General features: G+C 42.1%; 46 protein-coding genes and 1 pseudogene (1 of these 47 only partly in view). 37 read left to right on the top strand and 10 right to left on the bottom strand.

All coding sequences use genetic code 11. The annotated features are described in order from the left end of the window. Positions 1–70: 70 nt before the first annotated feature. Positions 71–1,894 carry an SUMF1/EgtB/PvdO family nonheme iron enzyme gene (locus CHJ_RS17315; RefSeq protein WP_317918425.1) on the top strand — a complete coding sequence of 608 codons (1,824 nt, stop codon included), beginning with the start codon at positions 71–73 and terminating at the stop codon, positions 1,892–1,894. A gap of 67 nt (positions 1,895–1,961) precedes the next feature. On the opposite strand, the gene pdxH is transcribed toward CHJ_RS17315, so the two are convergent. After that, complete coding sequence (gene pdxH / locus CHJ_RS17320) at positions 1,962–2,597, bottom strand: pyridoxamine 5'-phosphate oxidase (protein WP_171753322.1); 636 nt, start codon at positions 2,595–2,597, stop codon at positions 1,962–1,964. Positions 2,598–3,173: 576 nt separating this feature from the next. Here pdxH and CHJ_RS17325 point away from each other — a divergent pair. From CHJ_RS17325 to CHJ_RS17340, 4 genes are read left to right on the top strand one after another with little or no spacing between them, the layout of a single operon-like run. After that, positions 3,174–4,565, top strand: a complete 1,392-nt coding sequence (locus CHJ_RS17325) for an HlyD family type I secretion periplasmic adaptor subunit (protein ID WP_317918426.1) — start codon at positions 3,174–3,176, stop codon at positions 4,563–4,565. Between the two features lie 42 nt (positions 4,566–4,607). Beyond that, positions 4,608–5,270 (top strand): transglutaminase-like cysteine peptidase, encoded by a 663-nt coding sequence (locus CHJ_RS17330; RefSeq protein ID WP_171753371.1) that lies wholly within the window; start codon positions 4,608–4,610, stop codon positions 5,268–5,270. 5 nt (positions 5,271–5,275) lie between these two features. Beyond that, entirely contained in the window at positions 5,276–7,186 is a 1,911-nt protein-coding gene (locus CHJ_RS17335) for an EAL domain-containing protein (RefSeq protein ID WP_171753324.1), read from the top strand. Between the two features lie 14 nt (positions 7,187–7,200). Beyond that, a complete protein-coding gene (locus CHJ_RS17340; protein ID WP_171753325.1) occupies positions 7,201–9,315 on the top strand; it encodes a type I secretion system permease/ATPase in 2,115 nt (704 codons plus the stop codon). 112 nt (positions 9,316–9,427) lie between these two features. Here CHJ_RS17340 and CHJ_RS17345 read toward each other — a convergent pair whose 3' ends face one another. The 4 genes from CHJ_RS17345 to CHJ_RS17360 all read right to left on the bottom strand — a co-directional run bounded on the left by CHJ_RS17345 (position 9,428) and on the right by CHJ_RS17360 (position 15,638). Next, positions 9,428–11,119 (bottom strand): DUF342 domain-containing protein, encoded by a 1,692-nt coding sequence (locus CHJ_RS17345; RefSeq protein WP_317918427.1) that lies wholly within the window; start codon positions 11,117–11,119, stop codon positions 9,428–9,430. A gap of 183 nt (positions 11,120–11,302) precedes the next feature. After that, complete coding sequence (locus CHJ_RS17350; protein ID WP_317918428.1) at positions 11,303–13,348, bottom strand: GNAT family N-acetyltransferase; 2,046 nt, start codon at positions 13,346–13,348, stop codon at positions 11,303–11,305. 94 nt (positions 13,349–13,442) lie between these two features. After that, entirely contained in the window at positions 13,443–14,414 is a 972-nt protein-coding gene (locus tag CHJ_RS17355) for a ParB/RepB/Spo0J family partition protein (RefSeq protein WP_317918429.1), read from the bottom strand. Positions 14,415–14,420: 6 nt separating this feature from the next. Continuing rightward, positions 14,421–15,638, bottom strand: coding sequence for a ParA family protein (locus tag CHJ_RS17360; protein ID WP_317918430.1), 1,218 nt, complete (start codon positions 15,636–15,638; stop codon positions 14,421–14,423). Positions 15,639–16,804: 1,166 nt separating this feature from the next. Here CHJ_RS17360 and CHJ_RS17365 point away from each other — a divergent pair. The 5 genes from CHJ_RS17365 to CHJ_RS17385 all read left to right on the top strand — a co-directional run bounded on the left by CHJ_RS17365 (position 16,805) and on the right by CHJ_RS17385 (position 21,749). Beyond that, positions 16,805–18,781, top strand: coding sequence for a replication initiator protein RctB domain-containing protein (locus CHJ_RS17365; protein WP_171753330.1), 1,977 nt, complete (start codon positions 16,805–16,807; stop codon positions 18,779–18,781). 553 nt (positions 18,782–19,334) lie between these two features. Beyond that, positions 19,335–19,529, top strand: a complete 195-nt coding sequence (locus CHJ_RS17370; protein WP_171753331.1) for a PA3496 family putative envelope integrity protein — start codon at positions 19,335–19,337, stop codon at positions 19,527–19,529. 182 nt (positions 19,530–19,711) lie between these two features. Next, complete coding sequence (locus CHJ_RS17375) at positions 19,712–19,921, top strand: DUF3283 family protein (RefSeq protein ID WP_171753332.1); 210 nt, start codon at positions 19,712–19,714, stop codon at positions 19,919–19,921. 82 nt (positions 19,922–20,003) lie between these two features. Next, entirely contained in the window at positions 20,004–20,720 is a 717-nt protein-coding gene (locus CHJ_RS17380) for a YebC/PmpR family DNA-binding transcriptional regulator (RefSeq protein ID WP_317918431.1), read from the top strand. A gap of 153 nt (positions 20,721–20,873) precedes the next feature. Then, on the top strand, positions 20,874–21,749 hold the full coding sequence (locus tag CHJ_RS17385) for an NAD(P)-dependent oxidoreductase (protein ID WP_317918432.1): 876 nt from the start codon (positions 20,874–20,876) through the stop codon (positions 21,747–21,749). Between the two features lie 98 nt (positions 21,750–21,847). On the opposite strand, the gene CHJ_RS17390 is transcribed toward CHJ_RS17385, so the two are convergent. Further along, positions 21,848–22,732 carry a dihydrodipicolinate synthase gene (locus tag CHJ_RS17390; RefSeq protein ID WP_317918433.1) on the bottom strand — a complete coding sequence of 295 codons (885 nt, stop codon included), beginning with the start codon at positions 22,730–22,732 and terminating at the stop codon, positions 21,848–21,850. Between the two features lie 185 nt (positions 22,733–22,917). On the opposite strand from CHJ_RS17390, the gene CHJ_RS17395 reads away from it, so the two are divergent. After that, on the top strand, positions 22,918–23,793 hold the full coding sequence (locus CHJ_RS17395; RefSeq protein ID WP_317918434.1) for an AraC family transcriptional regulator: 876 nt from the start codon (positions 22,918–22,920) through the stop codon (positions 23,791–23,793). A 159-nt stretch (positions 23,794–23,952) separates the two neighbouring features. Here CHJ_RS17395 and CHJ_RS17400 read toward each other — a convergent pair whose 3' ends face one another. Next, a complete protein-coding gene (locus CHJ_RS17400; protein WP_317918435.1) occupies positions 23,953–24,834 on the bottom strand; it encodes a LysR family transcriptional regulator in 882 nt (293 codons plus the stop codon). Positions 24,835–25,214: 380 nt separating this feature from the next. Here CHJ_RS17400 and CHJ_RS17405 point away from each other — a divergent pair, with 380 nt between their 5' ends. The 14 genes from CHJ_RS17405 to CHJ_RS17470 all read left to right on the top strand — a co-directional run bounded on the left by CHJ_RS17405 (position 25,215) and on the right by CHJ_RS17470 (position 38,059). Then, complete coding sequence (locus CHJ_RS17405; protein ID WP_317918436.1) at positions 25,215–26,312, top strand: alkene reductase; 1,098 nt, start codon at positions 25,215–25,217, stop codon at positions 26,310–26,312. Between the two features lie 16 nt (positions 26,313–26,328). Further along, positions 26,329–27,420: an alkene reductase gene (locus CHJ_RS17410; RefSeq protein WP_317918437.1), complete on the top strand. Its 1,092-nt coding sequence runs from the start codon at positions 26,329–26,331 to the stop codon at positions 27,418–27,420. A 223-nt stretch (positions 27,421–27,643) separates the two neighbouring features. Further along, complete coding sequence (locus CHJ_RS17415; RefSeq protein WP_317918438.1) at positions 27,644–29,341, top strand: putative bifunctional diguanylate cyclase/phosphodiesterase; 1,698 nt, start codon at positions 27,644–27,646, stop codon at positions 29,339–29,341. Positions 29,342–29,511: 170 nt separating this feature from the next. Beyond that, complete coding sequence (locus CHJ_RS17420; RefSeq protein WP_317918439.1) at positions 29,512–30,399, top strand: metal ABC transporter substrate-binding protein; 888 nt, start codon at positions 29,512–29,514, stop codon at positions 30,397–30,399. Next, positions 30,396–31,277 (top strand): metal ABC transporter ATP-binding protein, encoded by an 882-nt coding sequence (locus CHJ_RS17425; RefSeq protein WP_171753342.1) that lies wholly within the window; start codon positions 30,396–30,398, stop codon positions 31,275–31,277. The genes CHJ_RS17420 and CHJ_RS17425 overlap by 4 nt, the downstream gene beginning before the upstream one ends. 5 nt (positions 31,278–31,282) lie before the next feature. Further along, a complete protein-coding gene (locus CHJ_RS17430) occupies positions 31,283–32,155 on the top strand; it encodes a metal ABC transporter permease (RefSeq protein WP_317918440.1) in 873 nt (290 codons plus the stop codon). After that, a complete protein-coding gene (locus CHJ_RS17435) occupies positions 32,155–33,000 on the top strand; it encodes a metal ABC transporter permease (RefSeq protein ID WP_171753344.1) in 846 nt (281 codons plus the stop codon). The genes CHJ_RS17430 and CHJ_RS17435 overlap by 1 nt, the downstream gene beginning before the upstream one ends. Positions 33,001–33,070: 70 nt before the next feature. Next, positions 33,071–33,418 carry a ribosome recycling factor family protein gene (locus tag CHJ_RS17440; RefSeq protein ID WP_171753345.1) on the top strand — a complete coding sequence of 116 codons (348 nt, stop codon included), beginning with the start codon at positions 33,071–33,073 and terminating at the stop codon, positions 33,416–33,418. 66 nt (positions 33,419–33,484) lie between these two features. Further along, positions 33,485–33,838, top strand: a complete 354-nt coding sequence (locus CHJ_RS17445; RefSeq protein ID WP_171753346.1) for a tRNA-binding protein — start codon at positions 33,485–33,487, stop codon at positions 33,836–33,838. Between the two features lie 272 nt (positions 33,839–34,110). Further along, on the top strand, positions 34,111–34,932 hold the full coding sequence (locus CHJ_RS17450; protein ID WP_171753347.1) for a phosphate ABC transporter substrate-binding protein: 822 nt from the start codon (positions 34,111–34,113) through the stop codon (positions 34,930–34,932). A gap of 85 nt (positions 34,933–35,017) precedes the next feature. Next, positions 35,018–35,938, top strand: coding sequence for a phosphate ABC transporter permease subunit PstC (gene pstC / locus CHJ_RS17455; RefSeq protein ID WP_317918441.1), 921 nt, complete (start codon positions 35,018–35,020; stop codon positions 35,936–35,938). Between the two features lies 1 nt (position 35,939). Then, complete coding sequence (gene pstA, locus CHJ_RS17460) at positions 35,940–36,803, top strand: phosphate ABC transporter permease PstA (RefSeq protein WP_171753349.1); 864 nt, start codon at positions 35,940–35,942, stop codon at positions 36,801–36,803. A 41-nt stretch (positions 36,804–36,844) separates the two neighbouring features. Further along, positions 36,845–37,594 carry a phosphate ABC transporter ATP-binding protein PstB gene (pstB, locus tag CHJ_RS17465; protein ID WP_216613398.1) on the top strand — a complete coding sequence of 250 codons (750 nt, stop codon included), beginning with the start codon at positions 36,845–36,847 and terminating at the stop codon, positions 37,592–37,594. Positions 37,595–37,855: 261 nt separating this feature from the next. After that, positions 37,856–38,059: a hypothetical protein gene (locus CHJ_RS17470; RefSeq protein ID WP_171753350.1), complete on the top strand. Its 204-nt coding sequence runs from the start codon at positions 37,856–37,858 to the stop codon at positions 38,057–38,059. Between the two features lie 67 nt (positions 38,060–38,126). Here CHJ_RS17470 and ulaR read toward each other — a convergent pair whose 3' ends face one another. After that, the gene (gene ulaR / locus CHJ_RS17475) at positions 38,127–38,903 is read right to left on the bottom strand and encodes an HTH-type transcriptional regulator UlaR (protein WP_317918442.1); all 777 of its coding nucleotides are present in this window, start codon (positions 38,901–38,903) and stop codon (positions 38,127–38,129) included. Between the two features lie 215 nt (positions 38,904–39,118). On the opposite strand from ulaR, the gene CHJ_RS17480 reads away from it, so the two are divergent. The 9 genes from CHJ_RS17480 (at position 39,119) to CHJ_RS17520 (ending at position 49,595) form a co-directional block, all read left to right on the top strand. Further along, the gene (locus tag CHJ_RS17480; RefSeq protein WP_171753352.1) at positions 39,119–39,955 is read left to right on the top strand and encodes an HAD family hydrolase; all 837 of its coding nucleotides are present in this window, start codon (positions 39,119–39,121) and stop codon (positions 39,953–39,955) included. Between the two features lie 16 nt (positions 39,956–39,971). Further along, positions 39,972–40,685 carry a ribulose-phosphate 3-epimerase gene (locus CHJ_RS17485; protein WP_171753353.1) on the top strand — a complete coding sequence of 238 codons (714 nt, stop codon included), beginning with the start codon at positions 39,972–39,974 and terminating at the stop codon, positions 40,683–40,685. 292 nt (positions 40,686–40,977) lie between these two features. Then, complete coding sequence (locus tag CHJ_RS17490; protein ID WP_317918443.1) at positions 40,978–42,135, top strand: iron-containing alcohol dehydrogenase; 1,158 nt, start codon at positions 40,978–40,980, stop codon at positions 42,133–42,135. A 25-nt stretch (positions 42,136–42,160) separates the two neighbouring features. Beyond that, positions 42,161–42,904 (top strand): HAD family hydrolase, encoded by a 744-nt coding sequence (locus CHJ_RS17495; RefSeq protein WP_317918444.1) that lies wholly within the window; start codon positions 42,161–42,163, stop codon positions 42,902–42,904. After that, positions 42,901–43,854 (top strand): transaldolase, encoded by a 954-nt coding sequence (tal, locus tag CHJ_RS17500; RefSeq protein ID WP_171753356.1) that lies wholly within the window; start codon positions 42,901–42,903, stop codon positions 43,852–43,854. Before CHJ_RS17495 ends, tal begins: the two co-directional genes overlap by 4 nt. Positions 43,855–43,862: 8 nt before the next feature. Then, on the top strand, positions 43,863–45,872 hold the full coding sequence (gene tkt, locus CHJ_RS17505) for a transketolase (protein ID WP_317918445.1): 2,010 nt from the start codon (positions 43,863–43,865) through the stop codon (positions 45,870–45,872). Then, positions 45,865–46,569 carry a ribose-5-phosphate isomerase RpiA gene (gene rpiA, locus CHJ_RS17510; RefSeq protein WP_171753358.1) on the top strand — a complete coding sequence of 235 codons (705 nt, stop codon included), beginning with the start codon at positions 45,865–45,867 and terminating at the stop codon, positions 46,567–46,569. Before tkt ends, rpiA begins: the two co-directional genes overlap by 8 nt. A 32-nt stretch (positions 46,570–46,601) precedes the next feature. Then, positions 46,602–48,005 (top strand): Sapep family Mn(2+)-dependent dipeptidase, encoded by a 1,404-nt coding sequence (locus CHJ_RS17515; RefSeq protein ID WP_317919206.1) that lies wholly within the window; start codon positions 46,602–46,604, stop codon positions 48,003–48,005. 9 nt (positions 48,006–48,014) lie between these two features. Next, positions 48,015–49,595, top strand: coding sequence for a PTS transporter subunit EIIC (locus tag CHJ_RS17520; RefSeq protein ID WP_317918446.1), 1,581 nt, complete (start codon positions 48,015–48,017; stop codon positions 49,593–49,595). 89 nt (positions 49,596–49,684) lie between these two features. On the opposite strand, the gene CHJ_RS17525 is transcribed toward CHJ_RS17520, so the two are convergent. Further along, positions 49,685–50,404 (bottom strand): GntR family transcriptional regulator, encoded by a 720-nt coding sequence (locus CHJ_RS17525; protein WP_317918447.1) that lies wholly within the window; start codon positions 50,402–50,404, stop codon positions 49,685–49,687. A 657-nt stretch (positions 50,405–51,061) separates the two neighbouring features. Between CHJ_RS17525 and CHJ_RS17530 the strand changes: the two genes are divergently transcribed. The 3 genes and pseudogenes from CHJ_RS17530 (at position 51,062) to mngB (ending at position 56,552) form a co-directional block, all read left to right on the top strand. Next, a complete protein-coding gene (locus CHJ_RS17530) occupies positions 51,062–52,699 on the top strand; it encodes a PTS fructose transporter subunit IIC (RefSeq protein WP_317918448.1) in 1,638 nt (545 codons plus the stop codon). Positions 52,700–53,095: 396 nt separating this feature from the next. Next, a pseudogene (locus tag CHJ_RS17535) lies at positions 53,096–53,572 on the top strand (fructose PTS transporter subunit IIA); the annotation flags it as partial. A 325-nt stretch (positions 53,573–53,897) separates the two neighbouring features. Then, a complete protein-coding gene (gene mngB / locus CHJ_RS17540; RefSeq protein WP_317918449.1) occupies positions 53,898–56,552 on the top strand; it encodes a mannosylglycerate hydrolase in 2,655 nt (884 codons plus the stop codon). A 119-nt stretch (positions 56,553–56,671) separates the two neighbouring features. On the opposite strand, the gene CHJ_RS17545 is transcribed toward mngB, so the two are convergent. Continuing rightward, positions 56,672–57,671, bottom strand: the 3' portion of a protein-coding gene (locus CHJ_RS17545; RefSeq protein WP_171753365.1) for a methyl-accepting chemotaxis protein. The gene runs 905 nt beyond the window's last position; the window shows 1,000 of its 1,905 coding nt (coding positions 906–1,905); the start codon falls outside the window, past its right edge; it ends in the stop codon at positions 56,672–56,674.

The raw sequence follows: 57,671 nt of genomic DNA on the forward strand, positions 1-57,671 counted from the left end.
CCTGACAAAGTGGCGTTTTCGTATAGAATGGGTGAATTGCCCAATTAATCAATAAAGTAGTATTAGAACTATGCGCCAAGGTTTACCTGCATTATTGCTTGCACTCTCTCCTTGTCTGATACCGACAACCAGCTTCGCTATCGATGCAACGGTTGCTTCAGTACAGGATGTTGAAAGTTCGCTTAGAGCAAAACAGATTGAAATGGATGCTTCCGCAAAACTGGTAGCAGAACAGAAAGCGAAGATTAGGCAAGCTCAAGAAGAGCAGTCTCGTCTAGAAAATCAATCTGCACAGTTAGATAAGAAACTAGCTCAGAGTAAAAAAGCCCTCGATAGAGATTTTGCTCGTATTTCTGATGAGCCCGATTTTGACATCAGGCCAAGTCAAGGTGCATATCAATCAGCATGGGCAGACGTAAAACAAAACCAAAAAACTCGCTTAGAAGCGGAGCATAAACTGCAAGAGTTGTATGCCGATCTTTCTCTATTTGAGTTGGATCAGAAACGCTTAAAGCAAGAGCTGGAAAGTATTACTGAAAATAGAATCAGAGCGAGAGTTGAAAGGCTACGTCAAGAACTCACACCGAGTCGACAAGTCGACGTAACTTACACAAATGCCTGTAAAACGGATATGACCATTGCTCAATGTACTGAGCAAACCAAAAACCTGACGCTACAAAAAGCGGTTAACAAATTTCAGTCTCAGCTCATCAATGCCACAACTGAGTCAAAGCTAGTAAAACAGCACCTTGCTCAAACCTCTTTAAGTATTCATGTTATTGGCAGCAATACGAACAAAGCTAGCTTTTCCGATAAGATGAGCTACACCATGTCATTGGATGTCAACCTTGAAGCCAGACCTGCCAAAAATACACCGTGTAAACTGCTGAACGTTGCGTCAAACTACTGCTTTGACCAAGGAGAAGATCAAAACAACTCCGAGCAGCAGAAAGAAGTACAGTGGGTATCGCTAACAGTACGTTCAAATCAGTACCAAGATCGAGTTTCTATTGATGGCGTGAGTTACGGCAGCACACCTCTAGACATCATGATCCCTGTTGGTCCACACATGATTAGCATTGAGAAAGAAGGCTACCGCTCGTTTCATCAAGAGTTAAAAGTGACTGGAGATCAAACTTTAAGAGCCGTACTACGAGAAACCGAAAACCTTCCTCATTCAGGTCGAGTCTTTGCGGATTCACTTGGTAGTAACACCAAGGCACCGGAAATGGTAGTTGTAGGCTCTGGGCAATATCTGATCGGCGAGAACGGGGCTAAGCAAGTTAACATCGATAATGCTTACTCAATCTCATCGACACCTATTACCGTTGGTGAGTTTGAACTATTTGTTAGCTCAACGGGTTATCAAACCGATGCGGAATTAAAAAATATCTGCACCACGGTAGAAGAGTCTCAAATTATTCCAATTAGTGGCAGCTATTGGCGCAACCCGGGCTTTAAACAGTCGGCAAATTATCCTGCAGTTTGTATAAGCCAAGCCGATGCGATTGCCTATACGCGATGGTTATCTAAAGAGACAGGTTATCACTACCGTCTGCCAAATGAGACGGAGTGGGAAGTCGCCGCACTTGCCGGAGCACACACCGATTTTTGGTGGGGTGACTCATTCGGAGCAGGTCAAGCGAATACCGGCTGGGGTGGCACCAAATGGTCTAACGTAAGTGCTTCTCCGGTAAAAACATTTGCACCTAATGGCTTTGGTTTCTATGACGTAGTAGGAAATGTTTGGGAATGGACCAATGACAGCCGAGGCGTAACAAAAGGGGGCGCTTGGAGCTTCTCACCAAATCAAGCCACTGCGTACAGTCGACTGTTCTTGGCTCCTAATACCGCATCTAACTATGTTGGCTTTAGAATACTAAGACAGCTTTAATTAAACCGACAACCACTAAAAAGACCGGGCATCACTACCCGGTCTTTTTATTTAGAAAGCGATAAAATTAAGGCGCTAACCTTTCAATATCCCACTCTTCATCATGTTTCTGAAATAAAAATCTATCGTGCAAACGGTGTTCACCACCTTGCCAAAACTCAATAGACTCAGGGCGAATACGGTATCCTCCCCAAAATGAAGGGATAGGTATCTCTCCATTGGCAAATTTCTGCTTAAGCTCAAGGTACTTTCCTTCTAACAGCCCTCGAGCAGAAAGACGACTACTCTGTTTACTCGCCCAAGCCGCAATTTGACTCTCTTTTGGTCGAGAAGAAAAATACTTCATATTCTCCACTGCGCTGAGCTTCTCAGCAACACCTGTAATATGAACCTGTCTCTCTATTGGGTGCCACGGAAAATGCAAACTCACTTTTGCATTATCTTCAATTTGTTGTGCTTTCCGGCTGGCCAAGTTGGTATAAAACACAAAGCCCGTATTATCAACATCTTTTAATAACACGATGCGCTGAAAAGGCTGCCCAGTTTTATCAACGGTTGCAACTGTCATTGCGGTAGGGTCCGTTAACTTGGCATCAACCGCTTGTTGTAACCAGAGATTAAACTGTTCCACTGGGTTTTCATTGATATCTTTGCGGCGTAGACCGCCTTTTATATATTCGCGGCGAATATCTGACAGTTCCATTTTTAATCCTTACTCTTTTTTTTCGATTTTGCGCTTATATTCAACTAACCTCAAGAGGCTTATTAAGCGAGAATTCATTGGCTTGTGATCAAAACACTGATTTGAAGACATAGTCACTCTACGACAAGAATCCGTAACACAGAGCAGGAGCCAATAAAACTCGCCCTTTGGGAGCTCATCAACCTCCCCATTTCTGCGTCAGATAACCTTGAAAGGGGATGCCATTGCTTCGATTATCTTTTTTGAACTGAACCTGTTGATGCAGATCTGACTCCTGAATCTTGAGGTCAAATGAGTATATACCTTATAACAAGCAAGACAGATCAATCACTGATTAATCGTTGTTTTGCGGCAATAGCAGCAAACAATACCGTCAATATACCAAACCTAACTATTTGAGAGCCAAATAAAAGTCTCTGAACCTTAACATTTATCTTAACAAAGAATAAAATTGATTATTAATATATACTCAAGTAACTCCGCTCAACGGCAACAGCTGTGCTATCAGCCTTTTAAAATGCTTGAGTTCTCCGTCTTCATCAAATAACTGGTGTTATAAATCTCTAGGGATAGCGAATGAGTAGTAAGAATTATCAAAAGCTAACAGATAATGAATTAGATTATATCGATGATAAAACCGCAGCACTGCTACTCAATACACCAAGTAGTGCAAGGTTACTACTTTGGATCATGGTACTGTTTTTTATTGCCGCTATTGCTTGGGCTGGCTGGGCACAAATAGATAAAGTCACCGTCGGACAAGGGAAAGTCATTCCTTCCTCTCAACTTCAGATCGTACAGAACCTAGAAGGCGGATTAGTTAAACGCCTATTAGTTAAAGAAGGTGAAATGGTCGAAGAGGGACAACAGCTCATATTAATTGATGACACACGTTTTCGATCTGATTTTAGGGAACGCGAACAACAAGTCGCAAACCTTACCGCCAGTGTTTTACAATTATCCGCGTCAATTACCAGTGTTGTGGTAATGGAAAATTTTGACAACAGCAACTGGCAAGAGAGTGTAAAAATCAACTCGAATAAACTTGCCTTTCCTCCGGTGTTGTCTGAAGGACAACCCGCTCTTGTAAAACGACAATTAGCAGAGTACAAACAGGACCTCGAGAACTTAAACAATCGGGTATCCGTTTTGGCGCAACAGGTAAACCAGAAACAACAAGAGCTGGTGGAACTAAGAGCAAGAGCGAGAAACCTGAAAACCAGTTATAACTTTGCCAAAAGAGAGCTCGATATAACAGAACCTCTAGCCATCGAAGGGGTGGTTCCTAAAATTGAACTGCTGAAACTGCAACGTCAATTAAATGATACTCGACGAGAGTTAACCTCGACTGAACTCAAAATTCCGACTTTAATATCGGCTATCCGTGAAGCAACATTGAGCCGAGTTGATGCTGCCCTTAAATTTCGTTCCGAGCAGCAAGAGAAGCTCAATCAGGCTCAAGATAAGTTGTCAGCCATCACTGAGTCTGCTGTCGGGCTAGAAGACAGAGTGAATCGTACCGTGGTTATCTCGCCTGTCACAGGGACAGTTAAGAAGCTTTATATCAACACCGTTGGTGGTGTTATCCAACCGGGCATGGACCTAATTGAAATTGTACCTTCCGAAGACACGCTTTTAGTTGAAGCTAAAATTGCCCCGCAAGATATCGCATTTTTGCGCCCGGGCTTGCAAGCCATTGTTAAGTTTAGCGCCTATGATTTTACTCGATACGGTGGCTTAGAAGGCGTTCTGGAACACATTAGTGCCGATACCATTCAAGATGAAGAGGGAAATAGCTTCTACTTAGTTCGAGTGCGAACTGACGAGCATAAGTTTGGGGCTATGGGAGAACTGCCCATCATTCCAGGAATGACCACTTCCGTAGATATTATTACCGGTAAGCGTACGGTTTTAGACTATCTGTTGAAACCTATTCTTTCGGCAAAACAGACCGCACTCAGGGAATAAACAGCCTATGTATTATTTCAATATAGGTGATATTACGCCGTGATGATTCGCCTAGTACTGCTCTCCCTACTCATGTTCTCAGTAACCTCACTGGCTCTCAATAGTCAGGAACAGCGCTGGGTTGACGCAGTATCAAATACATATGGCCCTCGGGCAGGTAAACGAGTCGATGCTTGGCGGAAAACAATGGCGTCACTTAAGTCTCAAAGTGAATCGCAACAGATGAGCAAGATAAATCAGTTTTTTAATCAGCTCTACTTTGTCAATGATATCGATTTATGGGGAAAGAACGATTACTGGGCAACACCATTAGAGTTTTTGGGAAGCAACGCCGGCGATTGTGAGGACTTCACCATCGCCAAGTATTTTTCACTACTAGAACTGGGTATATCCGATAAGAAACTGAGATTGGTTTATGTTAAGTCACTGACACTTAACCAGTTCCATATGGTTTTGGCCTATTACTCAACCCCAAATGCTGTACCCGTTCTACTGGATAATATTGATCCAGAAATAAAACCGGCCACTAAACGCCGTGACTTACTGCCTATCTATAGCTTTAACGGTAAGAACTTGTGGCTCATGAAAGAAAAAGCAAGCGGAAAACTGGCCGGTAAAGCGTCCAGATTAAGCTTATGGAATGACCTACGTTCCCGCAATAAATCGCTGGAATTCAATAAACCAATAATTAACTACGATGAGTAACCACCATGACATTATATAAACAACTTGTCGCGGGTATGTTAGCTGTATTTTTGATACTGATTGGCTCAGTAATGGCTGTCGAGTTCAAAACCACTCGCAACTTCTTAATGCAGCAACAACGTTCAGAGATGAACAATACCATTAATACCGTAGGATTAGCTTTAGCACCCTATCTTGAACAAAAAGATAGCGTTGCTGTTGAATCGGTAATCAACGCTCTTTTCGACGGAAGTTCATACTCCGTTGTTCGATTGACCTTTTTAGATACCGATGAAGAGATTGTCCGTTCTTATCCCGTAGTCGCCAATGGTGTACCTAAGTGGTTTACTGAGCTTAACTTCCTCAATAAGTTACATGATCGTCGAGTGGTAACCAGTGGTTGGATGCAGCTTGCTGAAATTGAGATCGTTAGCCACCCCGGTGACGCCTACGAGCAACTCTGGGCCGCTCTTGTTAATCTGGCCACCGCCTTTTTAGGTATGTTCCTGATTGGTATTGTTCTTGTGTCATTGATGCTTACACGTGCACTTAAGCCACTAAAGCTGATCACTCGGAAAATGGAAGATATTGCGAAAAACCATTTTGGAGAGCCATTAGAAAAACCGAGAACAAAAGATCTCATTGCTGTGGTTGAAGGCATCAACTCCATGTCAAAGCAGGTAGAAAAGAGTTTTAGAGCACAAGCTAAAGAAGCGGAACAGTTACGTAAACGCGCTTATATGGACCCTGTCTCTCAACTAGGAAACCGTTCATTCTTCATGGGACAGTTAACTCAGTGGTTGAATGAGTCTGGCAAAGGAGGGGTTGCTCTCCTTCAAGCTCAGTTTATTAAAGATGCTTACGATGAGTCCGGTTATGAGACTGGCGATCAACTCGTCAAGGAGCTTTCTGACCATCTCAAAGTTACCATGAACTCCCCAGCGGTCACCATTGCAAGAATCAACACCGAAGAGTTTGGCTTTATTCTGCCTAATGTCAGCGAAGAAGAGCTAAAACTGTTGGCGAATAATATTGTAGATAATGCACAAAACATGCGGCCTGACCCAACAGGTACTGCGCCAATGGAGCTATCGCTAGGTCTGGTGTATAACGAAGAACGCAAATCCACTACCGATATTCTCTCTTTAGTGGATAACGCACTCTCTTTAGCGCATTCACATCCAGAGCAGAGCTATGGCTTGGTCTCTAATAGCAATGATCAAATGATGCTGGGTAAACAGCAGTGGAAAGCACTGGTGGAAGAGGCGATTAACAACCAATCTATCGAGTTTAAGTTCCAGTCAGCAAACCAAGCAAATGGTGAAAGTTTCCACAAAGAAGTCTTCTCGTCCATTGAGAAAGATGGCACTCGCTATACTGCAAACCAGTACCTATTTGCTCTTGAGCAACTGAATGCCGGTTACATCTTTGATGAGTATGTTATCGAAAGCATGATCAAGGGACTAGAAGAAGGAAGCATCGAAGGAACCATAGCGATTAACTTAACGGTTAGCAGTATTTCTGAACCGAGCTTTATCCGCTGGTTAACCAAAGTACTATCAAAACATCACTCTGTCGCCAATAGACTGCATTTTGAAATTCCTGAGATCTGCTTTGTGAATAACCAACACCATACCGCCCTACTGTGCCACGCAATTCGCAGCAGTGGTTCAGAGTTTGGCGTTGATAATTACGGTCGAAACTTCCACTCACTTGATTACATCAATGAGTTTAGACCTACATATGTGAAACTGGATTATCTATATACCCATCAAATTGAAGATGAGAAACAGCGTTATACGTTAACCTCTATTTCAAGAACCGCACACGATCTTGGTGTGACAACCATTGCTTCAAGGGTAGAAACACAAGCTCAATTAGATTTTCTGTCTGAGCACTTTATAGAAGTGTTCCAAGGCTTCATCGTCGATAAATAAAGGGCCGTAGCACAATGCATGATCCACTATTGAATTCTCTTATCTATATCAGTAGATATTATGGACTAGCGAATTCCCCTGACGCATTAATCAATGGTTTGCCTTTGTCTGACGGTAGGCTTACTCCATTCCTATTTCCTCGCTCTGCAGAGCGAGCAGGGTTAGTCGCCAAAGAGAATCGCGCCAAGTTATCTGCTATCTCTGATTTAATTCTACCTGCGGTGTTACTGCTTAAAGACGGCGATGCTTGTGTCCTCGTTAGCGTTAACAGTGAAAGCGGTGAAGCGGAAGTTGTCACAGCAGAATCCGACACCATGCCAGTATCTATTCCATTGGAGGAACTAGAACAGCAGTATATTGGACGATACTTTTTAGTTAAAAAGCAGTTTCGTTATGACGAGCGCTCTCCAGAGATATTGAAAACCCGTGATGGACATTGGTTTTGGGGAACTTTATTTGAGTCTAAACATATCTATAGAGATGTATTAATTGCCTCTCTTTTGGTGAATATCTTTGCTATTGCGGCTCCGATGTTTACCCGTCTAGTATACGATAAAGTTGTACCAAATCTCGCATTTGAATCATTGTGGGTGTTAGCGTCAGGTATTTTTGTTGTTTTCATATTCGATTTTATATTGAAGTTATTGCGAAGCTATTTTATTGATGTCGCAGGGAAAAAATCGGATGTGATCATCTCATCAAAATTGTTTAGCAAGGTAATGGGCATCCGCATGGAGTCGAAGCCCCCTTCTGTCGGTGCCTTTGCCAGACACCTTCAAGAGTTTGAGTCGATCCGAGAATTCTTTACTTCCGCCACTATCTCAGCACTGATCGATCTGCCCTTTGCTCTGCTCTTCTTAGTGGTTATATGGCTGCTGGCTGGCAATTTGGTCATTATCCCTATCATCGGTGTATTAATACTGGCAATCCACTCTCTGTTGATTCAGGGGCCTTTACGCAAGAGTATCGAAGAAGGCTCTCGGTTAGCTTCTCAAAAATACGCCAACCTAATTGAGAGCTTAGCGGGTTTAGAGTCAGTAAAACTGTTTGGTGCACAAAGTCAGTTTCAGTATCGATGGGAAGAAGCTGTGGCTCACATGGCTAATTGGAACATCAAAACCCGTCGCATTACCGACACTATCCAAAATATGGCCGGCTTAGTTCAGCAATCTTGTAACGTTGGTATGATCATACTCGGCGTTTATCTTATTGCCGATGGTGAACTGACCATGGGGGGATTAATCGCGGCTACCATGTTGAGTGGGCGTGCTATTGGTCCTTTGGTCCAGTTGTCATTACTCTCTACTCGTTACAATCAGGCCAAGTCATCAATGACGATTATTGAACAAGTGATGTCAATGCCTGACGAACAGGAAGAAGGAAAACGCTATATCCACCGTCCGATTATCCAAGGGAAAATTGAGCTGGATAAGGTGACTTTCCATTACCCTGATGCCCCCATTGCTGCAATTCGTGATTTATCAATCCGTATTAATCCGGGTGAAAAAGTAGCAATTATTGGACGAATAGGCTCAGGTAAAACCACCCTAGAAAGACTTATTATGGGGTTGTACCAACCGACAGAAGGTCATGTACGTATCGACGGTACAGACATCAACCAGCTGCATCATGTGGATGTAAGGCGTAACATTGGTTGCGTGCCGCAAGAGAGTACCCTGTTTTTTGGCAGCATTAGAGATAACATAACGTTAGGTCAAACGCTGGTGGATGATAGAGAAGTATTGGATGCTGCAAACCGAGCGGGTGTTACCGTATTTACTCAGCAAGATCCCGCAGGGCTCGAAAGACAAGTCGGCGAAGGTGGCTTACTGCTTTCCGGTGGACAACGTCAATCGGTCTCCATTGCTCGTGCATTGCTAGGCCGTCCGCCTGTTCTTCTTATGGATGAACCGACCAGTGCCATGGATAATCGTACTGAGATGCATATTAAGAATCAACTTGCTCAACTGCGTAAGAACGAGACATTAATTCTCATTACCCATAAAACATCGATGTTGGATATCGTCGATCGAATCATCGTCATGGAGAAAGGCGCCGTGATCGCGGATGGGCCTAAGCATCAAGTTCTCGACGACTTAAAACATGGCAGAGTACGAGCCGTAAGTTAACAGATTGGTTCTACACCGCTTTATTTGCAATGTTGCGTGATCAAAATAGCCCTCAATTTGAGGGCTATTTTTTATTCTACTTAGAAAGTGACCGGTTAATGCTTGTTTGCTTTTATAGCTCTTCTTCTCCCTCGCCTTCCTCTGCACCTTCAACCATGGAGCGACATTTAATCTCATATTGATTAAAGGAGAACACACTGGAACCATGCTCTCGTTTTGTAATAACAGATTCATCTCCATACAAGACAGTGACACGAGTAAAGACATGATTTCTAGCCGTCACCGTATTTTCAGAAAGTAATCGTTCTAACTCAGATTCTGCTCTTTCAAGCTTTGTCTTCGCCTCTTCCATTAATTTGCTCAGCTCAGACTTTTTCGTCTCTAAATCAGTAACATCTTTCTCGCTGCGCTCAGATTTAGGGGTTTTCTTTAACTCAATTTCGGCACGGACAGCATCCATAGTATTGTTCTGCGCAACACGATATCTCTCTTTCAGCTCATTAATACCTTGCTTATACTTATTGTAACGGACGAACGCTTGTACCTGAGTTGCCGTATCCCCCTCAACACCCAAGTTTGCACAGAGGATTTTGCCCCCTGCTTTTGTTAAACCGCCGCTTAAGGTCCCTTTCTTTTCACTGGGGTCTATAACAGAAAAATCTCTCGCACACATAATCGTGTTATTCATACTATGTAGCTCTAAACTGATGTCTTTTGTCGCTTGCAAAAATGCATATTGCGCATACTTGGATTTAATACTGCCGTTAGTTTTCACCACACACGCTTTATCTTCACCATCATCAACAGCGTGGCCAATGATGCCTTTGCCGACGATAATATCTTCTTGGGCCTGAACATCTGCCGATTCGATGAAACCGCCTACCGTCAATGAACCAGTTGCTCTAACGACCATACCCGGTTCAATATTACCGGATACAACAACGCTTCCTTTAAACTTAACGTGACCTGTCGTTACATCGACTTTCGTTAAGCTTAACGCCGGATCCACATCGACAGAATTTTTCTTGATGATCGGCATGCCGGGGTTACTTGAACGGAGTAAGTTAGGATCGTCTCTATCGTAAGCCGAACCCTTGCCTTCTTTTAGTGGTGTATCTTTACCAGCCTTTGGCTGCAATACATTACCGAGTACGGTAAAACCAGGTTTACCTGATGTGGCAGGGACGCGCTTCATCAAAGCTTCTCCTGCAGCAACAGTAATGGTTTCGCCCAGATCTCGCATATCAACTTTGTGGGTTTTAGCATTGGTTTCTTGCGGAGCTAATACTCTGTTATCGACATCTTCAACTAAAGGGACAAATTTGGCATCTTTCCCATGTTTAGCTGCTGTGCCAACGGCAACGGGTTGTTCAAATACTTCTCCCGGAGATAACGTGCTGCTGACGGAGAGAACTTTCTTCAGAGCCAGTTTATTGATGCCTTTCGTCACATGAGCTTCAGCCAGCACTTTAAGTACATCAGGGCCTCTTAATGCCTTGCCTCCATATGCTCCGGTCACTTTCATTGTCGCGACCATATCGTGGTCAGTAATATCCACAATTACTTCTGCGTCTTTCTCAAGAGCAACAACCACCCCTTCATAGGCTGATTTTTTATTTTCTTTTGCAGCTCTTACAAAACGGTTTGCTTCTTCCTCATCATAAAAGAATGCCGCCGCTCCCAATGAATTAAGTAAGGTATCTAATCCTTGGACACTAAAAGTAGGCCCAACTTCATCGCCTCTTGGCAGTTGAGCAATAACACTTTTCTTATCATCAGCTAATCGAGTGATCTCTTTCCACATTTCACATAAAGCTCATATCAAGTTTCAGAACCAGTCTAACTAAAGAATGAAACAATTTGTAAAAGTTTAGACAAAAATTAGTATTCCATCACTGTAAAATGTTCATTTTTTTAACCATTGATTTACTTTTGCAGTTTACAGTGTAAATCACACTAAGAGTTTACACTGTAAAACACCCCCACTTTACAGTGTAAATTCCAGCAATAACTGAATATGCTGTCGCAATTCTCTCTCAGTCTGTTTACGACCAGAGTAACCATATAATCTGGCGCAATCCGACCATGTCCGCTTTTGTAACACTTTGCTTATCAATAAATTCGACAGACGGTCGTTGGCGCTGAACAGTTGCTGCTCAACAAAATCACTTAATAGAAACAGAACACTTTCATAAGAACTTCCACCGCTTGCGTATAAGCTTAGTAATTGCAGTTCTGATGAGCTCAACTTATGCGCTGCAACATTATCCGAAGCAAGCATAGATTTAATCAGACTTGTATCTAAAGTAGTAAAACTGTCCGCCAATAGTGATAACAAATTACGAGGGAAATAACTCAATGCCGTATCAAGCCATGGCATAGCTTTAACTTGTTTGGCCATTAATAGAGAGTGAGTACCGCTGGCTTTATCATAGCTTGAGCCAAGCCTAACGGGCATGAAATCACTCTTTTGCCAAAAATGCAGTAAATCGCCACTCACACCATAGCTCGTTGCAAAATAACTGGCCGCAAAATCATTACGAGTGATTAACTCATCCAGCATACTCGTTCCGATACCACTATTTTGTAATATTGGTGATACCGCTATGCGCATAATCCGGACACACGGCTCATACAGTGCTTCCTTTAGGCCGTATTGGCTAGCAATTAAAGATGGCGCTAAATGCCCTTTTGGTCTTCTTGAACCAGCCACAATAGCGTTGGCAAGCTCCCCTTCAATATCACCTTCTTGCTTTACGACCAAACAGCCCAAAACAGATTCCTTACAACGCAGCGCATAAAGGTGAAGCGACGGGTCATCAAGTATCTGCAACAAATCGTTAGGCGAAGTTTGATAGTGAGCATTAACCAAAAGAGAAAAACAGCGGTGAAATAGCTCAGAGGATTGAAGCAACTCATTCTTGTCGACTAAAGAAAACGACCTGCTATCACTTGAAGATAAAACCGCCTTGTCAGTATCAAGATCATGATTTAACAAAAACAGCTTAAATATCCACTCTTCTAAAGGATCACTTTTGTTCCAGCGTATTGCTTCATTGATATGATAGTGTTTCCATCCCGGCCTATTATCTTGTAACCAAGGATAAAACTTGAGAGTAAATCCTCTTCCACACCCTTCATAACCGTGAATAGTGGTGGAGAGTACAACACGAGGATAACGGCTAACTAACGCTTTAAGCATCGTTATTGGAATCGCAGACGCTTCATCAATCAGCAATAAGTCGCAACAGACTTCTCCCGACAACAGTTCATCAGCAGCAACATAGATCAGTTGGGACTGCTTCCACTGAATAGTGTTTTGCTCAACTAACTCGGCATTAGCCAGATTTAACCTTGCATGTTCAAACAGTGGTGATACTGATTTTCGGGCGGGCGCCGTTACCGCAATAACCATATCTTTTTGCATCATCAATTGCGCAGATGCAATACCGAGAGCGGAACTTTTGCCTCTTCCTCGATCCGCCGTTATAACTAAAGGACGCTTACTGTGTCCTGAGACGACATTATGTATTTGGGCTATCGCGCAATTTTGCTCGTCATAACTTCGCTCCCCCTCGCTCTTTACCCATTGCTGTTTACTATTATCTGCATAAGGTAACTCAGGACAGGGTTGTGCCTGATCCAAAGTAATGCCGTTTTCTAAATGATCAGCAATCCAGCGAGAGGAGTTATTGTCTGACTCTACAAAATGAAAGAAAAACAGTCCGCCACCTTTTAGACAGCCAGACGCCGCAGCCAGGCTATTACCATCGAAGCCGTTAACAGAATCATAGAAAATACAGTCACACTCTTTTCCTAGTAAACTGCTCCCCTGTCGATAAGTTAAATTGGAGATCCCTTCAATTGAACTACCGCCCAATTTAATGACTTCTGAATATCTTTTTTGCTGGATGAAAGAGGTAAAGAGCTGCTCTTTCCACTGCTTGCTCCCTTTCAAACGGACTAAATATCGATGATTCTGTTTTTCAGCCAATTGGGATAGCGAGAGTAGAAACGGTAAGAAAGGCAACATGTGGCATCTAATAATGTAGTGACTAGAAAGCTAATGGTATCACAGAGAAAAAAAAAAGCCGCTAATGCGACTTTTTACTGATTGAGAACTGGGTTTAGTTCAACTTAGATTCAATATAGGCGAGAATATCTGCCACTGTATCATCATCTATTTTTTTCAGCTGTAGAGCCAAATTAGCTCCTTTCCTTGTGTACTGAACTCGCCCTTCTAATAACTCTTTCTTAGCGGTTGTCTCTGTTTTCTTTGGCTGTAACTTTTCGATCCACTCTTCTAACTGCTCAGACACTTCCTTGGTAATTCGAGCAACACCTTGGGCATCACTTTGCTGCCAAATAAAACCACCATTACTATCGCACTTATCGAGTAATGCTTGTTTAGCAGAGTCACCCAACTCATTATATTGTTTATGCAGTCTTACCATTGTTGGTCGACCGAGCTCTGCAACATTAGGGTATGATTGCAACAGAGGCAGAGGCAATGAAGCGGCTTTTAACGCGCCACTCACCAAAGCTTCACTACATTGGAATATCTGAGCTAAGGCTTTTTGATCTTCAGCTTCTCCGCTATCCAATTTTGCTTGCATCTCCTTTCCCTTTTCATAAAGAGATAAAGGCTTATGCGCATTAGCAACATCAGATAAAAACTTAGCTTCTTCGACTCCAATACCATCGGCAACATATATTAGAAAATCTTTCTCAGCCAAGATGCAAGACATACGACGACGGCTACCATCAAGTACTTCTATTTTTCCATTTTTATCACGTCGACCTACTGCCGGATACTGCTGTCCTCTCTCTTTTAGCGTTACCAATACATCAGAAAGTGCATGCTCATTTAAAAATGACTGCTCACGAGAGTTTTGTTCAAAAACACAAGTATCAGAGGCCACTTTATCCGCAGGTATAGTCATTAGCTCAAATTGAACTAACTCTTTTCCAGCAACAGCAAGTTCTATGACTTGAGCTTTATCTTTCGCTGCTGTCTGCGCTTGCTGCGGAGTTGTTGCTCTGCGCTTATTCGCTTTTCCAAATAACTTAGCATTAAGTTCAGAAGTTTTAATTGCCATCTTTCTTTACTCTTGGTTTAGTGAATTCCAATAACTGTGTAATACTCGCTCAAGTTCCAACGCACTCTTTTGAATTGCATCTTGAGCTGTAGCTAACGTTTTTTTGCCACCTTCAAAGTCACCAACCGTTAGATCAAAAACAGTACTATACGTATCCGCACAGGTTTCAAAGGCCCTACTTCGAGGAATCGTCGCCATCATAACCTGATCATTCAATAAATAGTTCATTTCCGTCAACACAGAAACTTGCTTTTTATTATCATCTTCAAACATTGTTGGCATGAGTCGAACAAACTCTAAGCCCTTCCAATCCTCAGGGAACATCTCATATACAGTAGGCAAATGCTGGAAAAAGTTTACTGTCGAGGCCCAATCCAAACGTTTGGCGGCACAAGGGATTAACAAAGCATTGGATGCATACATTGCATTCCATACCAGCGGATCAACATGTGGCCCTGTATCTATCATTATAATATCGAAATCATCAGATATCTTTTCGATCAAATTTTCTTTCAATAAACGAACAATATCAAGAGACTGGTTTTCTGATAAATACTGCCAAGCTTCTGCATTAAACATCGCATCTTCAGGAAATGCAGAGATAGTTTTTAGATTTGGATACTGTGTTGGTAACAATACATTTTTATTTAAGAACTCACGGTCAACAACCGTCCCCTCAGGTACATTCTCAAGCATCACATCTACGGCAGAGTAAATATTGTCATGCACTTCCATGCTAATCTGAGGGTTAAGGAAAAGTCTCAGGGAGCCTTGTGGGTCTAAGTCGATTAAGCAGATACGATAACGCTTATCGAGATTCAGCGCTAAACAGGCTGCAAGATGAACCGCAGACATAGATTTGCCCGTTCCACCTTTCTGATTTTGAACATTAATAACCCAAGGTTTGTTATTCTCACTCTGCTTTCTTTGATGGAAAGCCGGGACCTTCGCCGCATCCATTAGCATATGAGCTTCAGCTAACGAAATAGAATAGTGGTTAGCATTATTTTTAGTAAACTGATGACCATTTTCTTCCAGCTTACTAATCGCATCATCCAACTTTCTACGAGTAAGACCAGAACGTGTTTCCATTAGCGCTTTAGACATAGGAGGAAAGTGATCTTCACTGCGCTCTTCTAATACAATCTCAATACGGTCTGCTTGAACCTGTTTTGTTTGCTCTGCCAACTGATATAGATTATCAATGGTTTTTTCACGTTTCATCAGCTTATACCTTAACTTAAATGCATGGGCATGATTGTACAGCATTAAAAGAACATTTCAATAAATAGCTGAACATTCATTTTAGAGCAACATCACAAGCATAGAATATATTTTCCTCTAAAAGCCTCTTAAATTTGATGAAAATTTGCTAAATTTAATTCAAGTAAAGCTACCCAAATCTCCTCAGAATTAAAATGTCACAGCGTCACTTATTTACAGTGTAAAATTGTTTTTTTTACGGAACGATAACAAATCGGCGATAAACTACGGGAGATGTGAGTTGAACTGTAAATATAGCCACATACTCTCGCTAACTTGCCACCCATTAGGGAAGAATGATCAAGGGAGCACCTTGATCATTCTTTCGCTTCAACTATAAACAGCCGAAACGATGATCAAGAATAAAAGTGTATATTTACTAAGCAAATAAAATAAAGATAAAGAGATCAATAATCGGATCAATGATCAAGGGGATGTATCGTTACGGAAGCATGTAAAAAACACGGTAAATTACGGCGAATGCTTATTGAATGAGGGATCTGACATTGTTTTCCTGCTCCATCGCCAACTGGATTTGCCATAAAGTGAAATCAATACGATTAATAAATCTCTTGATCATGCTTCCCGATATTGTGCATATCCCTTTGCAACAAGGTGTTACCTGCTATTTTGCATTCCAATACTTGAGTAACAACCAAACCAAAGCAATAGGCCAATCTTTCATACCTTGATCATGCTTCTAGAACATAAAACTCAAACAAACTAACCGTTCGAGATAAATATGATTAACAATAATCCATATTTCTGTGGATAAAGTGTGTAAAGTTCTTGATCATGCTTTCATACAAACAGTGATCATTTATTCGAAGATCGTTTGATCATTGTTTCAAGAAGTAATGATCATTCTTGCAGGCTTTCCTTGATCACTATCCCGAAATCACCATGATCATGCGTCCGAATAGGGCTAATTTTTTTTCATTAAGATACAAAGAGTTAAAGATAATTTTACGCCCAGATCATTAGATCACTATATCAATATAGATCATATTAATCATTATGATCAGTTATAAACCCACAAACAAAATTTCTCTTTATTTATGATCTAATTTTATTTACTCTTTGGAACTATAACCTTTTTACGGCATATGAAAAATGGATTGTCTTAAATGAAGTCTGAAGAAAAAATATTAATTCGTTTACCAAGAAATCATAAAGATGGCCATCTATTTGCCGTTTCACAAAACGCAGTTGATTGGATCGAACAATATCAACACTTTAAAGGCGTCACTAAAAGTATTTTAGAATTGTTGAATCTAATCTCTTTAAGAGGGTTAAGCAGTAAAGATGGTTATGTCTCTACAACAGAAATAGTTGAAGCAACAGATAGACACCTTACGCGAGCAGCCATTCAACAAAGATTAAGAGCCGCGGTAAGTATCGGACTATTTACTCAAACGCCGGTTAAGTTCGAAGAAGGGTTGGCAGGAAAAACGATGCTGCATAGCTTTGTTAATCCAAGCCAATTGGTGTCTGTATTAGGCGCCTCAAGTTTGATGACGGAAACGTCTAAACAGACCGAGAAACAGAAACGATCAAAAGCGCTCGCTCAAACACAAGTGAACCGACGTTTATTAACAGAATACGGCCTGCAAACGCCACCAGCAATGAAGGATGAAGCGGATCAATTTATTGTTTCCCCTACAAACTGGGCAGGGATCATTGATCAAGCGTTAGCGCCACCAAGAACAAGAAAAAGCTATCAAAAATCGATGGTCTCTATTTCAGGATCAAGAGCCATCATTGAGACACGATCATCAAAAAATATCATGACCGTTGATGATCTAATGACTCTGTTTGCTCTGTTTACATTAACGGTGCAATATCATGAGCACCACCAAGACGACTATCATATCAACGCTCAGCAGACCCCCAACAAAACGCCTCTGTATATAACCGACATCCTATCAATGAGAGGTAAAAAAGACAGTGGCCCTGCGAGAGACTCGATCCGGGAAAGTATCGATCGTATTGAATTTACCGACTTTCAATTACATGAACTTGCCGGACGTTGGTTAAGTGAAAATATGCCCGAAGGGTTTAAAAGTGATCGTTTCCGTTTTTTAGCTCGTACCATCACTGCGTCAGAAGAAGCGCCATCTGAAGATGCATCTGGTGAAATCCGAATTAAACCCAATTTGTATATTTTAGTTTGGGAGCCATCATTTTATGAAGAGTTGCTAACAAAAGATTACTTCTTCTTGTTTCCACCAGAGATATTGAAACAACATACATTAGTGTTTCAACTGTACTCATTTTTCCGTAGCCGAATGTCACGAAGATTTACGGATTCACTGTTATTAAGTGAGTTAAATCAAAAGCTCGCAAGAAATATTGAGTGGCGTAAGTTCTCATCTGAGTTGATTCGAGAGCTGAAGAAATTATCTAAAGATGACAGTACAGATACGCTGTTTACCGTTAACCTGTGGGGTTATCACTTAGTGATATCTGAGATTGAAACAAAAGGTAAGATCTCTGATTACCTGTTGGATATAAAATGTAATGTGGAAGAGGTACTACGTTACTCTAGAGCAAGAACCACCAACGCCGGTAAACGCAATATGGCGCCAACGTTACCGAACCCTCTTCGTAACGAATTGGTTTCAAAGCAGAAATTGGATGAACTGGCTGAAATTATTGATGGTGAGTTTGAACCGATTCAACGTAAACCCTCTAAATCAGGGGGCCGTTTGGGGCGAAGAGTTAAGTTACGTAAGCACCTTGTTGAGATCAATGCCGATGAACTAACCATTACTTTATCGAAATATACCTCAAATGAAGCTCTAGAAAGAGCTGTAACGGCTCTTTCTGCAATGACCGGGCATTCACCTTCCTCGATTCAAACAGAGTGTCAGGAGCTCATAGAGAAGCTGGACTGGTTAAAAGTGGGCGATGATATTATCGATTATGAAATTCTTAGTAAGACAATCGAGTTATTTAACGCTCAATCTACCAATAAGCACCTTTCAATTGAAAGGTTGATATCCGGCCTTGCGGTAAGGCGTAAAGTCTCTAAGTCCATTTTACAGGGACATCTGGATGAAGAAGTCTTTAGGACTTTAGATGATGTTGCGATAGGAATTTAGTCAACTACGGACAGAATACTAACATAACCCTGACACTCGGTTTTGGTTGCCAAGTAAACTTAACGACGAATAGACAACCCTTTATCCATATCTAATTATAGATTGGCTCATGTAGTTACATTTATTTATGATTTTTAGCGAGTACTTGTACTCGCTTTTTTTTTGCCTGTTCAAAATTGAATGCCTTGATCATCGTTCCAGAAAATTAGACATTATTGACGTTTGATATGATGCCATCGACAAAAGTTTGTTGTAAAAAGTATTCGAGAAAGGTCAACAAACTCTGGTTTGATATTGAAATTTACCGTCAGGAGTTTGGTTTAGCTCAATTGAGAGGATGCAATAGCGAGACCTAGCTCTCATTACATTTATTGCGAGGAATCTTTTAAGAATATGACTGAAATTTCTTTTAAGCAAAGCCTTAATGACAGATTTATAAACTTCATTATAGAAGTTATGCCTAGTTCACATTCTTAACCAGATTCTCTTAACAAAGAAATGGCACTTTGCTAAATAAGCAGTGTCCCTAATGGGGTTTTGAACGGAGGTATGTATGTCTATCAACTCAATTGATCATGACGAAATGACAAACATTGCATCTAATTGGGACTTCACGGAAGAAGACACCAAGCAATCAAAGAAGAACGTTAAGTCAGCTGAAGCTCGTCGTCGTATTGAAGCGATGCGCGAAATTCGCGAAAGCGGCTTAACATTAGAGGAAGCCGAGGAGATGGGCTTACTTCATTGATAGCAATTAAGATTGCAAGTTTCGCTATGGGCGACCAAATGGTCGCCCTTGTTATTTGTCTCAGCCTAGTGGCGAAGCTCGGAAAAGCGTAAAAATAACCATTTCGTTAACGTTCTAGTATTCACTAGTTTCTTACCTCTGTGTTATATTGCTCGCCTCAGAAATAATCGATGAATAAACCCATGTCTGTAAATCTATCTTTGTTAGCTGCCAATGAAAAACAGCTCATAGAGCTTGATAAACAAGCGTCATTTTTAGTTTGGAAATTAAAACAAGCAAAAGTGGGCCCAGAAGAAATTATTGCCCAATCTGCTAAGCTAAAAAGTGATGAAGAGAGAGCATGTTTTGAACAGTCGATCGAGAAATACAAGAGAGTAATGGGCGTAATGTAACGCTGGTTGCTCTTACAAATTGAATTGATTTTGCTTTTTGCTAAAATCTGCCCGAATAATTTGAATCAGAGAGAACATCCCGATGGGAAGAAGTTTTGAAGTGCGCAAGGCCTCAATGGCTAAAACTCAAGGCGCAAAAATTAAAGTCTATTCCAAATACGGTAAAGAAATTTACATGTCAGCTAAAAATGGTGGCGCGGACCCTGACATGAACCTTTCGCTTAAGCATTTGATCGCGAAAGCTAAAAAAGACCAAGTACCTGCACACGTTATTGATAAAGCGCTAGATAAAGCGACAGGTGGTGGCGGTGAAGATTACCAACCCGCTCGTTATGAAGGATTCGCTCCAGGTGGCGCAAGTGTGATAGTGGATTGTTTAACCGATAATGGCAATCGTACCTTCCAAGATGTTCGTCAATGCTTTGTTAAAACGGGTGCAAAAATAGGCAGCCCAGGTACTACCGCACATATGTTTGACCACCAAGCTGTTCTGCAGTTTAAAGGGGAAGACGAAGAAGCGGTACTAGAAGCCTTAATGATGGAAGATGTGGATGTTACTGATATAGAGCTAGAAGATGGTGTTATCACGGTTTTTGCTCCGCATACTGAATTCTTCAAAGCGAAAACAGCACTGAACGCTGAATTTCCAGATGTCACTTTAGATGTTGAAGAAATTACTTTTGTTCCGCAAACCAACACGCCAATTAATGGTGATGACGCGGAAAGGTTCCAAAAGTTCTTAGATCTTCTTGATGAGTGTGATGATGTTCAGCAGGTTTACCACAACGCTGAGCTGTAATTCTCCTTTGATACAAAGATTAAACCGGGCAGCTCGCCCGGTTTTTTTATGTTCATATGTTGTGGTATTTATGTTCATATATCGTAATGAACAACAAAGCTTCACGCATTAAAGCTGTCGCAGTGATGCACAAGTCGAATAAAGGAATAAATAATGAAAATTAGTTTTATTGGCCTAGGTGTCATGGGTTATCCAATGGCTGGCCATCTGCAGAACGCAGGGTTTGAGGTCACGGTTTATAACCGCACCACGGAGAAAGCGTCTAAATGGGCTAAACAGTATGGTGGATCCTATTGTGAGACCGTTGCAGAGAGCGTACAGGATGCCGACATTGTTGTTTGCTGTGTTGGTAATGATAATGATGTACGAAGCGTGACAACGCATTCTGACGGCGCTATTACTGCGATGAAGAGTGGGACGATACTGGTGGATCACACCACGACATCTGCGGAATTAGCGGAAGAGCTATCTGTTGCTTGTCAAGAAAGCGGGATTCGCTTTATGGATGCGCCTGTTTCTGGTGGACAAAGCGGAGCAGAAAATGGCTTGTTAACCATTATGTGTGGCGGTTCAGAACAGGACTTTGACAGGTTGCAGACCGTATTTGATGCGTATGGTAAGTCATCAGTATTAATGGGCGGTGTAGGGCAGGGGCAACGTGCTAAAATGGTCAATCAAATATGTATTGCCGGAACGTTGGCTGGTCTCTCTGAAGGGCTGATATTGGCAGAAAAGTCCGGTTTAGATATCTCGTCGTTAATTTCCTGCTTAAAAAATGGCGCCGCTGGTTCATGGCAGATGGAGAACCGAGCTGACACCATGGCCAAAGACAGCTTTGATTTTGGTTTTGCCATCGACTGGATGATAAAAGATCTCGGATTCTGTTTAGATGAAGCCAAGCGACAAGGCCTTCAATTACCACAAACCGAAAAAGCGACAAATCAATATAAGCAGTTATCTGAGCAAGGTTTCGGCCGTATGGACACGTCGGTTCTGATTAAAGCAATTCGAGAAGAGACGGAAAAATAAATATTGTCTGCATTTAGCCGATAAAAATGAAGCCAGCATATTGCTGGCTTTATTGATTCTTCGGCCAGATTTTAGCCCAGTCGATCTTGTGTTGGTCACTAACGTCGGTTGGCCATCCTCTTATATTGATGGCGTCGGCCTCGTAATGTTATCCCCAAACGCATGATATTTTCTGGTATCGCCAAGCCGGAATAACCACTGTCACCAATGTGCACAATGTCTGCGCCAGCAGCCTTCGATTCCATGGCCACTTTTTCAATATAACTTTCACAACTTCCCTCTTGCGAGGTGCCAATTGCGAGCATACCGAGTAGCCCTGCTTTGTGAACTTCATTCATCATCTGCTGCGCAAGCGCGGCATTGACACCGGGAGTGGTATAAGGTGCCGGAAACATGACAATATCTGCTCCTGCCGATGCAAAATCCGCGACAATATCTAAGTTGTAATCATTTCCAACGCCTGAGCCATGCATTTTTCCTGCGATGATGATGATCTCTTTGGAGACACTCCGGACTAACTTAATGCCGTCAAGGATGGTTTGTTGGGTTACCTTCATGCCGGGATTGCCCGTTAACATGATGTAGTTCATGCCCAACTCTATGGCGTTATTAATGGTCTCTTTAGAGAGCGTTCTGCCTGCTTCTATATTGACGTCAACCTCGTGAGGAACCGGTTCTAGGTTACACCCCAAAAGACGGCCAGTGCATTGCTTAACTTGCTCAATGTTCATCTCTTGCGCTGTGTCATGAAGGTTAATCTTTACTGATGGGTTATATAGATTCAATAAATTGAGTGTGATCATATCTGCACCAAACGCAGCAGCAAGCTCAGCATTACTAACGACATCAACCGTTGGAATGGCAGAAGCAATGGTTTCTACCATCATTGTTCGCCCTTCCGAGAGTCGAATAGAATCGAGTAGCTGTTGTCTTGTCGCTGTGGTTATATCCTGATGAGTTAAATCAAATATTCGTTTGTTCATTGTTACTCCCAACATGTTAGAAGGTGGATAGTGTCTATTTGCTTAACCATACTTTATCGTTGCGCCGGACGGTAATTCAGTACATTACTGTCAATGATCAGTACTTTTTTATCTGTCGCTGTTTATTTGTGGATTTTTAGTACTATATTGTCATTTATGAATCGTATATTGCTATCGTTAAGTAGATGAAAAGCCCTTTAGATAAAGTTCCAACACGGCCTGGTATGTCGTGGCGTTATAAACACTGCCAATACCAATCGTTACAGCAGCCTTATCATCATCATAGTGAGTTTGAGATCGCCTTGCATATTGGTGCCGAAGGGGTATTGCAACTGAACCAACAGCAGTTTGTGATCGAGAGTAACTGTCTATTGCTGTTACCGCCAAGAACTTCCCATTGTTATGATCAAACCGCTAAAGATGGCGTTGAAGCGAACAGTCATTATATTTGGTTTCGAGCTGATTGGTTGGGCAATATGGCATTCAGTTGTGAAGAGTTTCGACATTTGAATGATAGGCTGAAGAGCGCTCGCTATGGGCTTCGTTTTAGTGAGGAGACTGCACAACAAGCTGTGAAACTTTTAAGTGAGCTTGATTGTGGTAAGGCTAAACTGGCTCAGTTAGCGGCCTTTATTGAGCTGCTGAGTTTGCTTTGTCAGGATACGAGTACGGTTCCTTTATTAGTGAGTCAGCCTATGTTGCCAACAGCTAAGGAGACTGATGAGGTAAGTAAAATAGAAAAACTTGCCAGATTTATTGATAGTCATTTCGCATATCCGCTTACCTTGTCACAACTGGCAGATCATATGTGCATGAGCCAGAGTAGCGTACACCGGTTTTTTATACTTCATTTTGGCGAAACCTTTACGCAACGACTAAAGAAAACCAGATTAAGTTACTCTGCTCAATGGTTAGTTGATACCGATGATAGTATTGCGGTGATCAGCCAAAAGTCGGGTTACCAGAATCAGGCTAATTTTAATCGTCAATTTAAGCAATATCATGGCCTCACTCCCCGTGAATATCGACATAAGTTTAAGTTGGGTTTGCAGCTACCATAATTTTAGTTTAACAAAGCTAGTTCATTTACAGTGTAAATACACTTTGCCTAGCTTTACCGCTTCGTTAAATTGACTTTTTTCTCTTCACCAATTCGTAAGTCATGCGTTTTTTATGGGCAATGCGCTCTCGGCTATCTCATGGGCTGACTTTATATATCACTATAAATTGAGATGCTTTTTGAGAAAGTCTATAAAAACCGAGACTCTGCAAGCTACTGATGAAGATTTATAATAAACCGCGTTTATCTGTTCTCGATCTGGCATAGTAACCCTGTCTGTTATTAATAACGGAACCAGAGCTCCTTGCTCTATATCTTTATGCACCATAAAGTTCGATAAACAAGCAATACCAATGCCGGAGAGCGCCAACTGGCGAACGGCTTCGCCATTACTGGCAGATATAGAAGGCTCTATATATTCACACCCTTTTAGCCCCCACTGATTTAACACTTTTGGGCCACTGAATCCAATAAGTGAATGGTGGCTGAGTTCTTCTACCGAGTTAGGGGTGCCATGATTTGCCAAGTAATCCTTGGAAGCGACGATATGAAGAGGGCTGTGCCCCAAGCTTCTCGCGCTTAATGTGGAGTCGGGCATTTTCCCGATTCTGATGGCAATGTCTGTTTTGTTTTCAAGTAAATCGACAAACTCTTCATTAGAAGTGAGATCCAGCGTGATCTGAGGGTATTCAGATTTGAATTTTTCAACTAAAGGAATGATCTGATGGATAATAAATGGACTTGCTGCGTCAATTCTTAGTTTACCTTTTGGAGCCTCTCCTAGAACTAGTAAGGACTCTTCGACCTGTTCAATCTCTTGTAGGGACTTTCTGATAGAAGAAACAAAGTAATGACCTTCATCTGTGAGGTTAAGTCGTCGTGTTGTTCTATTGAGTAAGGTCACTCCTAACTTTTTCTCCAGCTTGTTTACCACTCGAGAAACCTTAGCAACCTGAACATTCAAAGCGACTGCCGCAGCTGAAAAGCTTCCGTGATCAACAACAGCGACAAAGATTTCCAGTTCATCGGAGCGAGTAAGCATACCTTCTTCCTTACGTTACATAGCGATTACGTTTATTTATGACAATAATAGCATCCGCATAGACAAGGCAAGCACTATCACTTATACAAAAGAGTATTGTTTATTTTTCAATAATCCAGATTGATAAAATTTCGCTAGCAGTTAGGGGCGAACTGAGTTGATACGCCGTATCAGAAGAAGCTATTGGTTATTTATACCGACATAACTAAAGATTAATTCGCCACCTGTAACTGACTTTTTCCGCAAAATTCATTTATCAAAATTGCCGTTTTATCTGTTTATTTTTGTCGTTACAGCAAAATTGAATTGTATTTTCTGGTCTAAATAGCCATCAAGCAACTTGTTATCATGCCTTCACTCTACATTAGAAGGTTTTTACTATGACTACATCTCTGTTTCAGCCATTGCAGTTAGGAAACATCACGCTAAAAAATCGCATTGTCATGCCTCCGATGACTCGTTCTCGTGCCAGTCGACCCGGAGATGTTGCGAATGAAATGATGGCCGTTTATTACGCACAGCGTGCGACAGCAGGCCTAATCGTATCTGAAGGCACACAAATATCAGAAATGGGTAAAGGCTATGCGTGGACTCCCGGTATCTATAGCGCGCAACAGATTTCTGGTTGGAAAAAAGTAACAGATGCAGTGCACGCTAATGATGGAGTTATTTTTGCGCAGCTTTGGCATGTTGGCCGTGTCACTCATCCAGAAAACATTGGCGGCCGGCAACCTATCTCATCATCAGCCATCAAGGCTGAAAATGTTAAAGTTTTCCTTGATAACGGCACTGATGAGCCGGGTTTTGTTGATGTCGTTGAACCTCGCGCAATGACAATTGAGGAGATTAAGCAGGTGGTTTCTGACTATCGTCAAGCCGCTCTTAATGCCATTGAAGCTGGATTTGACGGCATCGAACTGCATGCCGCGAATGGATATCTGATTAACCAATTTATTGATTCTGAAGCGAACAGTCGCACGGATGAATACGGTGGTAGCCTCGAAAACCGGCTGCGTTTTCTTGATGAAGTAGTCGCAGCAATGGTCAATGCCATTGGTGCGGAGCGTGTCGGTGTTCGTTTGGCTCCATTAACAACGCTTAATGGGACGGTTGACGCAAATCCTATCAAGACTTATACCGCTGCGGCTTCATTGCTGAATAAACACAATATTGTTTATTTACATATTGCTGAGGTTGACTGGGATGATGCTCCGGATACGCCTATATCATTTAAACAAGCACTTCGTGAAGTTTATCAGGGGGTACTTATCTATGCAGGTCGTTATAACGGTGACAAAGCGCTACACGCCATTGATTCAGGTTTGGCAGATATGATCGGTTTCGGTCGGCCGTTTGTTTCAAACCCTGATTTACCAGAACGTATCGAAAAAGGTTACCCGCTGGCAGAGCATGATCCAAGCACACTGTTTGGTGGAGCTGAAAAAGGCCTGATTGACTATCCAACTTATTCGAAATAATAGGAGAACAGTAAAAATGTTGTTTGATTCATTTAAGTCCGGAGATTTCTCCGTTGAAAACCGTATTGCAATGGCACCAATGACTCGCTCTCGTACTAGTCAGCCTGGTGATGTACCAAATGATTTAATGGCAACTTACTATAGGCAAAGAGCCACGGCAGGATTGATCATTACGGAAGGTGCGCCTATTTCTGATGTTGGTCGAGGTTATTCGATGACACCGGGTATCTATACCAAACAACATATTGAAGGCTGGAAAAAAGTAACCAGAGCCGTTCATGATAAAGGGAGCAAGATTTTTATTCAGCTATGGCACGTTGGCCGTAGAAGCCACTCTTCTATATCGGGTGAACAACCAGTGTCTGCTTCAGCCATTAAGGTCGCGGATCAAGTCTTTGGCCCAATTGCTGGTGGCTTTGGTATGGTAGAAACTGAAGTCCCACGTGAGATGACGGTAATGGATATTCAAAACACCATTGCTGATTTTGTTCAAGCCGCCAATAACGCCATGGAAGCTGGATTTGATGGTGTTGAGATTCATGCTGCACATGGTTATCTGCTTGATGCTTTTATGCGTAAGGAGAGTAATCAACGTCAGGATCAATATGGTGGTAGCCAAGAGAATCGAATGAGATTTATGCTGGAGACCCTTCAGGCAGTGTCTGACGCAATTGGGGGGGATAAAGTTGCGGTGCGTGTATCGCCTCATGTGATTGAAGGGTTCGCTGAAGAGGATCCTGAAATTGTGGATGTCACTTTGAAAGCGTTAGAAAAAATGCTGGCTAATGATCTCGCCTATGTGCATTTCTCTGAGCGAATTTCACGTTATGTTGATGTTCCGGAATCCTTCCGTAAACAGGTGCGAGAGGTATACCCGAATCCAATTATGATCGCAGGTAAACTTACCGTTGAAGATGCACAAGATCTTATCAAAAAAGGTTATTGTGACTTTGCTGCTTTCGGTACACCTTATGTGACTAACCCTGATTTGGTCGAGCGTTTTAAAAATGATTGGCCACTGATGGACTTTGATGCTGATGCTCGTTTAACACTCTATGGTGGTAGCGAAAGAGGTTACATCGACTATCCAACTTATCAAGAGTCTTAATTAGAGCTTCCTATCTAGCCGTTGTTCGGTATCAATGGCTAGGTATTGTTTTACTTATTACTGCTATATCACTTTTATTTACAGTGTAAATTTTTATATGATCAACAAAGGATCCTTCCTGTCTGTTAATTAATCGATTTCCCCGTTAGTTCTGCTACTTTTAATTGTATAAAGATAAAAAATAACAAAATAAAAATGTCAGCTTGGATCGGGAAGGTAGAGATTGAAAAATGATAAAGAGCTATTAGAGCAGGACGAACGTAGATTTATACAATTAATAGGAAGCTTATCCAAGGTCGCGGTACAAGGCTACAGTGTGGATAGAGAGGTGATCTATTGGAATGCAGCCAGCACACAATTATATGGTTACAGTCAACAAGAGGCACTAGGTAAACGTTTAGAAGAGTTGATTATCCCTGAACCAATGCGGGATGCGGTGGTGGGGTTTCATACCGACTGGGTTACCAATGGTAACGCTATTCCAGCTGCTGAGCTTAAGCTACTGCATAAAGATGGTTATCTCGTTCCTGTTTTTTCTATGCATATTATGCTCAAAGAGTGGACAGACGTGCCTGAGATGTTTTGTATCGATATTGATATGACTGAACAGCATAAGGCGGTAACTGAGTTAGAACGGCTTGCGATATCAGATACTCTCACCAAACTGCCTAATCGACGGTTTCTTGAAGAAGAACTTGAAAGGCGAATAACTGAAGCAAAGCGCTTTGAACAAAAAGTGGCTGTCTTGTTTATAGATTTAGATCTCTTCAAAGAGGTGAATGACACCATGGGTCATGCTTTTGGTGATCAACTATTGATCCAAGTGTCAGATCGACTTCGGAATAAGCTCAGAAAATACGATACCTTATCAAGATTTGGTGGTGATGAGTTTGTGGTGATATTGCCAAATATTGGTGATAAAGCAGATGTCGAAGCGGCCGCCAATAAGCTTTTAAATCAGTTTACTAAGAGCTTCCTTGTGGCGGAACAAAATATCTATAGTTCCGCCAGTATCGGTATCAGCATATTTCCGGATGATGCCACTACTACTGAGCGTCTATTACAGCATTCAGATACCGCTATGTACCAAGCTAAAATGGCGGGTCGAAATCGATTTCTGTTTTTTAATAAAGAGATGAATGACCGCATGCTGTTTGAGCGAGAGGTGGCTAATCAACTAAAAGAGTCGCTGGTGGCAGGGGGATTCGAGTTAGTTTATCAACCCAAAGTGGATCTGTTAAACAATAAAGTGACAGCCTGTGAAGCTCTGTTACGTTGGCATCGTTCTCCTACATTAGAGAGTGCTTCCCCTGCGGTATTTATCCCGATTGCTGAACGATCCGATTTGATTATATTGATCGGTAATTGGGTGCTTAAAGAGGCGTGTAGACAACTTTCGGTTTGGAGAAAGCAGGGTTATCGTCAGATAAAAGTCGATATTAATGTTTCAAGTAAGCAACTCGTAAACAGTGATTTTTTCGACCTGTTTTATGAAACGCTAGAATTTTTCGACTTATCAGAAAAAGACATCGGTATTGAAATAACGGAACATACATTGTTGAAAGCCAACGACGAGTTACTGGCGCGTTTAAACGAGCTTAGAGCACGAGGAACAGAAATATCCATCGATGACTTTGGCACCGGTTATTCGTCGCTTAGCTATTTAACCACGTTTCCGGCAACGCACTTAAAAATAGATCGTTCATTTATTTCTGGTCCCGCCAATAGCCGAGAGAATCGAATTATTATTGAAGCCATTACTGATGTTGGAAAAAAATTGAATTTTCAAATGGTTGCCGAAGGTATTGAAACATTAGATCAGGCTAGATTTTGTGAACAACTAGGCTGTGAAATTGCACAAGGCTATTGGTTTTATAGGCCTCTCAATGCCGGTGATATGACAGATCTTCTGCAGAACTAGTCTGTATTAAGTTTGCGGTTAAATTCATCATTTTATGCTCAATGGTTTGTTTGCCTCCCTTGGTATAGCCGCCGTGATTGTCAATAAGAGGCAATATTTACAGAAACTACTTGCAAATGATAATTATTATCATCTAGTATTAAGAGGTAAATAACTACTAGCGAACCAATATGAACACTCTATCTCGATTTATCCACGGGTTCATTTTACTGATTGCATTGGTCTCATATTCAGCGAATGCAAAAATTAAGGTGGTGACTACTTTTACCATTATTCAGGATATTGCCCAAAATGTCGCCGGTGATGCAGCTGATGTTGTCTCAATCACGAAAGCTGGTGCAGAGATTCATGATTATCAACCGACACCCAAAGACATTGTTAAAGCTCAATCTGCCGATCTGATTTTGTGGAATGGTATGAATTTGGAGCGATGGTTTAAGAAGTTTTTCCAAAATATGTCACATATTCCCTCTGTTACTGTCACTGAGGGCATCTCGCCGTTATCTATCTACTCTGGCCCTTACCAAGGTAAACCGAATCCACATGCATGGATGTCGGCAGACAATGGGTTAATTTATGTGGAAAACATCAGAAAGGCGCTGGTTGATATCGATCCGAATAATGCTGATACATACAACCGGAATGCGCGGGATTATTCAGCCCGAATCTCTCAGTTATCTCTGCTCGTTAAACAAGGTTTTTCGTCATTACCAGACGAAAAAAGATGGCTGGTCACTAGTGAAGGTGCATTTAGATACTTAGCCCGGGATTTTGGTCTGTCAGAAGCTTATCTATGGCCGATTAATGCCGAACAGCAGGGCTCGCCGAGACAAGTAAAAAAACTGATTGATAAGATCAATACTCATGCTATGCCGGTAATTTTTAGTGAAAGTACCATTTCGGACCGTGCCGCCAAGCAGGTTGCGAAAGAAACCGGTATTACCTATGGCGGAGTATTATTTGTTGATTCGTTATCAGACAGCAATGGCCCTGTGCCGACTTATCTCGATATGCTGAAAGTGACGACGGATACCATCATGCGAGGGTTAGAACAGTGATTAATTCTCAAGTGAGTATTGAGGCAAAAGAGGTGAGTGTTGTGTATAACAATAGCTTCACCGCCATAGAGAACGTTGACTTTTCACTCTCGGCAGGAAGCATATGCGCGTTGGTGGGTATAAACGGTGGTGGCAAATCTACGCTTTTCAAAAGTATTATGGGGCAAGTGAAACTGAGTACTGGGGGAATACTTTTGTCCGGAATGCCGGTTCATCAGGCGTTGAAATCTAACCTAGTTGCTTATGTACCGCAAAGTGAAGATATCGATTGGGACTTTCCTATTTTGGTTAAAGACGTCGTTATGCAGGGACGTTATGGCTATATGGGCATATTAAAACGTCCAAGCCAGCAAGATAAAAACATGGTACAGCAGGCGATGGAAAAAATGGCGATTGCTCATCTGTCAGAGAGGCAGATAGGTGAACTCTCTGGTGGACAGAAAAAACGCGTCTTTCTCGCCAGAGCCCTGAGCCAGCAGAGTAAAATAATTTTATTGGATGAGCCTTTTACCGGGGTCGACTTTACTACGGAAGCGAGCATTATGGACTTGCTCCAATCCCTAAGAGATCAAGGCCATTTGATCTTAGTATCCACTCATAACTTAGGTCGGGTTCCAGACTACTGCGATGAGGTCATACTAATCAATAAAACGGTTATCGCCAGCGGCAGTATAGCGTCGACCTATACGCAAAAAAATTTGGAATCTACCTTTGGAGGAGAGTTAACTCAGGTAGGGATTTCAGGAAAAACGCTGCATAAAGATGATGATGATCGAACGGTTGTTATATTGTCGGATCATGATAAACCTGCGGTATTTTATGGTAAAGAAAAGCAACACGCTCAGTTAATTAAAGAACCTCAAGATCAACAGGGGTAAAGAGAATGGATTATCTGATTGAACCCTTTCATTATGAGTATATGCGCAATGCGATGTTTGTGAGTGCGCTTGTTGGAACGGTCTGTGCCTTGCTATCAAGTTATCTGGTGCTTAAAGGTTGGTCATTAATTGGTGATGCACTTTCTCATTCTGTTGTTCCCGGTGTCGCGGTGGCGTATAGCATAGGCTTACCACTTTCGGTGGGGGCTTTTTTTGCAGGTTTTCTGGCTGCGGGCAGCATGGCTATTATCAATAAGCTCTCTCATTTAAAAGAGGATGCCATTATAGGCTTGGTGTTTACCAGCTTTTTCGCGTTAGGCCTATTGATCATCTCTTTAAACCCCACATCAATCAATATTCAGTCGGTTATCTTTGGTAATGTTTTGATGATCAGCTCGAATGAGCTGTATCAAATTGTGGCTATATCCGTGGTGACCTTGTTAACGTTGAGTTTTATCTGGAAGCCATTGCTGCTGGTGTTTTTTGATGAGAATCAGGCATCGGCAACGGGGCTGAACGTGAATGGCTATAAAGGAACTTTCTTTATTTTATTGAGTGCCAGTACTGTCGCTTCGTTGCAGGCAGTGGGAGCATTGCTGGTGATTGCTATGGTCATTATTCCTGGAGCAACGGCCTATCTGTTAACGGATCGGTTTGGCTATATGCTTTGGTACTCGGCGGTAATAGGATTTACTAGCAGCTTACTCGGTGTTTATTTAAGTTATTTTCTTGATAGTTCAACGGGTGGACTTATTGTGCTGAACCAAGTGATCTGCTTTAGCTTGGTATTTTTATTTGCCCCTAAATATGGCCTGATCAAAGCCAAGCAGTATCGCATAGCTCCTATTTTACAGCGACAGAAAGGGAGTTATAGCTAATGAGTTATATTATCGAACCTCTTCAATACGCTTTTATGCAACATGCACTGTTGACGGGACTTGCCGTCAGTTTAGTCTGTGCGCTTTTATCGTGTTATCTGGTTTTAAAAGGCTGGTCTCTAATGGGAGATGCCATTTCACATGCAGTACTGCCTGGTGTGGTATTGGCGCACGTATTTGCTGTTCCTCTGTTTATTGGTGCGTTTATCTCAGGTTTTGGTAGTGCCTTGTTGACTGGATATATAAAAAATCACAGCCGAATCAAAGAGGATACTGTTCTTGGTATTGTGTTTGCGGGTATGTTTGCCATCGGTTTGATCTTGTTTACGCACGTAGAGACGGATCAGCATTTAATGCACATTTTATTTGGCAACATTCTTGGTATTTCAGTGGAATTAATGTGGCAGACGACGGCTATATGCCTGCTTGTAGCGGCTGTGACGCTTTTTTTCTATAAAGATCTTCTGCTTTACTGTTTTGATAAAAGCCATGCACGAGTAGTGGGGTTAAATACTAACTTTTTACACTACTTATTGCTGATTCTTATTGCTTTAACCACAGTTGCAGCAATACAGGTGGTCGGTGTGGTTCTGGTTGTCGCGATGCTTGTGGGGCCTGGTGTTATTGCCTTGATGCTAAGTAATAAGTTTGAAGTTATGTTGCTGATAGCGTTAGCAGTATCATTGTTGTCTACCGTTTGTGGTGTGATCATCAGTTATCATATTGATGGTGCAACCAGTGCATGTATTGTGCTGTTTCAGTCGGGGCTATTTGTATTTGCGTTGATATATAATCATCTGAGTAAGCCTAACCTTAGAGCAGGACTGCTACAGAAAGCGAGCTGAGAGAAATCATCAGAGCTTTTTGTTATACTCAAGCAACCTGAACAGTAGACGTTTAATGCCAAATTTATAGATGATTTCGATTCAACTGAACAGTTTTGTAAGACGTGTCGACGACAAAGAACGAATACTAGCGTTGGCATTAAAGGAAGAGTGTCGCTTAAAACGAATTAGGCGCTCCAGACATTGGCAACTGTCAGGGACGGAGCTGCAACTGAATCACTTTAAAGCGGGATTAATTGATATCGCCGACTACTGGATTAAACAGGCAGTAGAAAAGGCGTTGCCCAAGAAACAGTTATCTCTGCAAGAGTGTTTACTTAACCAGCCAAATATAACGGTCAATCAGCTAGTGGCTGAAACAGAATGTACCGTAGCCGAAGCCCGACAAGCTATTGACCAATTTGAACAGTTAGATTAGAAGCGATGGGTATTAGCGCGCTGATTGTCTGAAATTGTCCGCACCGATTAAAAATAAGAGGATCATATGAAACCTGCAGCAATAAAAGATCTCATCACATTTGATGATTTTGCTAAGTTAGATATTAGAGTTGGAACCATTGTAAGTGTTACCGAAGTAGAGAAATCGGATAAGTTAATGAAGCTAATGGTCGATTTTGGTGATCATCAACGTTCGATTCTAGCGGGGATCAAACAAGAGAGAGAGAACCCTCAAGAGATAGAAGGTAAACAGGCTCTTTTTGTGGTAAATCTGCCAGAAAGAAAAATGGCAGGGGAGTTGTCTCAAGGAATGCTGTTTGACATTGGTTATGAAGATAAAGTGACGCCAGTTCTGGCTATGCCTGAAGCTGCTGTTCCTAATGGATCAAGAGCGGGCTAATGAGTCATTGCATTTTTATATAATGGAATCGATGTTACGGTCTCTGCCGTATTAGATGACATAAATGTGACAGTCACTTTTCATCCTTTCTCCAAACTTAAACAAAATAAGCCATTTTAAATCAATGGCTTATTTTGTTTTTGTCCGTTTTTAAGAAATAATTCCACTGTCATAGAGTATTCAATATTATGAAACACAACTGTCATAAATAAATTCTAAAGTTATCCCGTCTGGTAAACAAAGTCGGCAATGAAGCCATAAAGGATAATGAAATGAAAAAGACAGTAATCGGTACTATCGCACTGCTAGGAGCATTAGCGGTAAACCCTGTTTCAGCAAAAGAAACAATCTCAGCGGTAGGTTCTTCAAGTGTTACACCATTGATGGAAGTTTTTGCTGAAACTTACATGAAGCAAAACAGCAGTGTATTCATTGAAGTACAAGGCCCTGGTTCATCTGCTGGTGTTAAAGCTGCAAAAAATGGCTCTGCTGATTTAGGTATGTCATCTCGTAACCTAAAGTCTTCAGAGGAAGAACCAAGTCTCAAGAAAGAAGTGATTGCTCGTGATGGCATCGCTGTTGTTGTTAACCCGAAAAATAGCTTAAAAGCGCTTACTGCAGAGCAAGTAACTGCTATCTACAAAGGTGAAATCACGAACTGGAAAGACGTTGGTGGTGAAGATAAGCCAATCGTTGCGATTACTCGTGATACGGCTTCAGGTACACGTGGTGCATTTGAAGACATCATGAAGCTGAAAAAGAAAATTTCAGGTAAGAAAGTCTCTGCTATATCACCAAGAGCACAAGTTGCAAGTGGTAATGGTGCACTTAAAACCAATGTTGCATCAAACCCTTACGCTATTGGCTACATCTCTCTAGGTACTGTTGACTCATCTGTTACCGCTTTGTCCATTGATGGTACACCTGCAACGGTAGATAACGTGAAAAACGGTAGCTACAAAGTCGCTCGTCCTTTCCTTGTTCTTTTCAAAGAAGGTAAGCCTTCTGCGGAAACACAAAAATTCCTTGACTGGATGTTAAGCAAAGAAGCGCAAAAACTGGTTTCTAATAAAGGCTACATCTCAGTTGATTAAATTCAATCATCAATAAAATATTGCTCAGTTCGCCTATTTAGAACTGAGCTTTTTCAATACCACGATATTAAATTGTGAGATTGCTATGACCATCGCAACGAATAGTGAAAGTTCAGCTAACATGGAAAAGCCCAACGGCTTACGCACCCATAAGGGCGTAGACTGGCGAGAGCGTATTTTTCATGGATTATTTTTGTGCAGTGCTGTTATAGGGATATTGTCCCTATCAATCATTGCTTACTATATAGTGAAAGAGAGTATTCCTGCTTTTCAAGAAGCGGGAGTTTCTAACATCGTATTAGGTCGAGACTGGTTGCCTCCAGCACTTTACGGTGTATATACCATGATTGTGGCTTCTATTGTCTCCACATTTGGTGCTGTGCTGGTGGGGGTTCCCATTGGTGTATTAACGGCTATTTTTATTGCAGAAATCGCCCCGAAACGACTTGCAGATATCATTCGCCCTGCGGTTGAACTATTGGCGGGAATCCCTTCCGTTGTCTATGGTTTCTTCGGTTTAGTCATTATTGTTCCTCTAATTCAAAATATCTTTTCAGTGCCGGCAGGGAATACCATTCTGGCGGGAATTATTGTTTTAGGTGTGATGATTTTACCAACGGTCATTACCGTTTCAGAAACCTCGATACGTGCTGTTCCTCGTTCTTATAAAGAAGGCTCATTAGCACTCGGTGCCTCACAAATCTTCACCATATTTAAGTTGCTCGTTCCCGCTGCTCGCTCAGGTATTATGACTGGCGTGATTTTAGGCATTGGTCGTGCGCTAGGTGAAACGATGGCTATTATTATGGTCATGGGGAACGCTCCAGCTATGCCTGAAGGCATTTTGGATTCAGCTCGTACCTTAACCGCGAACATTGCTATTGAGATGTCATATGCCAGTGGAGTCCATGCAAATGCGCTTTACGCCACAGGGGTGGTCTTGCTGGTATTTATCATGATGTTAAATGCCGCGTTGTTATATTTAAACCGACAGAAGGCGAGATAATATGGACACAGTAAAGTTGAAACAAGCTCGCCAGTTTAAAGACTCGATATTAAAGGGACTTATCTGGTTGGCTGCTGGATTAACCGTGGGTTTCCTATTCTGGATAATTTGGTACATTTTATCGAACGGGCTGAAGTTCGTTGACTGGAATTTTATTACTGACAATTACACGGCTACAGGCAAAGAGAAGGGCATTTTCCCTATGATAGTGGCAACCATTTACATGGTCATCGCCTCTATCGCGGTTGCCGCGCCACTTGGAATTATGACGGCCATCTACCTCACTGAATATGCCAAAGTCGGCAGTCGCTTTGTTAAGGTGATTCGTTTTTGTACTGAGTCGCTGGCGGGCATACCCTCGATTATTTTTGGTTTGTTTGGTATGACTTTTTTTGTCGCCATTCTTGGCTTAGGTTTCTCAATATTATCGGGTGCATTGACATTAAGTATTTTGATCTTACCTGTCATCATAAGAACGACAGAAGAAGCGTTGATGGCTGTCCCACCCAGCTATCGTGAAGGGTCGTATGCGCTTGGGTCATCAAAAATATACACTATCTGGCGTTTAATCTTGCCAAGTGCAATGCCGGGAATTATTACCTCGATCATCTTAAGTATTGGTCGTGTTATTGGAGAGTCTGCGCCGGTCTTCCTAACTGCTGGTATGGTGGCTCGAGTGCCAGAATCATTGCTTGATTCAGGTCGAACTTTGACGGTTCATTTGTATAAATTGACCACAGAGTTGTTCACCATTGATGAGTGGAACCAAGCATATGGAACCGCCACCGTGCTTATTGTCGTGGTGTTATTGATCAATATGACCACAAAATTAATTGCTAGACGATTTAATACCGCAACGTATTAATGCTGATGTTGCACGATAACAAGAATGCAGAGATGAAGAATATGAACAAATTTAATATTGAAAACTTAGATCTTTTTTACGGTGACAATCAAGCATTAAAGTCGATTAACTTACCAATACCAACACGTCAGGTCACGGCGTTAATTGGCCCGTCGGGTTGTGGAAAATCGACATTGCTACGCTGTTTAAATCGTATGAATGATCTCATTGAAGGTGTAAAGATTAACGGCACCTTAGAGATGGATGGAACGGATGTCTATGGCAATATCGATGTTGCCGATCTGCGCATCAAAGTTGGTATGGTTTTTCAAAAACCGAATCCGTTTCCTATGAGTATTTACGAAAATGTGGCTTACGGTTTAAGAGCACAAGGCATAAAGGACAAAAAGCATATTGATTCAGTGGTAGAGAAATCACTCCGTGGAGCCGCGTTGTGGGACGAAGTCAAAGATCGTTTAAAATCACATGCTTTCGGACTATCTGGTGGACAACAGCAGCGACTGTGTATTGCTAGAACTATCGCAATGGAGCCAGACGTGATCTTAATGGATGAGCCTACATCGGCACTGGATCCTATCGCAACACACAAAATTGAAGAGTTAATGGAAGAGTTAAAGAAAGACTACACCATTGTGATAGTCACCCACTCAATGCAGCAAGCACGCCGTATATCTGATCGTACAGCATTCTTTCTCATGGGAGAGTTGGTCGAGCATAATGATACCCATCATATATTTACCAATCCTCAAGATGACAGAACGCAAGGCTATGTGAATGGTGACTTTGGTTAACTTTGTCACCTTAACGAGTTTACTGGCATCTAACTATAATAACTAGCGATGGTACTTTGCCCCTCTTCTTCGAGGGGCTTTTTTTGTTTAGTGAGACAGAAAAAGGTCACTTGAGTATATATTGTTTGAATCACACATAACTCTTGCGATTATGTTCGATCTCGTTAAAATAAACCGTACGGTATAAAACGGCGTTTTATTTAACTCAAATGGATGCCTTGTTAATGTTATTTGGTGTACTTTCATTTTTGGGATTGAATCATGAGAAATAAAGCCTGTCCTTTTTGCGGCTCTGAAAAATTGTCCTATGAATTACTAAAGCCGGTATGGGGAAATGAAGGAGAAGAGTTGCACATTGTTTGTGATGAATGTGCCAGTTCTGCGCCTGCTTATATTTGGAATTTGAGAAACGGTTCTCAAGCGGGATCAAAAAAGCAGCCTGTTCAGCTGCAATTTAGTGATTGAGGGATAGGTTTTAATCTACAGAAGCTTAGGGGTAAACCTTAACAGACTAAAAATAACGTCATAACTTCTACTGAGTAATAATGATCTTAACGCCTTTCTCTTTTAGAGCATTGAGCACATCTGGATCTGCGCTTGAGTCAGTAATTAATGTGTCCAACTGTTCAGTTGGTACCAATAACTTTCCTCCATGTTTACCTATTTTAGAGCCTTCTGCCACAGCCACCAGCCTATCGCCATACTGCAGTAGTTTTCGCTCTGCCATATACACTAAGAGATCCGATGTATGAACTCCGGCGTTGGATATACCTGTTCCTGTAAAAAAGACAAATCGACTTTTTAGATCATCAGCGGCTTCTTTATCTGGTGAAATGGTAATTTGTCGCTCACCGATGTATTGCCCTCCCAAAATAATAATATTTTGGTGCCCTTGCTGAATAAGCTGATAAGCCAAAGGCATGAAGTTAGTGATTACCTGAATATCCCTATTGGCAAGAAACTCACTCATGAGAAACGTGGTGTTACTGCCACTGACCACAATACTATCTTGCTCATCGCATAATCCTGCTGCTGCTTGAGCAATTCTTTTTTTAGCTGAGTAATTTTCAATATCAGTAATAAGCGGAATAAATGTCGTTGGAGTATGAGATTCAAACGTGTTCTTATCATCACTAGAACGCGCACCATTACGTAACTTTATTAACCGGCCTTCACCCGCAAGTTTAGTTATGTCTCTACGAGCAGTAGATAAAGAAATATTGAGCATATCTACATATTCAGAAGTAGATATAAATTGATTACTGCTTAAATAATCCAGTAGCGTTTCTTGGCGCTGTACTTCGTTCATCTATTAAACCTGACACCTATGAAAATTCTTGACCTATTTTGACCTCTTTTGACTTTTTTGGCAAATATATTTGTTTTTTGACTTGTTATGAATCTTTTTGGCGATAAAAGTGTGATTAATGACACATTAAGTGTCATTCGTGAAGTGATTTGACTTTACATGACGCCTTGTGACCATTTAATATCAATAACAGGTCACTAAGAGGGCGGAATGAGATGGACTACCAAGCATTTGTATTTGACTTAGATGGAACACTGCTAAGCGATGACGATCAAATTAATGAAGTGAATACGATTGCTATTCGTTCTGCGATTGATGATGGCTACAAAATTGCTCTAGCCAGTGGCAGGCCTCACACTCTAATGCAGCCTTATGCAACATCATTAGGTATTACAGAGCCGCTTATATGTTGTAACGGTGCTTATGTCTATGACCCTATCAAAGAGCAAGTGATTGATTCTCACCCTATTGAGATTGATCTGTTGTGTCTTTTGTTGCAAGACCTTGATGCAAAGAAGGTAGGATTCACCATCTACTCTAGTCGCGGCGTTTTTTCCTACGCTGAATCAAACCACCTTAACTACTTGAGAGAGAAAGCCTCTGCAGTACAGGCTGATATTTCAATTGAAGTGATTGCAGATTTAACGGAATTGCTCACGCAAGTCGGTGATGTTTATAAAGTACTGGCATTTAGTGATGACAAAGCACAACTCTGCTCATTAAGAGATGGCTTACAGCAGCATCTTCAGGCAGATCTTTCTACACCAAATAAACTCGATATTACTTCAGTACAGGCATCTAAAGGTAGAGCTGTTGGGATTTGGCTACAGCAAATCGCCATACCGGCTACCCAAGTTGTTGCTTTTGGTGACGGTGACAACGACATATCTATGTTTGATGCTGTTGGAGAGCCAGTGGCGATGAAAAACGCCAGCCCGTCTCTTAAACGAAAAGCAAATCTTATTGTTACAGATAACAACGGTTGTGGCATTGGTCAGTATCTACGCTATATCACGCTAGAGAACACCAGAACGTATCAACCATCCTATTAATTATTAAGGAAATACCATGAAAAAAGTAAAAATTGCAGCGGGTCTAGCGCATGTTGATTATGGCCACATCGCTGATGTTGTGAAAGAAGTGTCAGATGCTGGTGCGGATTATATCCACTGTGATGCGGCAGATATGCATGACTTGAAAAACCTGCAATTGATGGGTGGTCACCAAATCGTTGAAGGCATTCGTCCATATACTAAGAAGCCGATTGAAGTACACGCATACTTTAAAGATTGTGATCGCCTGTTCGTTGAGAAAATTGCAGCTGCGGGTGCGGATATGCTGATTCTTCCAGCTGAACACTTTATTGGTGCTCCTCTTGCTTACATGATGAAGTATTGCCGTGACTACAACATGAAATTTGGTCTAACCGTTGGTTGCTTTACGCCAGTTTCATTCATCAAAGAAGCGATCTACTACTTGGACAGACTGCATTTAGTTATCCACGGTGTAAATAATGATGAGTGGTTATGGCGTGAATCAGCGATCACTATGATTCGTGAAGCAAGAGAGTTGATCAATGAGCGCAACCCTGATTGTGAGTTGTGTGTTGACGGCGGCATTCGTAACTACAACCTTGAGCCACTGCTAAAAGAAGATATCGATGTAATGGTTGCATCAACCAATATCTTTGGCCATGAAGATGGCATTACTGCGGGAGTTCGTGATTTCCGTGCAGCACTGGACGAAGCAGAAGAGAAAGTAGCCGCTGAGCAAGGTGCTTAATTCTCTTATTAGGGTCTGTTGATCTTTCGCGACTATTTTTGCAACAAACGCTGCCCGAAAGGTTCATCTGAAAACGCCTTGAGCTGTGTTATGAGTCGTTTACATAGAATAACTATGCTGCTCTCCTCATGCCTTGCTCAAACCGCTTTCAGATTGAACAAAATTTGTTCTCGAAAGATCAACAGACCCTAGTTACTGACCTATAGGGTCATTGATTTGTACACAATCATCAACGCTAATTCTAACTGTTGTAACAACCAGCTGGATTAGCGTTAAAAAAACAGGAAAGAACATGACAGGATTTAATCATCATCAACCCACCATTTTGCATTTTGGTGCAGGAGAAATTAATAACATTGGCCAAGTTGTTGCTCTGTGGGGAAGCCGATGCCTTGTTGTCTCTGAACCTGTATTTGCGGCTGTAAAACCAGCTTATGATGGCATCTTTCACAACTTAACTCAGCAAGGGATAGAGATAACGCATTTTGATGGTGTTGTTCCTAACCCTCCTACAGAAGTCGTTGAAGCTGGGTGCAAGATGGCGAGAGAGGCACAGTGTGATGTGGTATTAGCTATCGGGGGAGGATCCTCGATAGATACTGCAAAAATCATTTCAGCCGCGACTAATCTCGACCAGATCGAGTGGTCATTTTGGTTTGAAAATTTTGATAAGCCATTTGGTGAGATTAAAACGTTACCAGCAGATGTTCTGCCTTTAATCGCCGTACCGACAACATCGGGAACAGGGTCGCAAGTCACTCATGCGGCAGTGATTACTGACACTGAACAGCACGCAAAGCTGACGTTATTTCACCCATCATTCTTTCCAAAACAAGCCGTTATCGATCCTGAATTAATGCTAACACTGCCAGCCAGAATGACGGCTATGACCGGATTCGATGCATTTTCTCATGCCTTTGAGTCATTCGTGGGCAATAGACCGTCTCCATTTGTCGATAGCATGGCTCTGCAAGCGATGAAGCTTATCGTCGAGACACTGCCTGCTGTTGTTGAAAATGGTGCAGACATAGAAGGTCGCAACAAACTGGCAATGGCAGACACTTATGCTGGTATCTCACTAGCAAATGGTGGTGCCGGAGCACCGCATCCAATGGGTGAAATACTAGGCAGCGTTAAAACACAATTGCCTCACGGGCTTACTCTAGCGGTGGTCTACCCTGCGTATCTATCTGAGCAATGGCGTAAACAACCAGAGCGTTTCGCCAAAGTAGCGGAACTATTTGGTGCCACTGGCAGCGTCGAAGAGAAAGCAGAATCACTCTCCGGTTATGTTTCGCAATTCCTGCAATCAATTGGTTTAGAGACCAGCTTGAGTCAGGTTGGTGTGACAGAACAAGAACTTGATGCGCTTTTGCCTATTTTTGCTTTTGATCTTCCGACAACAAGTGGGATAGAGATGCAAGCAATGTTAAAAGCCAGTTTTGCCTAGTCAGATTCAATCATAGGATCAAGCCATGAAAAGCAGAGTGAACGTCGATTATCCAGAGATCAATGAGTCAGGTAGAGAGGGGCTTTTGAACACGGATATTCAAGGATTGATCTTTGATTTTGATGGCCTTGTAGTCGATACCGAAACTTGTATGTTTAGAGCCTGGGAAGCTCTGTTGTCACCATACAATATTGAGGTGTCGCCGCTTATGGTAGCTGGCCTGGTTGGAAATTCAGTGCCAGCTACCGATCTTTATGCATCGTATCGTCAAGCAACGGCGAGTGACATATCGGATCAAGACATTACCGCATTGCTTTTAGATAAAGCCTATCAACTTATTGCGCAATCAGAGGCGAGAGAAGGGGGTCGAGATTACCTTACTTTTGCCAAACAGCAAGGCTGGAAGATTGCATTAGCGACCAGCTCCGAAGAAGAGCACTACCTACCAATACTGGATCGCTTAGGGTTGTGTGGTTTTTTTGATTGCTTTGTAGGTGCGGATCAAATTGAGCTGCAAAGAAGAAAACCGCAACCTGATGTCTATATTGAAGCACTTAATCAGTTAGGAATCGATGCCGATCGCGCTCTAGCATTCGAAGATTCACCCACGGGAATTACGGCAGCGAAGTCCGCGAAAATTACCACAGTAGCAGTCAGCAACTTCTTAACTCGCCATTTAGATCTTTCTGCGGCGGATAAAGTATTAGGCTCAATGGCTGAGCTAACGTTGACGGAACTAGTAACAGAATTTAACGAGAGAAAAAAATGAACAAACTGCAACAGCTTAAAGCATATACAACCGTCGTCGCTGATACCGGTGACATTGATGCTATTTCAGCTTTTACACCAGAAGATGCAACAACTAACCCTTCTTTGGTACTAAAAGCGGCAGAGATGCCTCAGTATGATCATCTTATTGAACAAGCAGTAGGATGGGCTAAAGAACAGAGTGACAAGCCAGAACAACAAGTTATCGATGCAGCAGACAAGTTGGCAGTAAACATTGGGTTAGAAATTTTAAAGCTGGTACCGGGTCGAATTTCAACAGAAGTGGACGCACGTTTATCATTTGATAAAGAGCAAAGCCTTACCAAAGCACGTAAATTGATTGCTATGTACAACAAAGCTGGCATCAGCAATGACCGTATTCTGATTAAACTTGCGGCAACGTGGGAAGGGATTTGTGCAGCAAAAGAGTTAGAGAAAGAAGGCATTAACTGTAACTTAACTTTACTGTTTAATTTCGCTCAAGCAAAAGCGTGTGCAGAAGCCGGCGTGTTTCTAATTTCGCCATTTGTTGGACGAATTCTTGACTGGTACTGTGCAAATACAGAAAACAAATCTTACCCCGCGGATCAAGATCCTGGCGTGGTATCGGTAAGCGAAATCTACAATTATTACAAAGATCATGGTTACCAAACCGTGGTGATGGGTGCAAGCTTCCGTAACATTGATGAAGTACTAGCGTTAGCTGGTTGTGACCGTTTGACCATAGGTCCGGCACTACTAGACCAACTTGCTGAGTCCGAAGGTCAAGTGGATCTTAAGTTGGACGGCAAACGCGAGAACATTCTCGCAGCACCTGCAGCAATGACTGAGCCAGAATTCCGCTGGCAGATGAATCAAGACCCTATGGCAACAGAAAAACTGTCAGAAGGCATTCGTAACTTCGCTGTGGATCAGGGCAAGCTTGAAGCCATGATCGCTGATCGTCTGTAGGAGTTATCATGATGAATCGTTCTAAATTAGCCAATGCTATTCGCGTACTGAGCATGGATGCGGTTGAAAAAGCCGCTTCTGGTCACCCTGGCGCTCCTATGGGAATGGCAGATATCGCTGAAGTATTATGGCGTGATTTCTTAAAGCACAATCCAACTAATCCTGAATGGCCTAACAGAGATAGATTTATCTTATCTAATGGTCACGGCTCAATGCTGATTTACAGCTTATTGCATTTGTCCGGTTATGAGCTCTCCATTGATGATATTAAATCTTTCCGTCAGCTGCACAGCAAAACAGCGGGTCATCCTGAGTATGGTTATGCTCCGGGTATTGAAACAACAACAGGTCCACTAGGCCAAGGTATTACCAACGGTGTTGGTATGGCATTGGCTGAGAAGGTTCTGGCTGAGCAGTTTAACCGCGAAACCTACAACATTGTTGATCACCATACTTATGTCTTTATGGGTGATGGTTGCATGATGGAAGGTATTTCGCATGAAGCTTGCTCACTCGCAGGAACACTAGGTTTAGGTAAACTGATCGCCTTTTGGGATGACAACGGTATCTCTATCGACGGTGAAGTTGATGGTTGGTTCTCTGACGATACCCCTAAACGATTTGAAGCGTACGGTTGGCAAGTACTTGCCAACGTAGATGGCCATGACGCTAATGCGATATCTGAAGCTATTGCAACGGCTAAGCTAGATGAAAATCGACCTACCTTGATCTGTTGTAAAACTGTGATTGGTTATGGCTCTCCAAATAAATCAGGCAGCCATGACTGTCACGGAGCTCCGCTAGGGGCAGATGAAGTTAAGTTGGTTCGTCAGCAGCTAGAATGGCCGCATGCCGAATTTGAAATTCCTGCTGAGGTATACAGCGAGTGGGATGCTAAGGAACAAGGGGCGCAATCTGAAAGCGAATGGCAAGAGCTGTTTACCGCTTATCAACAAGCATTCCCTGAGTTAGCAAAAGAGTTTACCCGCCGAACCAATAAATCGTTACCGGAAGAGTGGTCAAGCATCAGTGAAAAAGTGATTGCTGATTTACAACAAAATCCACAAAACATTGCTAGCAGAAAAGCGTCGCAAAATGCTTTAGAAGCTTTTGCACCTATGCTTCCTGAGTTTTTTGGTGGCTCTGCAGATTTAACACCGTCCAACTTAACTAACTGGACCGGCTCAAAAGCGATTACTACTGCTGATGCATCAGGTAATTACCTTAGCTATGGTGTACGTGAGTTCGCGATGTCAGCAATGATGAATGGTATGGCGTTGCATGGTGGGTTTATCCCTTACGGCGGAACATTCCTGATGTTCATGGAGTACGCAAAAAATGCTTTGCGTATGGCGTCTTTGATGAAGCAAAGAGCCATCTTTGTTTACACTCATGACTCCATCGGACTCGGTGAAGATGGCCCAACGCATCAGCCTATTGAGCAAATCTCTTCACTACGACTAACGCCAAACATGAGCACATGGCGACCTTGTGACCAAGTAGAAACCGCGGTTGCTTGGAAATACGCTGTAGGGCGCGTAGATGGCCCGACATCGCTTATTTTCTCTCGTCAAAATCTGCCTCAGTTCGACCGAGATCAACAGACATTAAGTAACGTTGCCCGAGGGGGATATGTTCTATCTGACTGTGGTGGTGAACCTGAGCTTATTATTATCGCCACAGGTTCTGAAGTGAACTTAGCGATGCAAGCGAAACAAGTACTCGCTGAAAAAGGTATTGAGGTGAGAGTGGTTTCTATGCCTTGTACTGATGCCTTTGATAAGCAGAGCGCAGAATATAAAGAGTCGGTATTACCTTCCGGCGTACATTGTCGTTTGGCGATTGAAGCAGGCATTAAAGATTACTGGTACAAGTACGTTGGTTTGGATGGTGACATCGTGGCAATGACCACTTTTGGTGAGTCTGCTCCGGCGGATCAACTGTTCGAACTATACGGCTTTACCGTTGATAATGTTGTATCTAAAGCGCAGGCAGTATTGGACAAAAATAATGGCTAAATCACACTATTTTTCTAATGTAACCACGACGTGTTTACGCGAAAAGTCCGCCACAGTGGCATTAGACTATTTGCTTGATCACTTAACCCCATCGAGTGTCATTGGTGTGGGTACCGGAGCCACGGTGGAAGTGTTCTTAACCTTGTTAGTAGAGAGTCGAGCGGATTTTGCTTATTGCGTTTCAAGTTCGGAGCGTTCAAGCAAAGCGATACAAGCTTTGGCTCTTAATGAACAGCCTTTATCTGAGTGCAGTTCTGTTGACTTCTACATCGATGGTATTGATGAAGGAACAATGGAAGGTGCGACGATTAAAGGTGGTGGTGCTGCACTGGCTAGAGAGAAAATTCTAGCCACGCAATCTAATGTGTTTATTACCATCGCAGATCAAGGCCGTAAGGTTGAGAAACTGGGTACATTCCCTCTGCCAATTGAGGTTCTTCCTGCAGGTCGTGCATCAGCTGTTGAAGCCTTGCAACAACTTGGTGGTAACCCTGTACAGCGTGCGGATTGTGTGACGGATAATGGTAATATCATCTTAGACACATCAGGTTTACCATTTGGTAATAGCGCCGACTTGGAGTGGCAACTTAATACCATTCCGGGTGTTGTTGAAAACGGCATTTTTGCTCATCGAAAAGCCGATTTTATGGCTTTTTCTGATGACAACGGTGTGGAATGGGTTTCTGTGACTGAGTAATGACACAGATTAACGAGCATAATGAGTAGATGATGGTTATGGATGAATTCACGCAATTGAGTCAACACTATTTTGAAAAGAATAGAGACAATATTGTTAACGATATTTCCACTCTTGTCGCCGTTGCTTCGGTACGAGAAGAGTCTACTCGTTGTGACTTGGCCCCATTTGGAAAACCCATTCGTCAAGCATTCGACAAACTGATTGCGATGGCTTCAGCGATGGGTTTTCAGGTTGAAGACCATAATGGCTATGCTATTGATATTAGTTATGGAGAGGGTGAGCAAGAGATCGCCATACTTCACCATATTGATGTAGTTTCCGCTGAGGATCACTCCCTATGGAACACTCCTCCGTATCAAGTAGTAGAAAAACAGGGCTTCATTTATGGTCGAGGAACCACAGACAATAAAGGTCCTCTGATTGCTAGTTTATATCTGCTTAAGTTGTTTAAAGAGCAGCAGTTACCGCTAGACAAAAAAATCAGAATTATTGTTGGTGGTGCTGAAGAGACCACTTGGGAATGTATCGAGCATTACTTCAAGACACAGCCCCAACCTGATTATGCATTTTCTCCCGATGGCGACTTCCCAATCGTTAACGGAGAATCTGGCATCTTATATTCTTCATTCTCTGGGCAGTGTAGCAAGCCTAGTGAAGAAGCATTATGCAGAATCATAAGCATCATTAGCGAACGTGACAGAACATCCACCTGTCACAAGTTAGAGTTGATTCTTGCAGGCAGTATGGCCGAGGACGTGGCCAAACTATTTCCGAACGGTGTTATTGATATGCACACTTTAGATAATACGGTCTCGGTAAGTTTAAAAACGCCATGGGAGAAATCCCGAAACCCACAAAATACGTCAAATTGTATGGATAAAATGGTTAACGTATTGCGTGGGGTTGAGTATTTAGACCATAACGCCAAAAATTTAATCTCACTGTTAGATGATCTATTTGCAGCATCATCGAATGGGTCAAAGTTAGGTTTAAATCATATTGACGATGAGATGGGTTCGACAACCTGTTGTGTCTCAGCCATCAATATGGATCAACAAACATTTAGTGTGGATTTTGACTTTCGGTATCCTAAAGGCCTGACGATTGAGTCGATTCGATCCCAACTTCAATTATTGTCTAAACAGTATGAAGTGAATTGGACTGAACATCAGTACTTACCTCTATCTTACCTCTCTCCCGAAAGTTCACTTATCCGATCAATGGAAAAAGCCTACTTGGATGTTATGGGTGTTGAAGCACACTGTTTTAGTAAGCGAGCGGCCTCTTATGCTCGTTCGTTACAGAATGGTGTTGCATTTGGCCCTACTTTTTCCGGCGACAAAACAAACGTACATGAGCCAAACGAACGGCTTCGTATTGAGTCATTAAAAAAAGCATTTTCAATATACGTGAAAGTTCTCATATCACTTTAGGAGTAAATTATGAGAGATAAGGTTCAAGCACTTGCTGGCGGTATGATGGTATCAATCATCGTATTGGTTATCGCGGGGATATTTATTGGGGTTGGAGCAGGTATTATTAACCAGATGTCATCTTCTGACTCGGTTATATGGGCATTCTTTAAGCTAATGCTCGATTTAGGTCTAATGGTAATGAGAAACTTACCTCCTTTCTTTGCCATTGGCTTGGCATTTGCTCTCGCAAAATCGGAGAAGGGTTGGGCGGCATTTACCGGCTTCACCATGTTTATGTGTTTTAACGTAGCTATAGGCTCCATTGCGGCATTTAATGGCTGGACTCAAGAAACAACAAGTGTTCAATCTTTAGTTGCTGATTTTGGTATGGAAACGCCAGATGCACAGAATTTTAACTCTCTATGGGGTGAAAGCTTAGGTGTATTTAGTTACAACATGGGTATCTTTAGCGGTATCTTAATGGGCTGTATTACGGCGTGGCTACACAACCGTTTCTATAAATTTGAAATGCCAACCATGCTGAGCTTCTTCTCTGGCCCACGTGCTGTAGTGATCTTCGGTTACTTTGCCGTTATGCCAATTAGCTTGGTTGTTTACTACGCATGGCCTCCAATCGCTGGTGCGCTTCAGTCAGTAACAGGGTTAATTACCAGTTCTGGTCTATTTGGTTCATTCCTATTTGGTGTGTTTGACAAAGGGTTACTACCTGTTGGTCTGCACCACCTTATTGCCTTCCCTATCGAGTACACTCGTGTTGGTGGTGTAATGGAAATTGATGGTGTGGTATACGAAGGTGTTCGTAACATCATGAACGGCCAAATGAGCTCGCCTGACGCATTGGGTTACATCACTCATAACTTTACCAGCGGACGTATTCTTATTCAGTCTGGTGGCCTAGTTGGTGCGGCCTACGCGATGTATGTTACTTCTCGACCTGAGAACCGTAAGAAAGTCGCTGCGATTATGATCCCAGCAGTATTTACTGCCGCGGTAATTGGTATTACTGAACCGTTAGAGTATACCTTCTTGTTTGTTCAGCCTTTCTTGTACTTTGCTGTGCACGTGCCTCTAAATGGTTTGGCGTATGTTCTAACTGAAATGACCAATGTTTCCATTCATGGTAACCAGTGGTTGTTTATGGTGCCTAACTTGCTGCAACCGCAAAAAGTCCATGCTTGGTCACTGCTGTGGTTAGTACCTCTTTACTTTGTTGTGTACTTTTTCACCTTCAAGTACTTTATCTTGAAGTTCAAGTCAAAAACGCCAGGTCGTGAAGATGAAGGTGAAGATGTAACCTTGTACTCAAAGAGTGACTTTAAAGCGAAAGATCAAAATGATAAATCCAAGCTAGCGGCAGACATAATTGAAGCTCTTGGTGGTGAAGCAAATATCGAAAATGTCGCCAACTGCGCCACTCGATTGAGAGTCTCCTTGATTGATGATTCTTTAACAGCGTCTGATGATGTTTGGAAGAAGCAACTCGGAGCAATGGGTGTCGTGCGGATGGAAAAAGGCATTCAAGTTATATTTGGACCAAAAGTAATTACTCTGGCCAGTGAACTAAAAGAGCAACTCAACTTTAGTTAATGGGCATTAAATTTAGATAGTGATGAGTTACTTCTAAATATGATAAAAAAGACCAACATGATGTTGGTCTTTTTTGTGTTCAATTTGTATTAGTTATTGTGCCGCTTAGCAATTAAGGTGAACTTGTAATCTGTCGACTTAAAGAAATTGCGGCTATATTCAAAGACAGTACCGTCAGCAAGATAACCACGGGTCCGTTTCTCTATTATGGGTTGTGACGCATCGATACCCAATAAGGAGGCGATACTGCTATCGGGTAAAATAGGCACGATTTCTTGCTCACTTCTGTCAATGACTAACCCTTTTTGTTTCTCAATATAGTCATACTTTGAGTTTCGCATTACTTCATAGCTAAGATCAGGAAACAGGTTTAGTGGCATCCATGTCTCTTCAACCGTGATAGGGTTGTCGGCGATAAAACGCACTCGCCTAATGTAAAATATACGCTCACTTTCATCGATATTTAGGTGTTCTGCGATGGTTAAGCTAGGTAGAGTGATCTCAAAGGCGAGCACGTCACTATGGGTGGCAACATTAAGGTGCGCCCATTTTTCATTGAAACTCGATTGTTGATAGATATCGTAATTGATTTTGCTCGACTTTACATAGGTCCCACTTCCTTGGACACTCTCTAGTTCATCATTTTCTATCAGCAGTTTTAGTGCTTGCCTTACGGTAACTCGACTAACGGAAAATACTTCCCTTAATTGAGCTTCGGTAGGCAGTGCTTCACCTACTTTGTACTCACCTTCAGTGATTTTTTCTCTAATGGCATCGGCAATCTGGCGATACATCGGAAGTCTTGCCATGGTTACCTCTTTCATTGTGGCAGGTTACTTGAGCGGTCTAATTGGTAATCAGTAGACATAATACAAATTAATGGTAATAACACAACTTAAATTAAATCATTTAGTTAAAAAGTCTCAATGCATAGTCGTGAGCGCCATTTATCTAGCATGTGATCGGATGTTTACTGTTTTCATAGTTGTCTACTATTTGTTACTACAAAACGTTATGATCAAGAAAATTAGAGGTTGAGTTTCGGTAATTTTGTTTTGATTTCCTCTGAACAGATTAAAACTGTTAAGCATGGTAGCAGGCTTTTTCTATCTTTTTAGAAAGGAAATAAAGGCTTTTTCTGTTGGTGTGCTTATATAATTTTATATATTACAATTGGTTATGCGTGGTCATGATGTTTTTCTGAGTTGTTTTAATATTGTTTTCTTTTTCTGGTGTTGTTGTATTCATATTAATTAATACAAATTTAATACAAAAGATCCGTTTTGTGTGAGTGTTGTCACGGATGATTAGAAAAAATGGTGCGATTATATATTCAATGAGTAAGAAAACACCGACTCATATTATTCCGAAATAAATGTGTGGCCTTGGAAAGAAGAGTTGAAAGGATGATCAATGACTGCACATTTACTTCTAGACTGTAGAGAGATGAGATAAAGGATAACAAGATGAAAATCTTAGCCATTACTGCATGTACCGCTGGGGTCGCTCATACTTATATGGCGGCCAAAACCTTAGAGAAAAAGGCAAAAGCACGCGGTTATGAAATCAAAGTAGAAAAGCAAGGTGCAAACGGTATTGATGATCGTATTACTGCACAAGATATTGCTGAAGCCTCGGGCATTATTTTCGCAACGGATGTTGGAGTGGCGGAAGTGGAGCGTTTTGAAGGTCTAATTTCTGTTCAAGGTAAAGTGAAAGACGGGATTAAAAAAGCTGACCAGATGATTGATGCGTTAGAGCAAAAAATTCAAGCGGATGGCGGGGAGAAGAAAGCTCCGGCAGCGTCGGCGACTAACGAATTTACTCAACAAGAAGAAGACAATGACAACATGGTTGTTAAGTTCTTGAAAAGTTGGTACAAAGGCGCACTTTCAGGCGTATCTCACATCATCCCTCTTGTCATAATCGGTGGTCTTTGTGTAGGTCTATTAAACCTATTCTTTGGCTACGATTATACTCACCTTTATGATGAAGCGATTCTCACTGAATACACTGGCAAAACTTATGCTGACCTAGGCATTCTTAATGCGGCAGAAGGGTTAGCAAATAGCGAAATTGGTGCCATTAAGAAAGAAGTTTATGCTGCGATTGCAGAGCCTGCAGCAAAGGCTGAGTTTGAAGCTTCTTTTCAAGGCATTGTTCACTTCCTGTACTACAGTACGTTAAAAGCATTTAACCCCTTATTAATCTGTGTACTGGCAGCATTTACCGCTTACGGTATGGTTGGTAAACCCGGTCTTGCCCCTGGTTTTGTAGGTGGTTTCGTCGCTGTTGGTGGTAGTTTCGGTAAAATCTCCATTATGACGGGGGGATTTCTTGGGGGGTTAGTCGCGGGTGCAGCAGCAGCGTTATTCGTTATGCTTGTTCGTCAGATAAAAGTTCCCGCAGTGCTGGAGTCGGTTAAGATGATTATCATCACACCACTGCTAGCGGGTGTGTTAACTCTCATCTTCATGTATGCAGGTCCTGGTAAGTTTTTCGCAACGCTAAACTCTGGTTTAGTGGAGTGGTTGACATCAATGGGCACCAACAACCTTCTGATTCTGGGCTTCATCCTTGGTGCAATGGCTTGTTTCGATATGGGTGGGCCAGTTAACAAAGCGGCTTACATGTTCTGTATCGGTGTTGGTACAAGTGGCAGCTTTGCTGGTGATGCATCTATTTTCTACGCAGCATTTACTGCCGCGAAATGTATCCCAGGTATGTCATTAGGTATTATGTCATTTGTCTTTAAACGCTTTTTCGACGAGGAAGACCGTCTTGCCGGCCCATCTACAGCAATCTTAGGTTTCTGTGGAATTACGGAAGGTGCAATCCCTTACGCAGTTAAAGATCCAATGCGTATCATCCCGGCTCATATGATTGGTGGTGGTGTTGCATCTGGCCTTATCCTGTCATCAAAAATTACCATAGGTACAGTAGCGGGTGGTGCGGTATTTATGTTGCCAGTCATCAGTGAACCTTTGACATGGTTGGCTTACTTCGCAATAGGTATTGCTGTCTCAATGATTATCACTATTGGCCTGAAGATGATGAGCAAAGAGGGTAAAAAAGTTCAAAAACAAGTTCAAAGCCAAGCTTAAACAAAGATGTTCTTCGGTATTCATTTTTCAGTGAATACCGAATTCTTAGGTTAAGTAAGAGATTCAACCTTTGGCTGCGGGTTCTACTTTTCAGAAAGATATCAATCCAAGTACTTTCAAAGTGCTTGGATTTTTTTAGTTCTATAGATCATAGAACGACAGCGTTTGTGAATAACAAATCCTTTTACAAAGGGAATCAATCGTTGCTGCGGCGACAGGCGCAGCAAAATAAATCAATACAAAAGCAATACAAATTAGGGTCAATTTGAGGCGTTGATCACAATTAATTTGTATTAATGGTTGTATTATTAATTCATTGCTGATGATAAGCTTGGTTTAAACTAACGAGTGACCAACGCGTCATCATACTTATTTCCATGACGGTGAGACAAGGCCATGAAACTAACCACAATTACTGATGCATCGCTTATCAACATTAAAATGACATTTAACAGTCGAGATGAGGCGATCAGAGCACTTGCAGAACAACTTAATCAACAAGGTAAGCTGCACGATCTGGACGAGTACTTAGAAGCGGTATATGCACGTGAAGCGCATGGCGCTACCGCTTTAGGTGAAGGGTTGGCAGTTCCGCACGGTAAAACTGACGCAGTGAAAGAAGCCGCGTTTGCTGTTGCCACGTTAGCAGAAGATGTTAAGTGGCCGGGTATCGATGAAGATGATGATGAAGAAGATGTGAATCTTATTTTCCTGATTGCCATTCCAAACGCAGAAGCAGGTTCAACTCATATGCACTTGCTTACCGCACTAACGTCTACTTTGGTTGATGATGATGTACGTGAAGCTGTTCTTAACGCCTCTAGCGCAGACGAAATCTTAACGATTTTTGATGAGCAGAGTGAAGATGAAGAGCCGACATCGCAAGCGACTCCCGCACCACAAACAGCATCCTCGGTAAACGAATCGGCTGTAAAAAGTGAACCAACCTCTTTGCTAGGAAAAGTCGCGGGTTGGTTTAAATCCTGAGTTTCCTAGCGTGGTACTGATCATCATCAACGGATTAATGGTTATCCGTTAAAGCAATCAGTACCAGCATAAGATTTTTAATTTAAACATTTAATTTTCGTGCACGGACCTATGTCGTGTTGTTGATAAAGCTTTTTCGTTTAATCGAAAATCTATCTATCAACAAAACGAGCGGTCAATAATGTTGTGCGACAACATCAGGTATTCAAAAATGACGACATCTCGCGTTCATATTACTCCTCACATGCACTGGGATCGTGAATGGTATTTCACCACAGAAGAGTCTCGTATTCTGTTGGTCAATAATATGGAAGAAATAATCAATCGTCTGGAAAGGGATCCAGATTACAAGTATTACGTTTTGGATGGACAGACAGCAGTATTAGAAGACTATTTTGCCATTAAGCCTGAGCATAGTGACCGAGTTAAAGCATTAGTTGAAGCGGGTAAATTGATCATTGGGCCCTGGTACTCTCAAACCGATACGATGCAAGTCTCTGGAGAGTCAATTGTTCGTAACATGATGTATGGTATTCGAGACTGTTTGCAGTTCGGCGATGCGATGAAAATAGGTTATTTGCCCGATTCATTTAGCATGAGCTCACAGTTGCCGATGATTTATAACGGATTTGGTATAGATAGAGCAATGTTTTGGCGGGGGTGCTCAGAGCGCCATGGTACAAACAAAACAGAGTTCTTATGGCAGAGTAATGATGGTAGTGAAGTGACCGCTCAAGTATTACCACTCGGTTATGCTATTGGAAAGTACCTTCCTCAAGATGAACAGGGGCTACGAGCGCGTTTAGATAAGTATTTCCCTGTGCTGGAAAATGCCTCAGTAACCAAAGATATTTTACTGCCTAATGGGCATGACCAAATGCCTATTCAAAACGATATTTTCGAGGTAATGGATAAGTTACGTGAAGTCTATCCAGATCGTGAGTTTCATATGAGTCGTTTTGAACAGGTATTCGAGAAAATCGAGGCCAACAGAGAAAAACTGGATACGGTTAGCGGTGAGTTTAACGATGGAAAATATATGCGTGTCCACCGTTCCATCTCTTCAACTCGTATGGATATTAAGTTAATTCATGCTGAAATTGAGAATAAAATTGTCAATATTTTGGAGCCTTTGGCGTCCATCGCTTGGTCATTGGGCTTTGAGTACCATCACGGCTTAATTGAGAAAATGTGGAAGGAGAGCATGAAGAACCATGCTCACGACAGTATCGGTTGCTGTTGTAGTGACAAGGTTCATGCCGAGATTTTAAATCGTTATATTCTCGCCGATGACATGGCAAGTAATTTGATCCACTTTTATAAGCGAAAAATTGTTGATCACATGCCGGAAAAAGAGGGCTGTGACAAGTTGGCTCTATTTAACCTGCTGCCTTATGAAAGAGAAGACGTCGTTAATACGACCATAACTATACGTGCGCAGCAGTTCTCAATTTATGACCAAAACGGCAACGCGGTTGATTACTTTATTAATGACAAGCGTCAAATTGACCCGGGTAAAGTGGATCGCCAAATTGTTCACTATGGTAATTATGATCCGTTTATGGAGTTTGATATTCAGTTAAATATCACCGTTCCGGCAATGGGTTATACAACACTTCATATTGAAGCTAATGAGCAAGGGACGCTAAAAGTTCCAACGCAGAAAAACGGTGTTTTACAGAATGATTATTACCGCGTGACTGTAAACGGTAATGGTACATTAACCATCTTTGACAAACAGACAGAGCAAAGTTTTGATCAAGTGCTTAGGTTAGAAGATGGCTCCGATGATGGTGACGAGTATGACTATTCACCTTCTCGTCAGGAGTGGCTACTCTATTCTGATCAGTTTGAGGTTGATACGCGAATCGAACATCAAGGGTTTCAATCCGTTGCTCATATCTCGTTTAGAATGCAGCTTCCAGAAAATCTTGAACAACGAGAGTCTAGAGCAACAACAGATGGCTACTTAGATGTGAACTGTCAGGTAACGTTGCCGCAGAACTCACGTCGCATAGATGTGCGCATGGAACTTGATAATCAAGCCGATGATCATAGAGTTAGAGTGCTGATCCCTACGCCATTTGCTTGTGATACCGTGGTTGCTGATAACCAGTTTGGCTGCATCACTCGCCCGGTTGTTGACCCCGAAATGGCGAATTGGCAACAAGAGGGTTGGAAAGAAGCGCCAGTCGCCATTTATCAATTAATGAACTTTGCCGCATTGCAGAATGGTAAGGCTGGTTTGGCTCTGTTCACCAATGGTCTGCGTGAGTTTGAAGCGATTTCCTTAAATGACAATAGTGACAAAAAAGAGACGCTGGCATTGACGCTGTTCCGCTCAGTGGGTGTGTTGGGTAAAGAGGAGCTGTTGTTGAGACCGGGTCGCCCGTCAGGAATCAAGATACCAACGCCTGATTCACAAATGCGCGGCAAATTAGTGTGTGAGTTCTCTTTAGCCGGTTTTGCTGGTGATCATATTTCTGCCAACGTGATGGCTCAAGCTCGTGAGTATGTAACGCCAATCCACTGCTACAACAAGATTCCATATAACGCCATGAAATTGAATGTTGCTGAGCAAAACCTGCCGTTAACTTATAGCCTGCTAGAAAAGAGTATAGACGGAGCGGTGCTGAGTGTGTTGAAGAAAGCGGAAGACGCTGATGCGCTGATACTGCGTATGTATAACCCTTGTGAGTCTGACTCGATTAACGACAATATTCGCTTTAATGGTCATCTCTCTCAGTGGACAGAAGTGATGTTAGATGAAAGTGAACTACAAAACGGCCAACGATTAGAAAGTGGCGAGATGGGAAGCTTCGCTCAATGCCAAGCGAAATCCTTTAAAGTCGTGATTGAAAAGTAATTACCTCCGATTACTGAAAAGAGCTGTCACTGAAAATAACAAGCCCTGCCAAAATGGCAGGGCTTAATTTTGTCTACTCTTTACCAACTCTTCATTGGTTTGATAGAGAGTGAAATGACTTAAATAGTAAAGCGTTTAACTATTGCGACTAACTGTTCATTAATCTTCGCGATATCTTGCGCATCAGAAAGGGCTTGTTGTCCATTCGCATCCAGTTCCGTCACGATACCGCTGATCGCCGTCATGTTTTGACTGACTTCTTTGGTTACGCTACTTTGCTCTTCTGCTGCGGTGGCAACTTGAGTGCTTAAGCTATTAATCTCTTCAACAAAGTCATTCATAGTGGCTAAGCTACCGGCGACTTCTCCGGCGTTATTTGCTGTCTCTTCACAACGAAGTTTAGTGGTATCCATTGATTCCACAACGTTATGAGTACGAGAAACTAAGTTCTCTAGCGCTTGCTCTACTTCAGAGGTGCTGTCTTTGGTTCTACTTGCAAGGTTACGAACCTCATCAGCTACGACAGCAAAGCCACGACCTTGCTCTCCGGCACGAGCCGCTTCAATTGCCGCATTCAATGCTAGTAAGTTAGTCTGTTCAGCAATATCTCCAATAACATTTAGAATGCTGTTGATGTTTTGCGTTTCACTGCTCATCTGCTGAACATTTTCTGACGATTGTGAGACTTCTGAGATCAAAGAGGCGACGGTCGATTGAGCCAGTTCTGTAATTGCTCGAGATTGCGCTCCTGTGTCATTGGCTTGTCGAGTAATGTCTGCGGTGTGATTAATATCAGAGGCCATAGATTCTGCAGTGGCATTCATCTCTTCAATTGCCGCGACCACTTGTTCTGTTTCTGCTAAGTGATTTTGCAAAAACTGAGCGTTTTCTGCAGAACGGTCACGCAGTCGGTTCATGTTGTCTTGCATCTGTACCGAAGCGTCCTGAATATCACGCATCATCTCTTGGAAGTTGGCAATAAATTGGTTAACACCTTTGGCGATATCGGCTAGGTCATCATCCCCTTTAATCTCTAATCGCTGAGTTAAATCAATGGTGCCTTGCGATAAACCGTTAATGGTCTTTTTAAGCAGAGGAATAGGACGATAAACGTAGTTT

The sequence above is a fragment of the Vibrio sp. MACH09 genome (assembly GCF_033238805.1).
Lineage (GTDB): Bacteria > Pseudomonadota > Gammaproteobacteria > Enterobacterales > Vibrionaceae > Vibrio.

What these genes read in the sequence shown, in the direction of transcription:
- CHJ_RS17315 (WP_317918425.1), top strand. Translation starts at nt 71, where the DNA reads ATGCGCCAAGGTTTACCTGCATTATTGCTTGCACTCTCTCCTTGTCTG.
- pdxH (WP_171753322.1), bottom strand. Translation starts at nt 2,597, where the DNA reads ATGGAACTGTCAGATATTCGCCGCGAATATATAAAAGGCGGTCTACGC.
- CHJ_RS17325 (WP_317918426.1), top strand. Translation starts at nt 3,174, where the DNA reads ATGAGTAGTAAGAATTATCAAAAGCTAACAGATAATGAATTAGATTAT.
- CHJ_RS17330 (WP_171753371.1), top strand. Translation starts at nt 4,608, where the DNA reads ATGATTCGCCTAGTACTGCTCTCCCTACTCATGTTCTCAGTAACCTCA.
- CHJ_RS17335 (WP_171753324.1), top strand. Translation starts at nt 5,276, where the DNA reads ATGACATTATATAAACAACTTGTCGCGGGTATGTTAGCTGTATTTTTG.
- CHJ_RS17340 (WP_171753325.1), top strand. Translation starts at nt 7,201, where the DNA reads ATGCATGATCCACTATTGAATTCTCTTATCTATATCAGTAGATATTAT.
- CHJ_RS17345 (WP_317918427.1), bottom strand. Translation starts at nt 11,119, where the DNA reads ATGTGGAAAGAGATCACTCGATTAGCTGATGATAAGAAAAGTGTTATT.
- CHJ_RS17350 (WP_317918428.1), bottom strand. Translation starts at nt 13,348, where the DNA reads ATGTTGCCTTTCTTACCGTTTCTACTCTCGCTATCCCAATTGGCTGAA.
- CHJ_RS17355 (WP_317918429.1), bottom strand. Translation starts at nt 14,414, where the DNA reads ATGGCAATTAAAACTTCTGAACTTAATGCTAAGTTATTTGGAAAAGCG.
- CHJ_RS17360 (WP_317918430.1), bottom strand. Translation starts at nt 15,638, where the DNA reads ATGAAACGTGAAAAAACCATTGATAATCTATATCAGTTGGCAGAGCAA.
- CHJ_RS17365 (WP_171753330.1), top strand. Translation starts at nt 16,805, where the DNA reads ATGAAGTCTGAAGAAAAAATATTAATTCGTTTACCAAGAAATCATAAA.
- CHJ_RS17370 (WP_171753331.1), top strand. Translation starts at nt 19,335, where the DNA reads ATGTCTATCAACTCAATTGATCATGACGAAATGACAAACATTGCATCT.
- CHJ_RS17375 (WP_171753332.1), top strand. Translation starts at nt 19,712, where the DNA reads ATGTCTGTAAATCTATCTTTGTTAGCTGCCAATGAAAAACAGCTCATA.
- CHJ_RS17380 (WP_317918431.1), top strand. Translation starts at nt 20,004, where the DNA reads ATGGGAAGAAGTTTTGAAGTGCGCAAGGCCTCAATGGCTAAAACTCAA.
- CHJ_RS17385 (WP_317918432.1), top strand. Translation starts at nt 20,874, where the DNA reads ATGAAAATTAGTTTTATTGGCCTAGGTGTCATGGGTTATCCAATGGCT.
- CHJ_RS17390 (WP_317918433.1), bottom strand. Translation starts at nt 22,732, where the DNA reads ATGAACAAACGAATATTTGATTTAACTCATCAGGATATAACCACAGCG.
- CHJ_RS17395 (WP_317918434.1), top strand. Translation starts at nt 22,918, where the DNA reads ATGAAAAGCCCTTTAGATAAAGTTCCAACACGGCCTGGTATGTCGTGG.
- CHJ_RS17400 (WP_317918435.1), bottom strand. Translation starts at nt 24,834, where the DNA reads ATGCTTACTCGCTCCGATGAACTGGAAATCTTTGTCGCTGTTGTTGAT.
- CHJ_RS17405 (WP_317918436.1), top strand. Translation starts at nt 25,215, where the DNA reads ATGACTACATCTCTGTTTCAGCCATTGCAGTTAGGAAACATCACGCTA.
- CHJ_RS17410 (WP_317918437.1), top strand. Translation starts at nt 26,329, where the DNA reads ATGTTGTTTGATTCATTTAAGTCCGGAGATTTCTCCGTTGAAAACCGT.
- CHJ_RS17420 (WP_317918439.1), top strand. Translation starts at nt 29,512, where the DNA reads ATGAACACTCTATCTCGATTTATCCACGGGTTCATTTTACTGATTGCA.
- CHJ_RS17430 (WP_317918440.1), top strand. Translation starts at nt 31,283, where the DNA reads ATGGATTATCTGATTGAACCCTTTCATTATGAGTATATGCGCAATGCG.
- CHJ_RS17435 (WP_171753344.1), top strand. Translation starts at nt 32,155, where the DNA reads ATGAGTTATATTATCGAACCTCTTCAATACGCTTTTATGCAACATGCA.
- CHJ_RS17440 (WP_171753345.1), top strand. Translation starts at nt 33,071, where the DNA reads ATGATTTCGATTCAACTGAACAGTTTTGTAAGACGTGTCGACGACAAA.
- CHJ_RS17445 (WP_171753346.1), top strand. Translation starts at nt 33,485, where the DNA reads ATGAAACCTGCAGCAATAAAAGATCTCATCACATTTGATGATTTTGCT.
- CHJ_RS17450 (WP_171753347.1), top strand. Translation starts at nt 34,111, where the DNA reads ATGAAAAAGACAGTAATCGGTACTATCGCACTGCTAGGAGCATTAGCG.
- pstC (WP_317918441.1), top strand. Translation starts at nt 35,018, where the DNA reads ATGACCATCGCAACGAATAGTGAAAGTTCAGCTAACATGGAAAAGCCC.
- pstA (WP_171753349.1), top strand. Translation starts at nt 35,940, where the DNA reads ATGGACACAGTAAAGTTGAAACAAGCTCGCCAGTTTAAAGACTCGATA.
- pstB (WP_216613398.1), top strand. Translation starts at nt 36,845, where the DNA reads ATGAACAAATTTAATATTGAAAACTTAGATCTTTTTTACGGTGACAAT.
- CHJ_RS17470 (WP_171753350.1), top strand. Translation starts at nt 37,856, where the DNA reads ATGAGAAATAAAGCCTGTCCTTTTTGCGGCTCTGAAAAATTGTCCTAT.
- ulaR (WP_317918442.1), bottom strand. Translation starts at nt 38,903, where the DNA reads ATGAACGAAGTACAGCGCCAAGAAACGCTACTGGATTATTTAAGCAGT.
- CHJ_RS17480 (WP_171753352.1), top strand. Translation starts at nt 39,119, where the DNA reads ATGGACTACCAAGCATTTGTATTTGACTTAGATGGAACACTGCTAAGC.
- CHJ_RS17485 (WP_171753353.1), top strand. Translation starts at nt 39,972, where the DNA reads ATGAAAAAAGTAAAAATTGCAGCGGGTCTAGCGCATGTTGATTATGGC.
- CHJ_RS17490 (WP_317918443.1), top strand. Translation starts at nt 40,978, where the DNA reads ATGACAGGATTTAATCATCATCAACCCACCATTTTGCATTTTGGTGCA.
- CHJ_RS17495 (WP_317918444.1), top strand. Translation starts at nt 42,161, where the DNA reads ATGAAAAGCAGAGTGAACGTCGATTATCCAGAGATCAATGAGTCAGGT.
- tal (WP_171753356.1), top strand. Translation starts at nt 42,901, where the DNA reads ATGAACAAACTGCAACAGCTTAAAGCATATACAACCGTCGTCGCTGAT.
- tkt (WP_317918445.1), top strand. Translation starts at nt 43,863, where the DNA reads ATGATGAATCGTTCTAAATTAGCCAATGCTATTCGCGTACTGAGCATG.
- rpiA (WP_171753358.1), top strand. Translation starts at nt 45,865, where the DNA reads ATGGCTAAATCACACTATTTTTCTAATGTAACCACGACGTGTTTACGC.
- CHJ_RS17515 (WP_317919206.1), top strand. Translation starts at nt 46,602, where the DNA reads ATGGTTATGGATGAATTCACGCAATTGAGTCAACACTATTTTGAAAAG.
- CHJ_RS17520 (WP_317918446.1), top strand. Translation starts at nt 48,015, where the DNA reads ATGAGAGATAAGGTTCAAGCACTTGCTGGCGGTATGATGGTATCAATC.
- CHJ_RS17525 (WP_317918447.1), bottom strand. Translation starts at nt 50,404, where the DNA reads ATGGCAAGACTTCCGATGTATCGCCAGATTGCCGATGCCATTAGAGAA.
- CHJ_RS17530 (WP_317918448.1), top strand. Translation starts at nt 51,062, where the DNA reads ATGAAAATCTTAGCCATTACTGCATGTACCGCTGGGGTCGCTCATACT.
- mngB (WP_317918449.1), top strand. Translation starts at nt 53,898, where the DNA reads ATGACGACATCTCGCGTTCATATTACTCCTCACATGCACTGGGATCGT.